The sequence below is a fragment of the Pontibacter actiniarum genome, from assembly GCF_003585765.1.
Classification (GTDB): domain Bacteria; phylum Bacteroidota; class Bacteroidia; order Cytophagales; family Hymenobacteraceae; genus Pontibacter; species Pontibacter actiniarum.
In genome coordinates this window covers 1609450-1666947 of sequence record NZ_CP021235.1, presented here as the reverse complement: position 1 = coordinate 1666947, position 57498 = coordinate 1609450, and the positions used below count along the sequence as shown (strand labels likewise).

Sequence of the window (57498 nt, the reverse complement as noted above, 5' to 3'; positions counted from 1 at the left end):
ACCAGCTACTATGATGACCTGATCGTGCGCCGTGCAGGCTTTACTTCTCCAGACGCTTATCTGGGCGTAGTGGCCGGAAGCATCAACTCTGTGGAGAACACCCCTGGCAATAAGATTCAGCCGGTGGCTGAGGCTAGCTTCGATGCCTGGATTAAGTACTACCGCCGCAACGAGAACTCTAACAACGCGGAAGTATCATACTACACCAAAGGCGGTGTGCTGGGCCACTTGCTGAACATGGAGATCATGGAAGCGACGAAAGGAGAGAAGAGTCTGGATGATGTGATGCGTTACATGTACCAGCGCTACTACAAGAAGATGGGTCGTGGCTTTAGAGAGGCGGAGTTTAAAGAGGCAGTGGAGAAAATATCCGGCCGCAATATGGATGCTTTCTTCCGCAACTATGTGCACGGTACGCAGTCGCCGAACTACAACGAGTACTTCGATGCCGCCGGTCTGCAGTTGGTGAACGTGAACGAGGGCAGCAATGCCATCAACTGGGGCGCTTCTACCTATCTGTCGGACGGCAAGCTGCTGGTGCGCGGTGTAAACCGCGGAAGCAGTGCCTGGAACGGAGGCCTGAACGTGAGCGATGAAATTATCGCGATCAACGGCTGGCGTGCCGGTGATGACCTGGAGCGCTTTATCTCCAACATGAAAGTGGGCGACACTGCCAAGGTATTGATCTCAAGAGACGGCATGTTGCAGACGCTGGAGATCAAAATGCAGAAAGACGATAGCGTCCGCTACCAGTTTATCCGCACAGATAACCCAACGCAGCTCCAGCAGAAGATCTTCACAAAGTGGCTGGAAATCAGTAACAGCTAATTTGCACTACCATATTAAAACAGCAGGGGCCGGCAATTTTTGCCGGCCCCTGCTGTTTTGTGCTTTAGTTCGGTTTAGTCCAGCCTGAAGGAGGCGTTCACGACTGCGGTGATTTCCTTTTCGATGGACGTGACATCATTGATGCCGTAGTCTGAAATCATGTTTGAGTTAACCGGGGTGATCTGTATGACGCCCATCCGCGCGGTCGTAATGGCGCCAAGCTCACTGCCGGTGGCTTCAGCAATCTTCTCAGCCCTGTCCAGTGCATCCTTGGCGGCATCGGCCTGTATCTCAATCTTCAGGTCGGCCAGTTTGGTGTAGTAGTACTCAGGCGGCATTACACTGATACTGATGCCCTCGTTAACCAGAGAGATCATATCCAGGGATACGGCTTTTATTCTTTGCACATCCATGGCCTTTACCTCAACCATCTGGTTGGCATTATACTCAATGATGCGGTTGCTGTTGTAGCCGTTTTCCGTCACCTCGTAGACAGGGTTGAGGTTGATGGGGTTCATCTCTATGTCTGCCTCTTTGAAACCCTTTTCGCGGAGATACTGCAGTACAGTAGGGCGCTGCTGTAGCAGGCGCTGGTATGCTGCCTCGGCGGTTGGGGCAGTGGCCTGTATGTTGCTCCGGAGCACCCCCAGATCAGAGCGTATGTCCCGCTTGGCGGAGCCGGTGACATTAATGGTCTGGTTTGCCTGGTCGCGGGCGCGCAGGAAGAGCGTCAGTAGCAGGGCGCAAAGTATAAAGCTAACCCCAAGTACAAGGGAGGGGAGCACAAGGTTGTTTCTGTTCATGGTGCAATGGCTTTAAGGAAGAACGCACAACATAGGTGGAAAATTTTAAAGTATAAATATAGCTTTAAACAACGTTGTAGCCCTTTTTACACTATGGGCTGTAGTTGTTGCATGTTACGTGCAAGCAATATACTTGTTAATTAGAATACTACTATGTAAATTTCGTTGGAACTAGTGCAAAATCTCCTTTCGTATGGTGATATTTGAAAACCCCTACGCTATCATTTCTTACCAGGAACAGGCAGAGTTCCTACAGATCAGTTGGCTAAGAAAGCCCAGCGCTAAACTGCTGGCAGAAATCTACCTGCATGCGTTGGAATTTGTGGCTACACACACCAAACTGAAGCTTTTTTGCACAGACCAGACCCAGATTGGGCCACTGGAGAGGGAGCAGGAAAACTGGCTCATCCAGGAGTACTACCCCAAGGTTTACCAGATAATCCAGGACGATATCCATGCGGCCATTGTGTTTTCTGAGCGGCATTTCAATGCAATTGTCATGAACTACCAGGTGCCGGTCTCGCTCCCGCATCAGCGCTTTATCCAGTTCAACTACTTTACGCAGCTTCAGGAAGCCTTGCACTGGCTGGAGGACGTAAAAAAAGGCCAGGAGATGGTTGTTCTTCCACCGAAACCCTGACCTTCTTGTATCAAGCCTGAACAGCTGTTTTCTCAAGGGAAGATTCCCAGCGACTCATAGCTTACCCCGATTTTCTCTATTGCCGTTAAGAAGGCCGCCGTACGCAGGTCCGGTATGTTTTTCTCCACCATGACATCCCTAATACCGTGGTAGGCATTGATCATGGTATCCTCCAGGCCGGAGCGCACCAGGCTGATCTCATCGGCGCCTTGCGTTAAAAAGGCGCGTTCCTGGTTTGTCATTGATTTGCCCGAGCTGGTCTCGATGGCGTTCACCAACCTGCGGTAGCTGGCTTCTTCCGCCCGCTTGCCCATGCGGCCAAAGCGCACGTTCGAGAGGTTCTTCAGCCACTCGAAGTACGATACCGTTACACCGCCCGCGTTCAGGTACAGGTCCGGAAGTATAATGATGCCGTTGCGCAGCAGAATTTCCTCGCCCTCACGCGTTACAGGCCCGTTGGCACCCTCCGCTACTATTTTAGCTTTGATGTTGCCGGCATTGCCTTTATGAATCACATTTTCGAGGGCAGCCGGAAGGAGGATGTCGCAGTCCAGCTCCAGCATCTCCTCTGAATTGTCGAAGTTCTTGCAGTCCTTAAAGTTCAGGATGGAGCCGTTCTCGCTGCGGTGCTTGAAGGCCTCCTTCACATCAATGCCGTTCTCGTTGTAGATGCCGCCTTCGCGCTCTGCAATCCCTGTGATAATGGCACCGTCCTGCTGGCAAAAGAAAGCCGCATGGTAGCCCACGTTACCGAGGCCCTGCACAATAATGCGCTTGCCCTCCATGCTGTTGCCGTTAAGCCCTTTGCCTTTAAGCAGCTCCGTGTCACTGAGCGCCTCACGCAGGCCAAAGTATATGCCCAGCCCGGTGGCTTCGGCACGGCCACGGATGCCGCCTTGCCCGATCGGTTTGCCCGTTACGCAGCCCAGTGCGTTTGTTTCGCCATACTTGAGCGCCTGGTACGTGTCGGCAATCCAGGCCATTTCACGGCTGCCCGTGCCATAGTCAGGAGCAGGCACGTCCATGCCGGGGCCTATCAGGTTCTTCTTGATCAGTTCGGCGGCATAGCGGCGCGTTACTTTTTCCAGTGTCTTCACAGAGCTGGTGCGCGGGTTGATTTTCACGCCACCCTTGGCCCCACCAAACGGCACGTCCACGACAGCGCATTTAAACGTCATAAGAGACGCCAGTGCTTTCACCTCATCCTCATCTACCTGCATGCTAAAGCGGATGCCCCCTTTGGAAGGCAGCTTGTGGTGGCTGTGCTGCACCCGGATGCCTTCAAACACCTCTACTTTCCCGTCTATCTCAACCGGAAAGGATACTTTATACACGCTGTTGGGGGCTCTGATTTGTGCGATAATGCCGGAGCTCAGCCTGGAGTAGCTGGCGGCGTGGTCGAAATACTGATGGACACTGTCTAAGAATTTTTTGCCTTCGTTAGTGTTGTTTGCCATACAAGGATACTGTTTTGAGATGATGGTCAGATGCTTAATGAACGGTAGCCAGCGGCTTTTGTTTGCTTTACTTCTTTTTCTGCTATTCTCATCCCGCATTATGATCCGGCTACTTTAAAAGCAGTATATAAATAACTGCATCATATTATATTGCTCGCCACACGTGCGCTGTATATGCCAGGGCGAATCTAAGAAAAGAGCTGCCTTGCCGGATAATAATTATAGGGGTAACCAGGCAAGGATTAGCAGTTTTGTTCGTTTCCTTCGTATAAGCTACTCCTTACTAGGTAAAATCCGATTCAAGATTAAACTCCTTATGAAAAAGACGTACCATACGGATGCCTGCACAGCCTCACAGCCTGCAGCACTGTTAGGCCTGCATGCATCAGACAAACTGGATATCGCTTACAACGCCGAAGAAGAAACACTGTTGGTGCACTGGGAGGGGGAAGCCAGTACTGCTGAGATCAAGGCTGGCTATGACTGGATCATTTCGGTTGTACGGGAGCTTAAGCCAAAAAAATGGCTGCTCGACTTCCATAAGCGCAACGCCATCAGGCGCCGCGATCAGCGTTGGGTATTCAAAGAGGTTTTCCCGGAGGTGCTGCGGCAAGTGAAGGATGATGTGTTCGTGGCCGTAGTGCTGCCCGTAACGCTGCTGCATGGTCTGGTGGCCGACCTGGACGGCGACGAACTGATGGACGGCAACAACTTCCTGATCATTCAGCACTTCCTGTACCAGGAGGAGGGGCAGCGCTGGCTAAACGAAATGTACCGCTTTAAGCAGGCCGCCCAAAACAGGGCGGGATAGGCTATTACCTAAAAAAGAGCGGCCCGGGCTTGTACAAGCCCGGGCCGCTCTTTTTTTACATGTGTTGCAGCGGAAAGCTATTTCACCTGCAGCAACTCCACATCAAAGATGAGGGTAGAGTTTGGCCCGATCACATCGCCGGCACCCTGTGCTCCATACGCCAGGTTGGCAGGAACAAACAGTCTCCACTTCGCACCTTCCTTCATTTTCTGAAGCGCCTCAGTCCAGCCGGCGATTACGCCATTTACCGGGAAAGTAGCCGGTTGCCCACGCTCATACGAGGAGTCGAAGGTAGTGCCGTCAATCAGCGTGCCGTGGTAGTGGGTAGTTACGGTATCGTTGGCAGACGGAGACTTGCCCGTGCCTTCCTGCAGTACCATGTACTGCAGCCCGCTTGGTAACGTATGTACGCCTTCTTTGCTCTTATTTGCTGCCAGGAATTCTTCTCCGGCTTGTTTATTTTCATTGCCGGCAGCGCTCTGCTTCTGTGCCATCTCCTGCTGCAGGGCCATCATGGCTTCCTGTACTTCCTGCTGAGATAAGCTAGAGGCGTTACCAGCCTGCACATCCTTCAGGCCTTTCATAAAAGACTCTGCCTCCACCTCAATGCCTTGCTTCTTAAGGTTAGTCGCCATGTCGCGGCCAATGATGTAGCTGATCTTTTCTTTTAAATCCATAGTGTGTGGTTGTGCACCCGGGGGTGCGGTTTAGTATGAAAGTTTAATTATTTGCGAGGTACTCCTACAAAGCTACATAATTTAAGCCGAACCAAAAGGCGGTCTACTGTTTTGCGCCCCGGCTTGCCTGTAACTGTAGTATCTGCTTACGTGAAAAACTGCCTGCTGGGGTATTGTGCAGGTAAAAATACCGCAGGACCAGCAGGAGGTTTTGTGCAGTATGAAATTATTACAGCACAAAATTTGTATACTAATTAATCGATTGATTAACTTTGCAAAACAATCTTAACACATGGATTCAAAGAAAGAAGACAAGAAAGAGCATATCCTGAATACTGCTGAGCGAGTTTTCGCTGAGTACGGCTATGAGGGTGCCTCTACGCGTCTGCTGGCAGGTGAGGCTGGGGTGAATATGGCCATGCTTAACTATTATTTTGGGTCGAAGGACGGTTTGCTGCAGGCGGTGCTGGAGCGGCGCATCACCTCTCTGCGGGTGCTTCTGGAAGAGGTGCAGCGCAGGCCGCTTCCTGCCTGGCAGCGGCTGGAGCTGATGATCGACATCTACATTGACCGCGTGCTGTCGAATAACAGCTTCCATAAACTGGTGCAGCGGGAGCTTTCCCTGTCTCACCGCTTCGAGAGCGCCAGCTATATCACCGAAAACATCATGAAGAACATCCAGGTGATACGCGAGGTCATTTTGGAGGGGATTGAGGACGGCAGCTTTATGCCTGTAGACCCTGAAATGACAGTCGCGACCATACTTGGTGTGAAATACTACATCGTTAACTCCGGCCACGTTACCAACCGCCTACTGCAAACCGACATGCAGGATGCACAGCAGGTGGAGGAGGTGGTAAAGCCAAGGGTGAAGAAACATATCACAGCAATACTTAAAGCATATTTAATAAAACATGAAGATGAGTAAAACGAGCCGGCTGAGGGGGCTAACCAAGCGCATGTGCGCTGTCCTCCTGCTGCTGGGGCTGTCGGGGGCAGCCACTGCCCAGGACCTGAAGCAGCTGACACTGCAGGAGGCCATTAGCCTGGGCGTTGAGAACAGCAAGCAGCTGCAACTGTCGCACGCCAAAGTGGAGGAAGCCGTTGCCCGCTACAAGCAGGCCAAGGACAAGGCCTTGCCAACCGGCAGCGCCAGCTATACTTACAACCACGCCGAAATTCCGACAACTACTTTCAAAATGTCGGAGGAGGGGGAGCCCTACTACCTTCCTAAGCGCGCCGACGCGTTTATAGGCGGGGTGTCGCTGCAGGAAGTGCTGTTCAGTGGCAACCGCCTCCGCTACGCGCAGGAGTCAACCAGCCTGCTGACGCAGGTAGCGAAGCTCGATACAGAGAAAGATAAGGAGGAGATCGCCTATAACATCACCAACGCTTACATTAACCTGTACAAGCTGCAGCAAAGCAAAAAGGTGCTGGAGCAGAACCTGGAAGATGTTGACCGCCAGATAAAGCGGGCGCAGCGTTTCTTTGAGCAGGGGCTTGTAACCAAGAATGACGTGCTGCGCTTTCAGCTTCAGCGCAGTAACGTAGAGCTTTCTCGTGTCGACCTGGAAACCAACAGAAAGATTGTGGTTTACAACCTTGACCTGCTGCTGGGGCTTCCGGAGGAAACAGACCTTGTGGCACAGGAAGCCCAGGCACCCGCGGAACTGGCGGCAACCTTCAGCGCCTACATCGACTCTGCCCTGGTAAACAGGCCGGAGCTACGCGCCCTGAACCTGCAGGGGCAGGTGGCCGACAACCAGGTAAAGTCGGTGCGTGCCGAAAAGCTCCCTACTGTGGTGCTGGGTGCCGATGCCCACTACTTAAACCCTAACGGTGCATTTGTGCCGGCGAAGAATAACTATTTAGCTCCCTTCACAATCGGGGCGACCGTTGCCTGGAATTTCGATCAGCTGTGGCTGAACAAGCACAAGGTGCAGGAGGCCAAGGTGCAGAAAACCGAGGTGGAGCTTAGCAAACTGACGGCGATGGATATGGTGAAGACGGAAGTGAACCAGAGCTACCAAAACTACCTGATGGCCCAGGAGCGTGTGAACATCCTGCAGACGGCCATTGCCCAGGCGCAGGAAAACGACCGCATTCTGGAGTCGCAGTACCAGAACAAGGTTGCCACGGCCACCGACCGCATCGATGCGGAGACGCAGCTCTTCCAGCAGCTGGTGAACCTGGAGCTGGCGAAAGCAGATGCCACCCTGGCTTATTATACTTTATTGAAATCAACAGGAAACATAATTAAATAAGACGACACAATTTCATGGAAACCACAAATAAAAAGAAGCCAAACAAGGTGCTCATCGTTATACTGGCGGCCATTATACTGATCGGCGGTGGCTATGGCGTTAAGGAGTACCTTTACCTTAGCAAGCACGAAGACACAGACGATGCGCAGATTGATGCTGACATCAGCCCTGTGGTTGCACGCGTGGGCGGTTATGTTGATACCATCATGTTTGAGGAGAACCAGCACGTAAAACAAGGGCAGCTGCTGGTGAAGCTGGATGAGCGCGACTACAGGATAAAGCTGGAGCAGGCCCTGGCCGCGCAGCATGGCGCCTCCGCCGGCATCGACGTAACGCAGGCGCAGGTAAGCACTACGCGGGCGAACGCATCCACTGCGAGATCTAACGCAGAGGCCGCCAAAGTAAAGCTGTGGCAGGCGGAAGAGGACTTTAAGCGCTATGCAAACCTGGTGCAGGACGGTTCTATTACGCAGCAGCAGTTTGACCAGGCCAAAGCGCAACGCGACGCGGCCCGTGCAGCCTACCAGGCGGCGCAGGACCAGTACCGTGCGGCGCAGGAGCAGATCAAGACCACACAGTCGCAGCTGGCTGTTAACAACATCGGTGTGGACCAGCGCCAGGCGGATGTTGACTTTGCCAAACTGCAGCTTTCCTACACAAACATTGAAGCCCCTGCAGGAGGTATCGTCTCCAAGAAAAGCATCCAGAAAGGCCAGCTGGTTCAGCCGGGGCAAACGCTTTTCTCCATCGTGAACGACAACAGCCTGTACGTAACAGCCAACTTCAAAGAGACCCAGCTTGAGAACCTGCACGAGGGCCAGCACGTGGACATCCGCGTAGATGCCTTCCCGGAGGAGAAGATAGAAGGCGAAATCTACAATTTCTCGCCAGCGACAGGCGCTAAGTTCTCCCTGCTGCCGCCGGACAACGCAACGGGTAACTTTGTGAAAGTGGTACAGCGCGTACCGGTGAAAATCAAGCTGAAAGCCAGCGAAGAAGTATTGAAGAAATTACGTGCCGGTATGAGTGTATATGTTTCGGTGCTGACAAAGGAAGGGTAAGTAGATGGCTGAAACCGGAATAAAAAAATGGCTCATCACCATAACTGTGATCACGGCTTCGCTTCTGGAGCTGATCGACACCACTATTGTGAACGTGGCCATGCCCCAGATACAAGGTAACCTGGGGGCAACTCTGGAGGATATTGCGTGGGTGGTAACGGGTTATGCCGTTGCCAACGTAATCGTGCTCCCCATGTCTGGCTGGCTGGGAGGCCGCTTCGGCCGGAAGAATTACTTTATGGCCTCTATCATCATCTTTACCGTCACCTCCTTTCTATGCGGAAATGCGGCAAACTTTGATGAGCTGGTTATCTTCCGGATTATACAGGGTCTGGCCGGCGGTGGCCTGCTGTCTACGGCGCAGTCCATCCTGCTGGAGACCTGGCCGCGAGAGCAGGTAGGTACAGCCACCGCCTTGTTTGGTCTTGGTGCGGTGGTTGGCCCAACGCTGGGCCCGACCATTGGGGGCTACATTACCGATAACTACTCCTGGCCCTGGATTTTCTACGTGAACATTCCTGTGGGTATTCTGGCTGCTTTTGCCACGTATCTCTTTGTGAAGCCTACCGAGAAAGAATCCAAAGGCGCACCTGTTGACTGGTGGGGCATCGCTTTGCTTGCCCTGGCTGTAGGCTCGCTGCAGACGCTGCTGGAGAAGGGGGAAAGCGAAGACTGGTTTGAGACAGGGTATATCGTGGTGCTGGCTGTAATGGCTGTGCTCGGTGCCATCCTGTTTATCTGGCGTGAGCTTAGCACAGACCACCCTATCGTAAACCTCAAGATCTTAAAGCACAGAAGCTTCTCCATTGGTATGTTTACCTCGTTTGTGCTGGGCTTCGGTCTGTACGGCTCCATGTTCGTGTTCCCGATCTTCTGCCAGAACCTGCTGGGCTTTACCGCACAACAAACCGGGCAGCTGCTGTTGCCGGGCGGCCTGTGTACCATTATCATGATGCCTTTTGTAGGGAAGATGCTGCAGCGCGGCGTCCCGGCCCAATTCATGGCGACCATGGGTATGTTCCTGTTCTTTGTGTTCTCCTGGATGCTAAGCAACTCGAACCTTCTGTCGGGCACGGGGGACTTCTTCTGGCCGCTTGTGATACGCGGTATCGGTATGTCGTTGCTCTTTGTGCCGCTTACAACGCTGGCCGTGCAGGATTTGCATGGGAAGGAGATAGGGCAGGGCACAGGCTTGAACAATATGAGCCGCCAGTTGGGAGGCTCCTTCGGTATCGCTGCGCTAACTACGCTGATCCATGTGCGCCAGGGTGTGCACCGCAACGACCTGCTGGTGAACATCAACGAGTACAATACTGCCTTTATGCAGCGTTTTAACGGGCTGATTCAAACCTTCGTGTCGAAGGGGTACAGCCTGATAGATGCCAAAACAGCGGCCTATAAAGCTATTGAGGGCATGGTGACAAAGCAGACCTATCTACTGACCTATACCGATGCGTATTGGGTAGCCGGTTTGATCATGCTGTTCTCCATCCCGCTGCTTTACTTACAGAAGTTCAAGAAGAACACAAACGTACCCACAGACGTGCATTAAGTTGGATTTTGCTGCACCGGTACACATAAGTAAGGGCCGCTCATCAGAGCGGCCCTTACTTATTGAACTCGGTTTTCGTTTACAGGTACAGGTGGTATTCTTCGCCTGTCAGGTCAATTTCAATTGTGCTGGGAGCTAACCAACTCTTAATAAACAGGCCTACTGTAGTGCCTACCAACAGCATGGATGAAATTGCTGAGATACTCTTCATGGTATTAATCTTTTTTGGGTGAATCTGTGAGTAGAACGCTTTTCTTACGCGAAGGTTGCTCATTAATTTCACCCAATTATTACGCCGCCGTTAAGCTTTTGTAACGCAGCGTGTTACTCACGGGGCAGCAGCCTATTGTAACCTTACGCTGACGGGTTGGGTAAGGGATGCATGTAAGGATGGCGGTTTTTGAAACAGGCTTTGCCCCGGGAACCGCTTTAGCTGCTACGGTATCTGAAAAATTCAAATTCATACTTAGTGGCTTTTATCGCAAATAATCCTATACCTTTGCGCCAAAATATTGAGTATGCCGCTGCAACGCCAACATATGAGCCTTTTAAATACTGCCTGTTCCTGCCAGGGAATGGCTACCGGTTCGCACCATGTGGCGCTGCGCGACCATCTGAACGGATATTGTCTCTGTTTTTACACCACTCCCAAAGACTTTAGCTGAGCTGCCCAGCATTGCGCCTGCCCTCAGGAGGTAATGCTGGATTAACCTTATGCATCAGTTAAAAGCAAATAACTCATATAAATATACTTACATATAATGGCTACAAGCATTAGCGTCAGGCGTACGCTGTCGTACGTTATTATCGCAACGTATTTAGTTACCTTAACTTTGTCCATTTTTAACAGGCACATGCTATGGCTGCTACTGTTGCTCGTGCCGCTGCACCTGGTGTACCTGTACAATGTGCGCCAGGCGCGGCACTCGCTCCTGCGCAACTATCCGCTGCTGGGGTACCTGCGGTACTTTTTCGAAAGTATACGCCCGGAGTTTCGCCAGTATTTCTTCGAGTCGGACCTGGACGGTAAACCGTTTAGCCGCCGCCAGCGGTCAATCGTGTATCAGCGTGCCAAGAACCAGCGCCAGACGGTGCCCTTCGGTATGCAAAGCAACAGCCAGGAGGTGGGCTACGAGTGGATTGCCCACACGATGTTCCCGGTGCACGTGAAAGAGGAGGACCTGCGCGTAACCGTGGGGAGCAGCCGCTGCCAGCAGCCTTACAGCGCCAGCATTTACAATATCTCGGCCATGAGCTACGGCTCGTTGAGCAAGACGGCGATCACGGCCCTGAGTGCCGGAGCCAAATTAGGGGGCTTTGCGCACAACACGGGAGAGGGTGGCGTTAGCCCCTTCCACATCGAGGGCGGCGGCGACTTAATCTGGCAGATCGGCACGGGCTACTTTGGCTGCCGCGATAAGCAAGGCAACTTCTCTGAGGCGCTTTTTAAAGAGCAGGTTGCGCACCCGCAGATCAAGATGGTGGAGATAAAGCTGTCGCAGGGGGCCAAGCCTGGGCACGGCGGTATACTTCCGGCGGCGAAAAATACGCCAGAGATCGCGGCTATCCGCAAAGTGGAGCCTTACACCACGGTTGCTTCGCCACCGGCGCACTCAGCCTTCAACGACCAGTTTACGCTGTTGCTCTACATTGAGAAGCTGCGGGTGTTGTCAGAAGGTAAGCCGATCGGCATTAAACTCTGTATCGGGGAGAAGCTGGAGTTTGAGCGCCTTTGCCAGGAGATGATGCACAACAACCTCTTCCCGGACTTTATCACCATTGACGGTGCCGAGGGTGGAACGGGCGCGGCTCCGCTGGAGTTTACCGACAGCCTGGGCATGCCGCTTTACGACGCGCTGGCCTATGCACACAGCACACTGAAGAAGTATGGCCTGCGCAAGGAGATTAAGCTGTTCGTAGCTGGCAAGATCATAACAGGGGTAGACATCATCAAAGCCGTGTCGTTGGGGGCTGACAGCTGCTACAGCGCGCGCGGAATGATGTTCTCGCTGGGTTGTATCCAGGCCCTGCAGTGCGACTCCGGTCGCTGCCCGGTGGGTATTGCCACGCAGGACAAAAACCTTTACCAGGGGCTTGATGTGGCGGATAAGCGGGTGCGCGTGGCAAACTTCCACGGGAACACCATCAAATCCACGGCAGAGGTGATGGAGGCGTGTGGCTTTGGTTCGCTTGCTGCGATCAAACCGGAAAAGATCTTCAGAAGAGTGGAGCAGGGCAAGAACGTCAGCTTCAAAGATCTGTACTTCTCTAAAAACGCTGCCGCCAGGGAGCTAAATGCTAACTATATGCTTAACTAGCCTTGTAGAGCGGCACAAAAAAGCCCCGTCAGTTTCCTGGCGGGGCTTTTTTGTGCCCTTTAAGGTGGCTAAAGATAATCCTCGTTATGTTCATCATAGGTGTCAATCTCAAGCTCCTCGCCGTCGAAACAGTGGTAAACAAACAAGCAGGCTACTGTTCCCAACAATAAAACGGTGCCTAAAAAGTATAGCAACGGAGATGCTTCTGTCTGTTTCATAGTAGTTATAACTTAATCTCTACCTTATACTTACGTCTGGCGCAGGGTGCTGTTATACTTGCTCCTTAACTTAATAGGGGCCTGCACTAAAAAGAAAAGCCGGACCCATGGTCCGGCTTCTTTACTTGTATCCCAGAAGGCGCCTTACATGTTTCTGCGGTATTGGCCGCCTACTTCAAACAGTGCGTTGGTAATCTGGCCCAGGGAGCAGAACTTCACGGTATCCATCATTTCTTCGAAGATGTTGCCGTTGTTGATGGCTACCTGCTGAATGCGCTTGAGCATTTCTGCAGACTTGTCTGCGTTGCGCTCCTGCAGGGCATGCACCATCGAGATCTGGTATTTCTTTTCCTCTTCCGTAGCCCGGATTACCTCTGTCGGGATTACGGTTGGGGAGCCTTTGGAAGACAGGAAGGTGTTCACGCCGATAATCGGATACTCGCCGGTGTGCTTCAGTGTCTCGTAGTACAGGCTCTCCTCCTGAATTTTGCCGCGCTGGTACATGGTCTCCATGGCACCCAGCACGCCTCCGCGTTCGGTGATGCGGTCGAACTCTGTCAGCACCGCCTCTTCTACCAGGTCCGTCAGCTCTTCGATGATGAACGAGCCTTGCAGCGGGTTCTCATTCTTCGCAAGACCCAGCTCACGGTTAATGATCAGCTGGATGGCCATGGCACGGCGTACAGAGGCCTCTGTAGGGGTTGTGATGGCCTCGTCGTAAGCGTTTGTGTGCAGCGAGTTACAGTTGTCATAAATGGCGTACAGCGCCTGCAGCGTGGTGCGGATATCGTTAAAGTCGATCTCCTGCGCGTGCAGGGAGCGGCCGGACGTCTGGATGTGGTACTTCAGCATCTGCGAGCGGGCATCGGCGCCATACTTGTGCTTCATCGCTTTGGCCCAGATTCTGCGCGCCACACGGCCGATTACCGCATACTCCGGATCAATGCCGTTGGAGAAGAAGAAGCTTAGGTTCGGAGCGAATTTGTTGATGTCCATACCGCGGCTCACGTAGTACTCTACAAACGTAAAGCCGTTTGCCAGTGTAAAGGCAAGCTGCGAAATTGGGTTGGCGCCAGCCTCGGCAATGTGGTAGCCGGAGATCGACACCGAGTAGAAGTTACGCACGTTCTTGTCGATGAAGTACTGCTGCACGTCTCCCATCAAGCGCAGCGAGAACTCCGTTGAGAAGATACAGGTGTTCTGTGCCTGGTCTTCCTTCAGGATATCCGCCTGCACGGTACCGCGTACGGCAGCCAGTGTGCGTGTTTTAATCGGTTCGTATACTTCGGATGGCAATACCTGGTCGCCGGTTACGCCGAGCAGCATCAGGCCGAGGCCGTCGTTGCCTTCCGGTAGTTTGCCCTGGTAGCTTGGCCGCTCAGCGCCTTTTTCTTTATAGATCGCCTCAATTTTCTTCTCAACCTCTTCCTCCAGGCCATGCTCTTTAATGTAGAGCTCGCACTGCTGGTCTATGGCGGCATTCATGAAGAAGCCGGTAAGTATAGCAGCCGGGCCATTGATGGTCATGGATACCGAAGTCTTCGGATCGGCCAGGTTAAAGCCGGAGTACAGTTTCTTGGCATCGTCCAGGCAGCAGATGCTCACGCCCGAGTTACCGATCTTACCGTAGATATCCGGTCTGTAATCCGGGTCTTCGCCGTAAAGGGTAACCGAGTCAAAGGCAGTAGACAGGCGCTTGGCTGGCATGCCCAGGCTCACGTAGTGGAAGCGACGGTTTGTGCGCTCAGGGCCACCTTCACCGGCAAACATACGGGTGGGGTCTTCGCCTTCGCGCTTGAACGGGAACACACCGGCTGTGTATGGGAACTCTCCCGGTACGTTTTCCTGCAGGTTCCACTTCAGCAGGTCGCCCCAGGCCTCATACTTCGGCGTGGCTACTTTCGGTATCTGCAGGTGCGAGAGCGACTCGGTGTGCGTCTTTATCTTCAGCTCTTTGTCGCGTACTTTAAAGACGTAGAACTCGTTTTTGTACGCCTGTACTTTCTCTTTCCAGTTATCGAGTATCTTCTTGTTCTGGCCGTCCAGGTTCAGCTCCACTTCCGCATAGGCGGCTTCCAGTTGCTTTACCAGGCGGTCCTTGTCTTCTACCTCAATTTCCTGTATTGCCTCGATAGACTTCTTGATGCCGTACAGCTTCTGCGCCACTTCCGCCTGGTCGTTGGACCATTTGTCGTAGCTGCGGATGGTCTCAGAAATCTCAGAGAGGTACCGCGTGCGGCTAGGAGGGATGATGAACACCTTCTCCGACATCTCCTTCGATGTCTGTAGGTTGGAGTCAAACGCAATGCCTGTCTTCTCCGAAATGGTGCCCATGATTGTGCGGTACAGCTGGTTCATGCCCGGGTCGTTGAACTGAGAGGCGATGGTGCCGAACACCGGAATATCCTCATCCTTCACGTCCCACAGCTGGTGGTTGCGCTTGTACTGCTTCTTCACATCGCGCAGGGCGTCCAGTGCGCCGCGCTTGTCGAATTTATTCAGGGCGATCACATCGGCAAAGTCCAGCATGTCGATCTTCTCGAGCTGGGTGGCGGCCCCGTACTCCGGCGTCATCACGTACAGGCTCATGTCGGAGTGCTCAATAATCTCCGTGTCAGACTGGCCGATACCGGAAGTCTCCAGGATGATCAGGTCGAAGCTGGCAGCCTTTACAATGTCCACGGCGTCCTGCACATACTTGCTCAGGGCCAGGTTGCTTTGGCGGGTAGCCAGGGAGCGCATGTACACTCTTTCATTGGAGATAGAGTTCATGCGGATACGGTCGCCCAGCAAGGCTCCGCCGGTTTTACGCTTCGAAGGGTCAACAGAGATGATAGCGATCTTCTTCTCCGGGAAGTCCATCAGGAAGCGGCGCACCAGCTCATCCACCAAAGAGGACTTACCGGCACCACCCGTACCGGTTATACCTAGTACCGGTGTTTTGATCTCTTTTGCCTGGTCCTTTACCTGGTTCAGTATGCCGCGGGCTTCCTCCGGAAAGTTTTCTGCGGCAGAAATCAAGCGGGCAATGTCTTTAGGGTTCTTTTCCTGGAGGTGCTTGTACTCGCCGTTCAGGTTCTGGCCCGTCGGGAAGTCGCACTTCTGCAGCATGTCGTTGATCATGCCCTGCAGGCCCATGGCGCGGCCGTCGTCCGGGGAGTAAATACGGGCGATGCCGTACTCGTGCAGCTCCTCGATCTCAACAGGGAGTATAACCCCGCCGCCGCCGCCGAAGATGCGGATGTGCCCGCTGCCCCGCTCGTTGAGCAGGTCGTACATGTACTTGAAGTACTCGATGTGGCCACCCTGGTAAGAGGTGATGGCAATAGCCTGCGCATCCTCCTGAATGGCACAGTCCACGATTTCCTGCACCGAGCGGTTGTGGCCCAGGTGGATTACCTCTGCACCGGAGGCCTGTATGATACGACGCATGATATTAATGGCTGCATCGTGGCCGTCGAACAGAGAAGCAGCTGTAACGATACGAATATGGTTTACAGGCTTGTATGGTTCTACTGTAGTTGCTTGCATGTATACTTAACAGTTTTTTTCCAGATTTGATGCGAATATAGTCATTTTTAGGCATACTTACAGCCGTTGCGGCAGGCCCAAAAGCTCGTTCGCACCCTTAGCTATACGCAGCAATGCTTGCCACAAGTATAAAACAGGTAAGAAGTATAGGGCTGCCAGGCGCAGAGCGGTGTGGCGGCAGCAGGAGCAGGGGGCTCCTTGAAGAGAAGCGGTAGGCGGAGGGGAAGGGAGTGTTTAAAGACGGGAAAGCAGTGCCGGCACTTCTGTCCGGTAAAAGCGAAGGCCTGCCGCACGGGATGGTGCGGCAGGCCTTCGCTCAATATGACTTTACTTTTTACCGTTGCGAATGGCGCCGAACAGCACCGGGCTGAAAAAGCGCAGGTTCTCAATTACACAAGCCATGCTGTAGAACTTTTCGGGGTCTATTTCCGCATTCTCTGCCATGGCTTCCAAAATGGCGTTCAGGCTCTCGCTGAACGTAGCATCAAACTCTTCTTTTGTCATCCTTTTATACTTGTACAGCTTCCCTACACTAACTAAACCCGTTTACCGGAAATAAAATTCACCACCCCGCACAAACGCGCACAGTGGCTGGCCGTGCCGCAAAATGAGGTATAGCGTAACGGCAGGGCGTTTATTTCTTGCAAGGATAGCCAAAATCTGCTGACATGAGTGGAAGATTTATTAACTTTGTTTTTCGTATAGATATTTATGAAGAACATCCGTAATTTCTGCATCATCGCCCACATCGACCACGGTAAAAGCACCTTGGCCGACCGCCTGTTGGAATTCACCCAAACGGTAGCGGAGCGTGAAATGCAACACCAGCTGCTTGACAACATGGACCTGGAGCGTGAGCGCGGCATTACTATTAAGAGCCACGCCATCCAGATGAACTATCACTACAAAGGGGAGGACTATGTGCTGAACCTGATAGACACGCCTGGCCACGTGGACTTTTCCTACGAGGTTTCCCGCTCTATTGCTGCCTGCGAGGGCGCTTTGCTGATTGTGGACTCCTCCCAGGGCATCGAAGCACAGACTATCTCTAACCTTTACCTGGCCATCGGCAACGACCTGGAGATCATCCCGGTGCTCAACAAGATCGACCTGCCGCACGCGATGCCGGAAGAGGTGTCGGACCAGATCATCGACCTGATCGGTTGCGATAAGGAGGATATCATCCATGCTTCGGGCAAGGCTGGTATTGGCGTGGAAGACATTCTGAATGCCATCTGCGACCGTATTCCGGCCCCGAAGGGCGACCCGGAAGCACCGCTGCAAGCACTTATCTTTGACTCAGTTTTCAATTCCTACCGAGGGATCGAAGTATACTTCCGTATTTTCAACGGCTCGCTGAAGAAGGGGGAGAAGGTTAAGTTCATCAACACGGGTAAAACCTATGAAGCCGATGAAATCGGCGTGTTGAAGCTGAACCAGGAGGCCCGCCAGGAAATGGGGGCCGGTAACGTGGGCTACCTTATCTCAGGTATCAAAAACGCCAAAGAGGTTAAAGTAGGGGATACCATTACGCACGTGGATCGTCCGGCGCAGGGCATTCAGGGCTTTGAGGATGTGAAGCCGATGGTATTTGCCGGTATTTACCCGGTAGAGACAAGCGAGTACGAAGAGCTGCGTGCCTCTATGGAGAAGCTGCAGCTAAACGATGCCTCGCTGGTGTGGGAGCCGGAAACATCGGCGGCACTTGGTTTCGGCTTCCGTTGCGGTTTCCTGGGGATGCTGCACATGGAGATCGTGCAGGAGCGTCTGGAGCGTGAGTTCGACATGACGGTGATCACCACCGTTCCGTCGGTACAGTTCCATGCCTATACTACTAAAGAGGCAATGGTGAAGGTTAACGCACCGTCGGAGATGCCGGACCCGAACTACATCGACCATATCGAAGAGCCGTTTATCAAGGCGCAGATCATATCTAAATCTGACTTTGTGGGCCCTATCATCACGCTGTGTATGGATAAACGCGGTATCCTGAAGAACCAGACCTACCTGACGAGTGACCGGGTGGAGATGACCTTCGAGATGCCGTTGGCAGAGATCGTGTTCGACTTCTTCGATAAACTGAAAACAATTTCGCGCGGCTATGCCTCGCTTGACTACGAGCTGATCGGCTTTCGGCAGTCAAACATGGTGAAGCTGGATATAATGCTGAACGGTGAGAAGGTGGATGCGCTGAGCGCGATCGTGCACCGCGATAAAGCCTACGACTGGGGCAAGCGCCTCTGCGAGAAGCTGCGTGAGCTGCTGCCGCGCCAGATGTTCGAGATCGCCATTCAGGCTGCCATCGGCCAGAAAATCATTGCACGCGAAACAGTGAAGGCCCTGCGTAAAAACGTACTGGCCAAGTGCTACGGCGGTGACATTTCACGGAAGCGTAAGCTCCTGGAGAAACAGAAGAAAGGTAAGAAACGCATGCGCCAGGTAGGCAACGTGGAAATCCCGCAAGAAGCCTTCTTAGCCGTGCTTAAACTCGACTAAAGTATAAACAAGCCCCGACGTGCCTCTGCGCGTCGGGGCTTGTGCTTTAAAGGCATCGTAGACTTATTGTTCAAAGTATATACAGTACATCAGCTACTTTCATGTTTAAGCGGGTGTACCCCAAAAAGCCATTCATAATTCATCACTCCTAATTCTTACTTAAAAAGATGACCCTGCTCGACGGTAAAAAAACATCCGAAGCCATCCAAGACGAAATTGCTGCAGAGGTAGCTGCAATCAAGGCCAAAGGGGGCAAAGTGCCACATTTGGCGGCTATATTGGTCGGAAACGATGGTGGCTCAGTAACCTACGTAAACAACAAAGTGCTGGCCTGTGACCGCATTGGCTTCGGGTCATCGCTTATTCGCTACGAAGACTCCGTGTCGGAGGAGGAGCTGCTGAACAAGATCAAAGAGCTGAACGAAGACCCCGAAGTTGACGGCTTTATAGTACAGCTGCCCCTGCCAAAGCACATTGACGCGAACAAGGTGCTGGAGGCAATCGACCCGAAAAAGGATGTAGATGGTTTTCACCCGACAAACGTGGGCAGAATGGTGGCCGGCTTGCCTGCCTACCTGCCGGCTACGCCCGCCGGCATCCTGCAGCTGCTGAAGCGCTACAACATCGAAACAAAGGGCAAGCACTGTGTGGTGATTGGCCGCAGTAACATCGTAGGCACCCCGATGAGCATCCTGATGTCTAAATGCACGTATCCGGGTGAGGCGACCGTTACGATCTGCCACCGCAATACCGTGGACTTGGCGCACCATACACGCCAGGCGGATATTCTTATTGTGGCTGTGGGCAGGCCCGGTTTGGTTACTGCCGATATGGTGAAAGAAGGCGCCGTGGTAATTGACGTGGGAACGACCCGCGTGCCGGATGAAACGCGCAAGTCAGGTTTCCGCCTACGCGGCGATGTGGACTTTGACAATGTTGCCGAGAAATGCAGCTACATTACCCCGGTTCCGGGTGGTGTTGGCCCGCTTACCATTGCCATGCTGATGACCAACACCCTTCGGGCTGCGAAGCACGAAGTATACGGTTAAACATTTTGCCACGACTGCTGTTATAAAGTTGCCGCAGGTGCCGTGCGTCACTGTACCTGCCCGTACCGAAACAGCAAACCAAGTCATCTATTAAAAAATCAACTATGATTCCAGTAAAAGGATATGCCGTGCAGAATGCCACCACTCCGCTCGACGCGTTCAGCTTTGAGCGCCGCGAGGTGGGCGAGCATGATGTGCTGATTGACATTTTATACTGTGGCGTGTGCCACTCGGATATTCACCAGGCGCGTGATGAGTGGGGCGGCTCTATTTATCCGATGGTGCCCGGGCACGAGATCGTGGGCCGCATCAGCCAGGTGGGCAGTAAGGTTACCAAGTTCAAAGAAGGCGATTTAGCCGGTGTAGGTTGTTTTGTGGACTCCTGCCGTACTTGCCCAAGTTGCCAGGAAGGGCTGGAGCAGTACTGTGAGGTGCACAACGTGGGCACCTACAACAGCTACGAACTGGATAAAAAGACCCCGACCTACGGTGGCTACTCCAACAAAATAGTGGTAGACGAAAAGTATACCCTGAAGGTAAGCGAGAAATTAGACCTGGCCCGCGTGGCGCCGCTGCTTTGCGCCGGCATCACCACCTACTCACCGCTGATGCAGTGGAAAGTAGGGAAGGGGCACCGTTTGGCGGTGGTCGGTTTGGGCGGCCTGGGCCATATGGCGGTAAAGATCGGTGCTTCGCTTGGCGCGAATGTTACCGTTCTTAGCACGTCTCCTTCAAAGGAGCAGGATGCCATTGACCTTGGCGCGCATAGCTTTGCCGTTACCAAGGATGCCAACCTGATGCGCGAGCTGCGCGGCTCTTTCGATTTTATACTTGATACTGTATCAGCCCCGCACGACCTGAACATGTACCTGAGCCTGCTGAAGCGGGATGGTACCATGATTCTGGTTGGTGCACCCCCTGAGCCTGCAGCCGTTGCCGGCTTTAGCCTTATTGCGGGCCGAAAGCGCCTGGTAGGCTCTATGATAGGCGGCATCCAGGAAACGCAGGAAATGCTGGATTACTGCGCCGAGCACAATATCATGTCTGATGTGGAAGTTATTCCGATTCAGGAGATCAACAGCGCGTATGAGCGTGTGCTGAAAAGTGACGTGAAATATCGCTTTGTGATTGATATGGCCTCTTTGTAGTTGATCAGAAACGACAGAGAAAGGCTCCTGCTGAACAGTAGGGGCCTTTTTTGCTATAGTGCCGTCTAAATTAACGTGTGAACAAGGCAGGCAGGCCGGAACAGAACGGGCTGCAATCCTTGTTTGAAATTTAGCTAACTTGCAGGCCTGTTTGGTGCAGAACTGCACGGCAGCTTGCGAAACGGAAGTATAAATGGCTGAGTGTAGGATAACCCCCGCACCGTAGCCGAACGAAAATTGCATTGGAAGAATTAAAAACAGTTAAAACAGCTTCTATCCACCAGGTGCCAAAAGACGGCTCTCGTCTGCCTTTGATGGAGGCATTTTACACGATACAAGGGGAGGGTGGCAACACAGGAACCGCAGCGTATTTTATCCGCCTGGGCGGCTGTGACGTGGGGTGCCACTGGTGCGATGTGAAGGAGAGCTGGGATGCGGAGCTGCACCCGCTCACACCCGTAGCCGATATTGTGGCTGCCGCCGCTGCCTATCCGGGCAAAGCTGTGGTGATAACCGGCGGCGAACCGCTGCTCTACAACCTGAAGCCTTTGACGGAGCAGCTGCAGGCGCAGGGCATTAAAACGTACATCGAAACCTCTGGCGCTTACCCTGTGAGCGGCAGCTGGGACTGGATCTGCCTTTCCCCTAAAAAGTTTAAAGCACCTGACGCTACCGTATATCCCTTTGCGAATGAGCTAAAAGTGATTATCTTTAACAAGAGTGACTTTAAGTGGGCGGAGGAGCACGCTGCGCTGGTGGGGCCGCATTGCCAGCTGTACCTGCAGCCGGAGTGGAGCAAAGCCAGCGAAATAACGCCGCTCATTGTAGAATACGTGAAGAATAATCCGCAGTGGCGTGTGTCGCTGCAGACGCACAAGTACATGGATATTCCATAAACCCTGAACATGTATAAACCACTGCTTACCTCTTTCCTGTTGCTGCTGGGTATTGCTACCGCTACGATGGCACAAACCAGGCTGAGCACTACCTCAGCCAAAGCAGAGCGTTTATACGAAAAGGCGGACAGTTACGTGCGGGCCCGCGACTTCGACCGCGCGCTGGAAGCGTTGGCTGCGGCGGCTGAAAAGGACCCGAACTTTGCGGAGGCCTATCTGCGCGCTGCCGGCCTGCACAAGATGATGGGCAATAAAGCCGCCGCCTTTGAGAACCTGGAGAAGGGCCTCAAGCTGCTTCCTTTCTCAAAAGGACAGGCGACAAACTACTTTGACCTCGCGGAGATGCACTTCGACAGGGGAAACTACGATGCCGCCCGGGAGTGGTATGAGACGTATCTGAAGACCGGTTCAACCAACGCCAAGATGGTTGATTGGGCGCGGCACCAGCTTAAAACAGCGACCTTCGCGCAGGAGGCGATGCAAAAGCCGGTGCAGTTTGACCCGGTGCAGCTGCCAAACACGCTTAATCGCTTTGGCCTCCAGTATTTCCCCTATACCACCGCTGATCAGCATTACTTTATTTATACGGCCCGTGAAAGTGCCCGCCCGGAGCATGACGAGAACATTTACGTGAGCCAGAAAAGAGGGGAGGACTGGCAGCCGCCTCTTCCTATTTCCGAAAATATCAACTCCCCGGCCAATGAAGGCGCGGCTACCATTTCCGGTGATGGCATGACCCTTGTTTTCACGTCCTGTAACCGCCCCGATAGCCAGGGAGACTGTGACCTGTACATCTCCTTCCGGACAGGCAGCGAGTGGAGCAAGCCACAGAACATGGGTAAAACGGTTAACTCCAAAGCCTGGGACTCCCAACCCAGCCTTTCTGCTGACGGCCGCACCATGTACTTTACCTCTACAAGAGGAGGTGGGATAGGTAAGGAGGATATTTGGGTGACTTACCGCAATGACGACGGCAGCTGGCAGCAACCCCAGAACCTGGGCATGCCCGTAAATTCCACTGGCCGCGACATGGCTCCCTCCATTCACGTGAGTGGCTCCACGCTATACTTTGTAAGTGACGGGCATGTGGGCATGGGCGGGCTCGATATCTTTAAAACAAACCTGCAGGCTAACCGAAAGTGGACGGAGCCCAAGAACCTGGGCTACCCGCTGAACACCTTTGCGGACGAAGGCTCGCTTTTCATTACACCCGACAACAGGATCGGGTATTACTCCCGGCAGGTGAACTCAGAAGCCGGAACACCAAGTATACAGCTCTATCAGTTTGCTGTGCCGGCAGAATGGCGAAGCAGCGAGATGAGTACCTATGCGCAGGGCCGTGTGTTCGATGCCACAAACAAGAAGCCATTGGCCGCGCAGGTGCAGCTTTATGACGTGGAGGCTGATTCCCTGGTGCAGCAAGTCAGTTCGGATAAGGTTTCAGGGGAGTACACCGTCGTTCTGACGCAGGGCAAGCAGTATGCCCTGTACGTGTCGGCTCCGCAGTACCTCATGAATAGCCGCAGCTTTGACTATACTTCGTCCAAGGCTTTGTCTCCCGTTGCACTGGATGTGTACCTGGACCCGATTAAGGCTGGCGCTGCGGTGGTCCTGAACAATCTGTTTTTTGACACCGGCAAGTATAGCCTGGAGAAGAAATCCAAAACAGAGCTGGACAAGCTGATTGCTTTTATGCAGCAGAACCCGCAGGTGAAAATCGAAATATCGGGCCATACGGATGATGTCGGCTCAGACCAGGCAAACCAGGTGCTCTCGGAGCGGCGTGCAAAGTCGGTGGTGGATTACCTGGCGAGCAATAGCGTTAGCAGAGACCGCATCCGCTACAAAGGGTATGGCGAAAGCAAACCTGTTCAACCAAACTCCTCCGAAGAGAACCGCCAGCTTAACAGGCGCATCGAAATGTGGGTCTTGTAGCAAGTCTTGCCCTTGTGCCTAGGCAGTAGCTCTAACTCAAGCTATTCCTGCTACTGCCTCCTGCATAGCGATAGTAAGCAGGTATGATTGCGCTTTGAGCGACCTGTATGGTAACTCAGTGACGTATAAAAATCCTGCTCTAGCCTTTGCTGGCAGAAACATTCTTGCTGATAGAATTAGCTAGGTCCTGCTGTATGCCAACACTTTTCAGCCTCACTTTCCCATGCAGTAGATTTGTTACTGGTTATCCTCCGCATACCACTCAGCAAAGGAGTTCTGCGTTTCCCACAGTTTTAAATGGTGCAGTGTTACATTAGCCGGTAAAGCGCGCTGTAGCCGGTGCTGGAAGTCCAGCAGCATGTTTTCGCAGGTGGGCTGGTAGGGTGTGAGCACCAGCCTGTGCTCGTGCTTTTCCAGTGCTTCGATCAGGTCGCGAGGAGAGTCTGCCTGCAGTACCAGGGCGTGGTCAAACAAAGATACCACGTGTTCCTGCACCAGTCGCTTTAGGTCTCCGAAGTCCATGACCATGCCGTTCTTTGGGTGCTGCTCGGCTACCAGGGGCGTGCCCAGCACCGTTACCTCCAGCTTATAAGAATGGCCGTGAATGCGGCGACAGGGGCCGTTATAGTGCAGGAGTGCGTGCGCTGTTTCAAAGGTAAAAAGCCGGGTGAGCCTGATATTTGCCATCTGCCGTAAGTATAGGTTGTTTTGCGTGCGCAAGGTAGCAGCGATGGTGCAGGCATAAAATGACACAGGTCATTGCGCGCCGCGGCGGGGCAGGGTAAAATAAAAAAGGCTGATCCGAAGACCAGCCTTTTTTGTAAGTATAAAACTGTTGCTTAGCGCTTCTCCATAGGAACATAGTCACGCTCGGTGGCACCAGTGTACACCTGACGCGGACGGCCAATAGGCTCTTTGTTCTCACGCATCTCTTTCCACTGTGCAATCCATCCTGGCAGGCGGCCAAGGGCGAACATTACCGTGAACATATCTGTTGGGATGCCAAGGGCACGGTAGATAATTCCTGAGTAGAAGTCTACGTTAGGGTAAAGCTTACGCTCTACAAAGTACGGATCGTTCAGGGCAGCTTCTTCCAGCTCTTTGGCGATGTCCAGGATAGGGTCTTTCACACCCAGTGCGCTTAGCACGTCATCAGCTGTTTTCTTGATGATCTTGGCACGCGGGTCAAAGTTCTTGTACACGCGGTGTCCGAAGCCCATCAGGCGGAACGGATCGTCTTTGTCCTTCGCTTTGGCGATGAACTTCTTCGAGTCGCCGCCGTCTGCTTTAATTTGCTCCAGCATTTCGATCACAGCCTGGTTTGCACCACCGTGCAGCGGGCCCCACAGGGCGCTGATACCGGCAGATACAGAAGAGTACAAGCTAGCGTTTGCAGAACCAACCAGACGCACAGTAGAGGTAGAGCAGTTTTGCTCGTGGTCTGCGTGCAGGATCAGCAGCTTGTTCAGGGCGTCAACCACTACCGGGTTAATTTCATAATCCTCGGTTGGGTACGCGAACATCATGTGCAGGAAGTTGGAGCAGTAGTCCAGCTTGTTCTTAGGGTAGTTTACCGGGTGGCCGATAGAGTTCTTGTAAGACCAGGCAGCGATAGTAGAGATTTTCGCCATCAGTCGGATGATCGACAGGTCAAGCTCTTCTTTCGACTGGTTCGGGTTAAGCGACTCTGGGTAGAACGCTGTCAGGGAGCTAACCAGGGCAGACAGAATGCCCATTGGGTGTGCAGCAGAAGGGAAACCGTCCAGGATTTTGCGCATGTCCTCGTTCACGAGGGTGTGCATTTTGATTTCGTTGCTGAAGTTCTCCAGCTCCTCTGCTGTTGGCAGCGCGCCGTAAATCAGAAGGTAAGCCACCTCGATAAAGTTCGACTTCTCTGCCAGTTGCTCAATCGGATAGCCTCTGTAGCGCAGGATGCCACGTTCACCGTCCAAGAAAGTGATGGCGCTTGTTGTAGCACCAGTGTTTTTATAACCTGAGTCCAGGGTGATATAGCCGGTCTTAGCGCGCAGAGAAGAGATATCAATGGCTTTTTCATTCTCCGTGCCCTCTACTACAGGCATTTGGTAAGATTTACCTTCTAAAATAATTTCAGCAAATTCTGACATGTGTATTTTATTTTATGTCCGTTGTTGTGTCTCTTATAAAGCGAAATTAGAGAAAAATGTTCTAAAATGAAATGTCGCATCGCCATTATATCTTATTTTAACAATGTTTTAACGGCATGCCACGGCGAACCTCCTTTATAAACGGCAACAGGATAAAAAGTTATACTATTTCTGTAATTATTGTGCCCCTCAAGCCAACATTTGCTTCTCAGTGCCCGCACTTGCCCAGCGGGCTAAGGCCTTTGGCCGGTGCTGGATGCCGCCCAGCAGCTAGGGCGTAGCTAAGCTAGTGACACCACTGCCTGTTCCCGCAGGGTGAAATGCATGGTTCGTTTCCTGAAATCACGCGAAAAAGGGTAAATTTGCAGCATGTATACACGCGAGCAAGCTTCACAACTCCGGCAGCAGTTCTGGACCACGTTTGGCCTTTACCTATCGCCGCAACTCTCTGCGGAGGGCTGGAAGATAAACTGGCTTAACTACAAAACCGGCGTGAAGGACATTTACTTCCGTATGAACGCGGATAACAAGCGCGCGTACATTGCCATTGAGCTGGCGCACCCGGATACTGAGCTACAGGAGTTGGTTTTCGAGCAGTTTCAGGAGCATAAAACGATGTTGCACGAGGCCCTGGGAGAAGAGTGGGAGTGGGACTTGCATACGACCGACGAATCGGCCCGGGTGGTGAGCCGTATCTACAAGGCCGTAAGCCCGGTGAATGTATTTAACAAAGACGATTGGCCCCAGCTTATTTCCTTCCTGAAGCCGCGCATCATTGCCTTGGATATGTTCTGGAGCGACGCCAAGTACAGCTTCGAGAGCTAAGGCTTTACCAGGTGGTGTCATCGTCGGGGTTGGTAAAGCCCACCCCGGGCTGAAAACGGGTACCGTTGCCATGCAGGTGGTTCCACATATCCACTTCCATCTTTTTCCGGTCGAGTTGCAGAAATTCATCCCAGCGCTCCTTGTCATCCTCCGAGAACTGCGCCACCAGGTCGTCGAGCTGTAGGCTATGGCCCGCCTGCTGCTGCTCAGCCAGCTCAACATTGTTGCGCAGCATCTGCTCAATGATGATGCGGAAGTAGGTGTTTAGTTCCTTATAACGTTCTTCGTTCCAGTTCTCCAGGTTCATATGGTGCGATGTTAGGTTAATAGCGTTAGGGTGCCAGCCTCCTTCTGTCTGCAGCCGGTGTTACAAGTATACCTAAAACTAGCCGCTTTGTTAACTAAAGCCGCACTTTCTACAGAACTACAGCTGCTGCCTCCTGCTTCCGGGCTCAGCGCGCTTTATGCACAAGCATTCGCTTCTTCAGAAACCTGCTTCGGCCGTACAAACCTGTTTTACACACGGCTAAAAACAGGAGATTTGGCTATATTACCGGATTACTAAGTAAAGGCAAAAGCTACAGTACGTCATGACGCAGGTTATTTTATTTCTGGGGGCCATTTCCCTGCTAATGGATTGGTATGTCTTTCAGGGGCTTAAGCGCCTCACATCCAGCTGGCGCTCCGACAACCTGCGACGGGCAGTGTACACCATTTTCTGGGTATTCTTCGTGGGCTTTCTTATCGGCTTCGGTATTGCTGTCTATGTTCGCTTCACCAGTGACCGCGCCACGCCGGTGGTGCAGTGGTTTATTAACGCCTTTCTTACCTTTTTTGTAACCAAGCTGGTATTTATTCTGGTGCTGTTTGCGGAGGATATTTATCGCCTTGCAGTGGCTGTAGCCCGGTTCTTCAGTAAAAAGGCGGGAGCGAAGGGCACCCCGGCGCGACTGTTGCCCGCCCGCCGAAAGTTTATGAGCCAGGTTGCGCTGGCGCTGGCCAGCGTTCCGTTCGCATCCTTTGTGTACGGTACGATTAAAGGGAAGTACAACTATCAGCTGCACCGACACACGTTATACTTTGATGATCTGCCGGAGGCCTTCGACGGCTTTACCATTACGCAGATCTCTGATGTTCATTCAGGAAGTTTCGACAATGCAGACGCCGTGCAGCATGGCATTGAGTTGGTGAAAGCGCAGCAGTCAGACCTTTTTGTCTTTACCGGTGACCTGGTGAACGACCATGCCACTGAAATTCTGCCTTACATGGATGCCTTCAGCCAGATAAAAGCGCCTTATGGGCAGTACTCCATCCTGGGCAACCATGACTATGGGATGTATGCCGACTGGCCAAGCGAGGAGGCGAAGGAAGCAAACCTGGAGCGCCTCAAACAAATCCAGGCAGCCATGGGCTACCGCCTGCTGCTGGACGAGCATGTGGCAATTGAGAAAGACGGCCAGAAGCTGGCCCTGATCGGCGTAGAGAACTGGGGCACGGGCTTCATACAAAAAGGCGACCTGGATAAGGCGCTTCAGGGAGTGGACCAGGACGCCTTTAAGGTCCTGCTGTCGCACGACCCCTCACACTTTGATGAAGTAGTGAAAGTGCACCCCACGCACATCCACCTGACCCTTTCCGGGCACACGCACGGGATGCAGTTCGGCGTAGAAACGCCCCTGGTGCGCTGGAGCCCGGCGCAGTACCGTTACGAGAACTGGGCGGGCCTGGCCCGGGAAAACGATCGCCTGCTTTACGTAAACCGCGGCTTCGGCTTTATCGGCTTTTCCGGCAGGGTCGGTGTTTGGCCTGAGATAACCGTGCTGGAGCTGCGAAAGGGACGGCCGCAGTAACCAGGCACTGTCAGTCTCAGTAGCCTAGCTGCGTGCCTTGACAGCAGCATGCACTGCGAGTAAGCCGCTGGTGCGCCAGCGGCTCCTTACTGTATGGCAAAGCGCTTCGCCGGAGGATTTACAGAGCCGGGGAAGTAGCCGTAGAACAGTGGAGGGTACAACTTCTATCACTCTTTCTCACTTTTATTTTGAAGGACCTGCCGAAGCATTATCAGGCGGCGGCCAACCAAAACACACTGCTGTACAATACAAACACCAGCACTACAGCCCGGACCTGCTCTTCCTTCTTCTGGTGCACATAGCTACTGCGTATTCAAAGTACAATCTGTCTTTGATTTCCCGGAGCACTGAGGTATGCGTGCGTTGGGTATAATTGTAACTTTTAAACAATAAGTAAAAGGTATTATATTTTTCATATGGCTCACGTATAAAGTTTGTATTATAAAATATAATCAATTTTGAATTTAAAAAATCAAAACGCTGTTTTACAAGCAGGTGCAAAGCATGGGGTTCTCTTGTGCAGCGTACAGCGAACATCACACGCAGCTGTTTCAGGTCTGTAAATAACACAGGGTGAAACAGGCTGTAGGGATCGCAATGACTCCGGGCCTTTGCCGACGCAGGGTAAGAAGAGGCTCCCCGGTTCGACCTGCAAACCCTGTGTATGGGTAGTGGTACAGTGGCGTTGCGCCATACCTTGCGTTATTCCATACATAGACGACGACCAGGTTAACAGTAACCTTGGGTACAGGAGGCCCTAGACAGGCACAGGCCCGAAGACAATTTTTCAGACATAACATACCTCTCACACTATATGATAAGATTAGTTGCTTAGCAGTTGACCACACTCCAGACAAATAGTTGATAAACTGCTAGTTGCTCTATGTTATAAAATGATTCTGACGATGTTATAAAGACACAAGCAAATATGAACATTTTAGAGAAAATCAAGACCAATTACAGTGCCTCAATGAATGAGATGACAGTAGCTGCCTATCTCGAGGAGTGTAAAAAAGACCCGAGCGTGTATGCCAAGCCTGCAGAAAGGATCCTGCACGCAATCGGGGAGCCGGAAGTTCTGGACACCCGCCAGGACCCGGTGCTAAGCAGAATCTTCTCCAACAAGAAGATAAAAGTCTATCCGGCTTTCAAAGACTTCTATGGGATGGAAAGCACCATTGAGCAGATCGTTTCCTACTTCCGCCATTCGGCGCAGGGCCTGGAGGAGAAGAAACAAATCCTGTACCTGATGGGCCCGGTTGGCGGCGGAAAGAGCTCTCTGGCCGAAAAGCTAAAGCACCTGATGCAGCAGAACCCTATTTATGTGCTGAAGGCAGGGGAGGAGGTGAGCCCGGTGTTTGAGAGCCCGCTCGGCCTGTTTGCCGACTACACCGAGGAGCTGGAGGAGGAGTACAGCATACCGTCGCGTTACGTGCCCAGCTGCATGAGCCCCTGGGCCTCTAAAAGGCTGCGCGAGTTCGACGGCGACATTAACCGCTTCAAAGTTATCCGGCTCTTCCCGTCCATACAGGACCAGGTGGCAATCTCCAAAACCGAGCCCGGTGATGAGAACAACCAGGACATTTCCACGCTGGTGGGTAAGGTGGATATCCGTAAGCTGGCCGAGTACCAGCAGAGCGACCCCGACGCCTATTCTTATACCGGCGGGTTGTGCCTGGCCAACCAGGGCCTGCTGGAGTTTGTGGAGATGTTCAAGGCCCCGATCAAGGTCCTGAACCCGTTGCTGACCGCCACGCAGGAGAAGAACTACAAGGGCACAGAGCCGATCGGGGCCATTCCGTTTGACGGCATCATCCTGGCCCACTCCAATGAGTCGGAATGGGCCAAGTTCCTCAACGATAAGAAAAACGAGGCTTTCCTGGACCGTATCTACAAAGTACAGGTGCCGTACTGCCTCCGCGTGAGCGAGGAAATCAAGATTTATGAAAAGCTTATTCGGGAGAGTTCGCTTAAAAACGCCCCCTGCGCACCCAAGACCATCGAGCTGCTGGCCGAGTTTTCGGTAATGTCGCGGCTGAAGGAACCGGAGAACTCCAGCATTTACTCCAAAATGCGCGTCTACAACGGTGAAACACTGAAGGAGACGGACCCCAATGCCAAATCCATACAAGAGTACCGCGACGATGCCGGTATTAATGAGGGCATGCAGGGTATCTCTACGCGCTTCGCTTTCAAGATCCTTTCCAAGGTTTTCAACTTTGACAGTGAGGAGATAGCCGCCAACCCGGTGCATCTGCTTTATGTGCTGGAGCAAGAGGTGGTGAAGATGATGCTGCCACCAGAAACAGAGACAAAATACCTGCACCTGATCAAGTCGCTGCTGGCCAGTAAGTACGCTGAGTTTATCGCAGATGAGATACAGAAGGCTTACATCGAGTCTTACAGCTCCTATGGGCAGAACATCTTTGAAAAGTATGTGATCTATGCCGACCATTGGATGCAGAATAACGACTACCGGGACCCGGACTCGGGGGAGATTTTTGACAGGAGCATCCTGAATGCGGAACTGGAGAAGATAGAGAAGCCTGCAGGCATTGCCAACCCCAAGGACTTCCGGGCTGAGGTAACCAACTTTACCCTGCGCTACAAAGCGAACCACGGCGGCGAAAACCCGCGCTGGGATTCCTACGAGAAGATCAAGAACGTGATCGAAAAGAAGATCTTTACCAATACCGAAGATCTGCTGCCAGTGGTGTCGTTCACGGCGAAGTCGAACAAGGAAGACGAGAAGAAGCACCGTGATTTCACCAAACGGATGAAGGACAGGGGCTATACAGATAAGCAGATCCGCATACTGGTGGATTGGTTTATGCGGGTAAGAAAAACAATGGCGTAAATAAGGTATGGGGTAAAAGGTATGGGTTAAAAGTGCCTCTTCTAACCCATAGCTTTTACCTCTCCACTCTCAACTCAAATTCCCATGAGCCACATCATTGACAGACGGAAGAACGACAAGGGGAAATCTACGGGTAACCGGCAGAAGTTCTTAAAGCGGGTAGAGAGCCAGATTAAGAAGGCCATTCCGGATATTATCAGCCAGGAAAGTATAAAAGACAGCAGCACAGGCGGCAGCGTGAAAGTGCCCGTGCGTGGCCTGGATGAGCCGAGTTTCCGCCATGACCCTAAAACAGGCAAGAAGTATATCATAAAGCCCGGCAACGACCGCTTTAACGAAGGCGACCGTGTACCTAAGCCAAAAGGCGGTGCCGGTGGCAGCGGGAAGGGGAAGGGCTCTAACAGCCCGGAGGTCACCGAGGACGAATTTACCGTGGTTCTGTCGCGGGAGGAGTTTCTGAAGTACTTTTTCGATGACCTGGCGCTACCCAACCTGGTGAAGAAGCTCATGGACAGCACGGAGAACTTTGAATCGCGCCGCGCCGGCTATACCAAAGACAGCGTTCCCTCGCGCCTGAATATTAAAACGAGCTACCGGCAGTCGCTGGGGCGGCGGCTGGCGCTGAAGGGTGTTTTTGAGAAGAAGCTGCAAAAGCTTGAAGCGCAGCTGGCGAGCACGGCGGACCCCGAAGAGAGGCTGTTGCTGGAGGCGGAGCTGGAAAAGGTAAGAAAGCAGGCCAATACCATTCCTTTTTTTGAGGATATCGACATGCGCTACAACAACTTTGAGCGTGTGCCAGTGCCTGTTACCTCTGCCGTAATGTTCTGCGTGATGGATGTGTCTGCCTCGATGGGCTACCACGAGAAGGATATCGCGAAGCGGTTCTTTACGCTCCTGTACATCTTCCTGACCAGGCAGTATAAAAATGTGGAACTGGTGTTTATCCGGCACCACACAGAGGCCAAAGAGGTAGACGAGGAGGAGTTTTTTAACTCCCGGGAAAGCGGCGGCACAGTGGTTGCTCCCTCCCTAAAACTGATGGACAGGATCATCCGGGAACGCTATGACGAGAGTTGGAACGTGTACTGCTGCCAGGCGTCGGACGGTGACGTATGGTCGAAGCAGGATGCCCTGGAATGTAAGAAGCTGCTGCAGGAGGCGGTGCTGCCCTCCATTCAGTTTATGGCCTACATCGAAATTAACAGCAAAGACCGCGAAAGCGATCTTTGGCAGGCTTACAAGCGGATCAGCAACGACGAGGACTTTTCCATCAGGCATATTTACGAAGCCTATGAGATCTGGCCAGTTTTCCAGGGGCTGTTCCGGAAGCGGCGCGAGGCTGCCTGAGCCAGACTGTTAGCCTTCTCTTTAACCAGCCCTTTAGCTGGAGTATAGCAAGTATAAAATATCACCGCCATGACAGAGAAAGACCAGTACAGAGCCATGTTCTGTAGCCCCAACTGGGACTACAAAACCCTGGAGGCGGCAGATGAGGTGATCAGCAGAATAGGACGCGATTACCTGAAGCTGAAGACCTACCCGAACCAGATCGAGATCGTGACCTCGGAGCAGATGATTGATGCCTACGCGCTCACGGGCTTGCCTACTTCTTACCCGCACTGGAAATTTGGCAAAGACTTCGTGCTTAACCAGAGCAACTATACCAAGGGGCGCATGGGGCTTTCCTATGAGCTGGTGATCAACTCCAACCCATGCATCAGCTACAACATGGAGAACAATTCCACTTGTATGATGCTGCTCGTGATCGCACATGCCTGCCAGGGACATAATGCCTTTTTCGCCAACAACTACATGTTCCTGGACTGGACCTCCGCCGACTCTATTGTTGATTACATGGTGTTTGCCCGCGATTACATTCTGCGGTGCGAGGAGGAGTACGGCGAGGAGGAAGTGGAGCGGGTACTCGACGCAGCCCATGCCCTCATGAACCACGGCATTGACAAGTATAAAAAACCTTCTAAAGTATCTGCCAAGGAAGAAAACGACCGGCTCAGGAAGCTGGCGCATATAAAGCGGGAAAACTACAACGAGATATGGAAAACGCTGCCAACACAGCCTGAGCTGCCGGATGCGGCACCGGGGGAGGAGCACAGGTTTCCCAAAGAGCCGGAAGAGAACATCCTATACTTTATTGAAAAGTACGCGCCAACGCTGCCTGCCTGGAAAAGAGAGATCATTCGGATTGTGCGCAAAGTAGCGCAGTATTTTTACCCGCAGGGGGCAACCAAGGTGATGAACGAAGGCTTTGCCACCTTCACGCACTACCACATCATAAACAAGCTGTTTGACGAAGGCTATGTGAACGACGGCTTTATGCTGGAGTTTATCAAAAGCCACAGCGGTGTGCTGTACCAGCCGGAGTACAACAGCAAATACTACGCTGGGCTCAACCCGTACACGCTAGGCTTTAACATCTTCATGGACATCAAGCGCATTTGCCTGGAGCCTACCGCCGAAGACAAAGCCTGGTTTCCGAACCTGGTCGGGAAAGACTGGCTGGAGCAGGTGCATTACGTAATGGAGAATTTCCGGGATGATAGCTTTATACTGCAGTATCTCTCGCCAAAGGTTATCCGCGACATGAAGCTGTTCACCATTATTGATAAGGAGAACGAAACGGATTACGAGATAGGGGCGATCCACAATGAGCGCGGGTACAGAAAAGTAAGGGAGCAGCTGAGCTACCAGTATGACCGCTCTTCCCGTGTGCCCAACATACAGGTTACAAAGGTAGACCTGCACCGGACCAGCAAGCTGTACCTGACCCACTACATCCAGAAAGACCGCCGCCTGGAGGCTGAAAGCGCCAAGGCTACCTTAGAGCAAATCCGCTACCTGTGGGGCTTCCCGGTAGAACTGCAGGCTAAGAACAAGCTGGGGATAAATGAAAGCACGTTTGAGGCAAAATAAGGCTCAAACAGTGTCGTCTACGGTTGCTTTAGTGCGATAGCGTCGCCAGAACCTGCTGACGATTCAGATGTTTGCAGCCTCAGTTAAGCATGTGCTGCACCGGTTGCTACAAGGCTTCAGCCGCAGCCACATCAGCCTTCGCTCCAGGAAGCAACGCTATTCATGTCCGCTTCTGTCCCGGCTTTGGGGCATGTTCTGCTGCCTCTCAGAGTAAGAGGTAGTAGAACATGCCTTCCCGGCTTCTAAAGCCAAGATAACAGTAGGCACGGCAGTACTGCGACAGCCTCTCTAGCCGTTAAAATGGTACAGGAACGTGATGATACCTGTAAAGGCAGGCTTCTTACTGTCTTTGATCTCCAAGGTTACTTCCAGCCGGGCTTTGGCAATGCCGCGCAGGTCCTTTACCGAAAGCAGCTTTGCCCGCAAGCGAACGTCGCTGTTCACGGTAACAGCCTGGTTAAAGCGAAGGCTTTCTATCTCGTAGTTCACCTGCATTTTCAGGTTTTCAATCGAAGCGATCTGCGACCACAGGTAAGGCAGCAGCGACACGGTCAGGTAGCCGTGTGCAATGGTGGCTCCGAAGGGCGTTTCGGTTTTAGCACGCTCGGCATCCAGGTGAATCCATTGGTGGTCGAGGGTGGCGTCCGCGAACTTGTTTATCTGCTCCTGGGTGATGGTGTGGTATTCTGAAACACCCATTTCCGTACCTTCATACTGGGAGAGTTCCTGAAGGCTTTTTATAGTTAATTTGCTCATGGCGTATTTTGTATCAGTCGCTGGGTATACTTTGTGTTGCAGGCTTATACTTGCCGTATGCTACTTGGTTGCTTTGGGTGTATATTGGCAGCGGTAAAGGGAGTTTAACGGAAACCGCAAGACGATAGACCACGCCTAAAGGCTCCTGCTGCATGCACACACGTAATATATACATCGCCGAATGTAAGACGTATTAAGCGAATAAGCAAATGCTACGGTTAACCATTGTTTAAACATAAGCCTAATGTGCGGCAAAATTCGATGGGGACTATACTATCTTTGCCTGTTGTAAGAACTGTAGCGTAAGGAAGATAGGCGCATAAGAAGATTTGATTTACGATGAAGCATAAACAGTTAGGAAGTTCAAGCCTGTCGGTTAGCGAGGTCAGCTTTGGCTGCATGTCATTGGGTGCTGACCGAAAGGCCGATATAAAGCTGCTCCACCAGGCCCTGGACCGGGGCATTAACTTGTTCGATACTGCCGATTTGTACCAGCAAGGGGAAAACGAGGTAACCGTAGGCAGCGCCTTTAAAGGGATGCGCGAGCAGGTTGTCATCGCCACCAAAGTAGGCAACCAGTGGCGCCCGGACGGCAGTGGCTGGGACTGGAACCCGACCAAGAAATATGTGCTTCAGGCCGTAGAGCATAGCCTGCAGCGGCTGCAGACGGATTACATCGACCTTTACCAGCTGCATGGCGGCACAATAGAGGACCCTATCGAGGAAACCATTGAGGCTTTTGAACTGCTAAAACAGCAGGGAAAGATACGGTACTACGGGATATCCTCCATCAGGCCCAACGTGATACGGGAGTATGTGAGCCGCTCCAGCATAACCAGTGTAATGATGCAGTACAGCCTGCTGGACCGCCGTCCGGAAGAAGCTGTGTTGCCTCTCCTGCAGCAGCAGCAAATTGGGGTGCTCGCACGCGGAAGCCTGGCGCAGGGGATGCTGGCGGGCAAACCGGCGAAAGCTTATCTTTCCTATACTTCAGAGGCTGTTCAGAAGGCCGCCCACGCTGTACAGGCAATTAGCGGGAAGACCAGAAGTGCCGCTGAAACAGCCGTGCGTTTTGCGCTGCATCACCCTGCTGTTACCTCTGCGGTTATGGGCCTCCGCACGGAAGAACAGCTGGAGGAGGCATTGCAACTTGGCAATACCGCCCCGCTAAAAGACACGGAAGTAGAGGCTCTACAGGCAGTGTTACCTGCTGTTACCTATGAGCAGCACCGGTAGCAGGCAGCCGCAAGTATAAGTATAAGTATAAGTATGGTGCGGCCTGTGTGTCTGGTTACCGGTAGCTGCTGCCCAAAAACAAGCAGACCTCCACTGTTGCGGAGGTCTGCTGTTGCTTAGTCGTAGCTGTTTTTCTTCTTTTCACGCTTAGCGGCCTGTTTTTCCTTGGGTGTTTTCGCCGCCTTTTTCTTTACATCCTTTTTTGCGTCTTGTGACTTTGCCATGGCACGTAAGTTTTATAGTGTACTTAAAGGTACGTTATTTTTCCGTTAGTCGCCGGCATTTTTCTGAAAGCTACAAAACGGTATTCATAGCTAATTTGCAAAGGCTTCCTATACTTGTACCGGCTTGCCAACGTGGTTTCTAAAATGGCTGGTGCACCTACTGCTGCGTTCATCAATGCGCCTGTTAATAGGGTAGTGCCATTAGGAGTAATGAACCTCCAGCTCACCCGCCTGAAGACCCAGTGCAATGCCGCGTTGGAGCAAAGCACAGTTAGGGTGGGAGGGGTCGCTCAGGTCTTTCCCTACTTCGCTGATGGTCGTATGCAGTGGGTCGCCTTCGAAAAAACGAAACCACACGGTTTTCTCCGTCTCATCCTCATCCTCGGATATCACCTGCTGCTCAATGTACCGCAGCCGCTCCAGCAGCTGGTCTAGGTCAATTTCATCGTCAATATATTTGCCAAAGGCGTCTCTGGCGATAGTGGTGTATTGGGGCTGCTTCGTCATGGAGCACAAGTTAGCAAGAGGAAGCCAGAGAATGGTACATCCTCCGGTAAAAACTTCCTCTGTATACCAATTAGGGTACCTTACAACACATACATACCAGGTGGTGATACACCGTCTGCTCCACCAATTTTGGGCTTGTACGGGAAACGCGATAGGCCAAAGCGGCTGTCCAGGCGAAGCAAGCCCAAGTGCTTGCAATGTGCTAGTGTACTGCTGTGGCTACCTCAGTTCCTCTTGTCAGATGCGGCTGATTTTGCTTCCCATCTTGGCGTCAAACTCTGCCTCGGAAGCCGTGCCTGTCAGGTCAAAGGCTTTGAGAGACAAGGCGGCACAGGCATGGGCATCGGATGCGGCCCGGTGGTGAAGGAAGTTGATCTGGTGCATGTTGCAAAGCGTTTTCAGGTCGTAGCGGCTCAGGCCTTTCCAGATGCTTTTCGAGAACTTCAGACTGCAGGCAAAGCGGGCCTCTGGCAGCGGTATGTTGTAGGTAGCCAGTGTTTTCCGCAGCACACTCATGTCGAAGCTGGCATTGTGCGCGATCAGAAACTGCCCCTCCAGGTAAGGCTTCAGAACCGGCCACAGCTCCCGGAAGTCGGGCTGGTCTTTCACATCGGCGGGCCGGATGCCGTGCACCGCCACATTAAAGGAGTTAAAGTGCGGGTAATAGTGTGGCTTGATCAGCCAGGAGCGCGTTTCGACAATTTTCCTGTTTCTCACCACCGTTACTCCAATCTCACACGGGCTGTCTCTTTGAGGGGTAGCGGTCTCAAAGTCAATAGAGATAAAATCCATGCCCAAAGCTACGATTTATTGCAGAGAAGTCCGCAAGGTAAGCGGCCGTTGGCAGTGCAAAAACTCTGCCTTGGCGGCTCAGGACTAAGGTGGTGCACTGCTCACTGCCATGCTCAAAAAGCAGCTGCACAAGGTTTTAGCGGGCCTGGTGCTGCGAAACAATCTTCTGCCAATCCCCGGATGGCGCACCTACATCCATTGGTTTAGACTACGAGGAAGCGCGTGTGCCCACTTTGGCTTTGCACAAGTCGACTTCTGTAAAGAATTACGCGTATAGAAAAGTAACCAATCAACCAGGCTGTTAAAAAACATCACAAAATATGTTAATTTTCTGGACGTTCGTTATAGGAGCAGTACTAGGGTATGTGTTCGGATATTACCTGAAGCCGAACCACCGCCTGCGCAAAGCCATCGGAGAGGCACAGAAAGCCTGCAGGGCGGCGCTGGAAGGAGGGAACAAAGGCGTGTACAGAACAATTGTAACAGACCATAACCAATCGTCGGAGCTGACGGTAGAGGTGCAGGAGTTGGCTGTTACCCAGGCAGGGCAGGTAAAGGTGGCCTATACCAGCGCCTTTTACAAGAACCCCGAATTCAGAAACAAAAAAGGAGAAGCCCTGCTGCGTGAAGTGCGCGACTTGCTGGGGGATTACCTGCCTTATGATGAGGTAGCGTGGTATGAAACCACTGAGCGCCAGGAACGCCTGGGCAAAACACTAAGTTCTTTAGACAACCTACATAACCAACATCTCGGAGCCTAAACACCATGGAAAACACCAACATCTCGATTGCCGAAGACAAAGACCTGATACAGCAGAGAGCTCAGGATATCTCTAAAACAATTGACCCTACCAAGCCCGAATCGCTCACCAACTTCGGCGTGGAAACACAGCGCAAGCTCGGTTACTACTCTAACGAGCTGCTGACCAAGGTGAAGGCCAAAGACTCCGGCGACGCCGGGGCCGCCATAAACGAGCTGCTGACCAAGATCAACATGATCAAAATTGATGAGGAGGAGCGAAAAGGGTTCTTCTCGCGGCTGCCCTTCGCCAAGAAGATCAAAGACAGATCGCAGCGGCTCGCCTCGCAGTATAACTCCATCGCCGAGAACGTTGACGACGTCGTGGTGAAGCTGGAGAAAACGCGCCAGAGCATCCTGAAGGACTCTACCAGCCTGGAGGTGATGTTTAAGCAAGCGGTGGAGTATATCCATGAAGTACGTGCCGTGATCGCGGCGGGCAAAATGAAAATCGAGGAGCTCGAAAACGAAGATATCCCCAAGCTCCAGCAGGAGGTAGAGGCAAGCGAGCAGGACGAACTGGTGGTACAGCGCCTGAGCGACATGGTAGCCTTTAAGGAGCGCCTCGAGAAGAAAGTGCACGACCTCATGCTCTCGCATACCATTGCCACGCAGTCGATGCCCCAGATCCGCATGATCCAGACGACGAACGATGTGCTGGCACAGAAGATACATAACTCCATTGTGACCGTGATACCCGTTTGGCGCCAGCAGGTGGCCATTGCGCTGGGCCTGGAGAAGCAGCGGAAAGCACTGGAGATTCAGAAGAAGGTGACGGACACCACCAACGAGATGCTGCTGAAGAACTCGCAGCTGCTCAAAACCAATGTGGCCAACGCTGCCAAAGAAAACGAGCGCGGCATTGTAGATGTAGAGACGCTGAAAAAGGTTAACCGCGATATGGTGGAGACGCTGGATGCGGTGATCAAGATTTCGGAGGAGGGAAGCCGCAAACGGGCGGAGGCCGTGAAGGAACTGGCGGAGGTGCAGGAAGAGCTGAACAGCAAAATCATCAGCACCTTCAGCAAATCCAAAAAGATTGAGGCGGAATAATGGCTGAGGATAAAAAAGAGCGAGACGCAAACAACCAGTTTCTGACAGAGGAGCAGGCGGCGGTTCTGGAGTTGTATCTGCAGAAGCTGGACCATCTGTACGAAGAGCTGAAGGCATCCGAAAAGCTACAGGTAGAAATAGAGACAGCGCACCTTAAACGGATCTTAAGCAAATGATGAAGTTTCTGCGGCAAATCTTCGGGCTGAATGGTGTGACTGGCAACAGAACGGTAGTGGGTAGCCCGGAAAGTACAGGTGCCCGGGATTCGCCTTACCTGGAGGATTCCAAGCGCCGCCTTACGGAGTTGCAGGAGCTCTGCGCCAGGTATAAAGGCACCCCCTACGCCAGCGAAATCAAAGCTGCCTACGACAAGACATACCGTATTCATACCTACCTGGTGGGCCGTGGCCGCACGCATGAACTCGAGATGTTCCACCTGCAGCACACCGACAATTTCCTGAACACCTTCACAGTGATCATAAACATGCACCGCCAGCAGTACGGGCAGAAGGCGGCGGCAACCCCGCCTGAACCGCTCGCCCAAAGAACGGAGGTGGTGGGACGAACCTTGGTACTGGGGCCGTTCAGGCGGGACAGAAAAGAGGTGAAGGCAGCCCGCATGCAGAACCGCGAAACCAGCCAGCGGGTTTTTGTCGAAACCACGGAGGCTAAAACCGATGTGCCGCGGCTCTCTATCCCGGAGATATCGATTAATACCTATTCAAAACTGGTGTACCTGCGGGAGGACCTCTCCGATGGCCTGACTACGGATGAAATAGGCTTTACCTCTACGCCGGAGGAGAAGCATGTATTTGTGAACTATATCTCGGGGAGGCTCGGGTTGCACGGGATCACGTATGTGGGTAATGCGATGGTGTATATTCCGGACCATGCCAGTTCGCAGCCGGCCGAGATGGTGCCTGTTATACACTGGAACGGTTCCCCCTACATTTTAAGCCTGGAGGATTACCGCCTGTTTCCGGTCAGAACCTACAGAAAGAGCAGGTAGGGGCGATACGACTTGCTGCCATAAGGTTCGAGGGGTAAAGCCCCGGTTTCGTGCGCACCAGGCAAAAAGCCGATGTATCAAATATTAATGGCGGAAAACTGCGCTTTTACTGCTCCTGCAGCTCAGGCTGTGGGCTTTGTTTGGCTGGTGTTAGCGTTTTAATGACTCGGGCAGGGTTTCCGACAGCAATGGAGTTCGCCGGTATGTCCTTTACCACAACAGAGCCTGCCCCGATCCGCACGTTATCTCCAACCCGCACCTCCCCGATAATGCATACATTGGAGCCCAACTCCACATTATCGCCAATTATGGGGGAACCAGAATAGGAGCCATCCTCGCGGCGTATGTTGCCGAGCGTGGTGGAGTGCCTGAAAAAGCAGTTTTTACCGATTACCGTGCACCCGTTTACCACCAGCGCATGCCCGTGGCCTAAGTAAAAGCCACTGCCTACCTGCGTCCAGTGCGGCAGCTCAATACACATAAACCACTCCACAAACAATTTGTAGAAAGCCAGGTAGGGGAGCCAGATAACCCGAAGGAATTTGTTAAGGGATGCGGGCCGCGCCAGCCGGAACAGCACCATGACCAGCCTGCCCTTAAGGTTGCCCTTGTTTGCAGCCCAGTCCTGAAAAACATATGACATGTAACGTTTGTATTGATTCGCGTGTGGCTTTACGCTAGAAGCTGAGTTGGCGTTGCGCCTGCTACCGGCTCCAGTGTAGGTAGTTTGTTCCGGAAAGCTGTTACGCTGCTCCTGTGCAGTGGCCTTTGTTCAGGCGTTGGCTCCATTGTGTTCCACTTCCTGCTATTTACTGACGTGCAACGCCAGGCAGTACAGCCACAGGCGGCAACAAAGAAAAATATATCCAAAAGAAGATACAGCAAAACTTTCACGGCAGATGCCTGTTAAGCCTTGGTTACTCTTTAGCAGAAAGAGTAGGTAGTGCGTTACCTGTTGTCGCAGGGATTTGAGCAGCTGGGTAAAAGAGAGATAAAATCGTTAAAACCAAAAAGTGGTTTCACTGTTGCTAGGCTGTACAAAAAGGTGCTCGTGTATTAAACGAAAAGAGGGGCTCTACTTATGGCAGCGTATAAGCAGGGGGCAAAGAGGCCTGTTGAAAGGGTTTTGGTATTGGCTGCCATAAGTGATCATTCCGAAACAACTTTTGGTTTGCGTTGTTGCTGGGGATACGGAATTCAGGCTAAACATACTTCCTGCTATTACTGTTGTGTTGCGTAAAAAGTTACAAAAGAATTGGGCTTCAGGTGAACTCGTTGCGGCTGGCCAACTATAACAGGTTGTGTCGGAAGAGGTAAAAGGAAAATAAAATGGTTTACTTTTTTACGTGGAATAAAATCATTTCATACCTTTGGACCCGAAAACGGTTTTGGTCTAGAAATTATGAGCGAAAAAGATGAACTAATCAAAACAGAGATTTTGAGAGAAGCTCAAAAACTGTTTGTGCATTATGGCTGGAGCAAAACCACAATGGAGGATATAGCGAAAGCCGCAGGCAAGGGCAAAAGCACGCTTTATTACTACTATAAGAGTAAAGAGCAGATTTTTGACAATGTCGTGACGCGTGAAATGGAAGAGGTTTTCCGGATCACGAATGAGGAAGTGCAGAAGGCGCAAACGGCGGAAGAAAAGCTCATGGCCATCGGTATTACCAAGTTCAGAGCTGTACAGAAGAAGGCCAACCTTTTCAATGTCATCCGAGGGGAAATTGAAGCGAACATTCAGCATATTATGGAGCTGAAGAGGAGATACGAGGCGAGGGAAATCAGCATGGTCCGCAGTATCCTTAAGTTTGGGCTGGAGCGGGGAGAGTTTTCGCACTACACCGCAGATGATGTGGATGCTGTCGCTTTTTCGCTGGTGTGTGCCTTTAAAGGAATAGAAATCGGGCTGTTGATCGAGAACAAGTTTGCCGACTTTGAAGGCAGGATGGGAGCGATCCACAGTATATTGATGAACGGGCTGAAGGCCTGATTTTTTTCTGTGGCTCTAGACCAGCAAACAGGTTTAGTCCATTAGAGTATGCTTATATTTTTCTGCCTTGGATAACAGCAGGTGGAGCGTGTTTTAGTATGATGCCAGGTTCTTTTAGTTAAGAACTTGCAGGGCAAATAAAAATATGACCTGTAAGGCAATAAAACTGAGAAGCTTAACAAAAAGGTTGCATTATTAAATATGCAAACATATATTGGAATAACTACAATAAAAAAAATACAGATGGGTAATTTACTTCGTCAGAGAATCCTCGCCCGCGAAAAAAGTGCAGCGTACCACGCGGCAGAGCGGGCACAGGCGCAGGGGGCTTATCCCTATTTCAGGTCCATTGAGTCTGCGCAGGATACGGAAGTGATAATAGAGGGCAGAAAGGTTTTGATGTTTGGGTCGAACGCCTATCTGGGACTTACCAATCACCCTAAGGTGAAGGAAGCCGCTATACAGGCGGTAGAGCAGTACGGCACAGGCTGCGCCGGCTCACGATTCCTGAACGGCACGTTGGATATCCACCTGGAGCTGGAGCGAAGGCTGGCTGAGTATGTGGGCAAAGACGCCGCACTTGTGTTTAGCACGGGCTTTCAGGTGAACCTGGGGGTTATCTCCAGCCTGACAGGCCGTAACGACTATATCGTGCTGGACGAGTTTAACCATGCCTCTATCATTGACGGCAGCCGGCTTTCTTTCTCCAAGGTCATCAAGTACAAGCACAACGATATGCAGGACCTGGAGCAGAAGCTCAGCAAGCTGCCTGCAGAGGCCCTGAAGCTTATCGTGGTGGACGGCGTTTTCAGTATGGAGGGGGACATTGTGAAGCTTCCGGAACTGGTGGCGCTGGCTGAGCGCTACGGCGGCAGCATTATGGTAGACGATGCCCACGGGTTAGGTGTGATCGGTGAGCGAGGTGCCGGTACGGCGTCACATTTCGGCCTGACAGACCAGGTGGATCTGATCATGGGTACCTTCAGCAAGTCTCTTGCCTCGCTGGGTGGCTTTATTGCCGCCGACAACGATACCATTCAGTACCTGAAGCACCATGCCCGCTCCCTGATCTTCAGCGCCAGTATGTCGCCGGCCTCTGTCGCCAGCACGATTGCTGCCCTGGATGTGATCCAAAGTGAGCCGGAGCGGATAGAGCAGCTGTGGGCGAACACCAATTACGCCATGGAGTTGCTTCGTGCAGCAGGGTTGGAGCTTGGCCCCACAGAAACACCCATCATACCTATTTATGTGCGGGACAACGACCACACGTTCCAGGTAACCAAAGTGCTGCAGGATAACGGCATCTTCGTGAACCCGGTGGTGGCTCCGGCCGTGCCAGCAGACTCTACCTTGATACGCCTGTCAGTGATGGCAACGCACACCTTTAGCCAGATAGAGGAGGCCGCTACTAAAATAGCGGATGCCTTTAAGCTGCTGGGGATAAATACCAGAAACGCATCCTATGAAGCAAGTACTGCGAGTTGAGACAAAGCGGCAGCTAAAAGCCTTTATTGACTTCCCGCACGAACTCTATAAAAACGCCCCTTACTATGTGCCAGAGCTTTACATCGCGCAAAAAGACCTGCTCACCCCGGGGAAACACCCCTTCCATGAGCACTCTACGCTGCAGCTGTACCTGGCCTACCAGGATGGAAAAGTAGTCGGCCGGATCGCCGCCATCCTGAACAACAACCACAACGCCTTTAACAAGACGCAGGACGGTTTCTTCGGGTTCTTCGACTGCGTGCAGGACGGGGAGGTGGCAAACCTGCTTTTTCAGGAGGTGCACCAGTGGCTGGCGGCAAAGGGGGCAAGCACCATGATCGGGCCGGTAAACTTCTCGACCAACGAGACCTGCGGCATGCTGGTGGAGGGGTTTGATAGCTCGCCGGTAGCCATGATGCCTTACAACTATCCTTACTACATTCCGCTGCTGGAAGAGCTGGGATTTCGGAAGAAGGTGGACCTGCTGGCCTACCAGTTCGGGGCGGACGGTTATAACGACAAGCCTTACCGCTTATCGGAGGTAATTCGGGCAAGGCTGGAGCAGAAAGGTATCACCATTCGGCCAATCAGCCTTAAGAACTATAAGCAAGAGGCAGAGAAGCTGCGGGAAATCTATAACTCCGCCTGGGATAAGAACCTGGGCTTCGTGCCGATGACGCCGAAGGAGTTTGATTACATGGCGAAGGACCTGAAACTGATCGTGGATCCGGACTTTTGCCTGGTAGCAGAGCATGAGGGCAGAATGATCGGCTTCTCGCTGGCTATACCGGATATAAACCAGATCCTGAAGAAAATCAAAAAAGGGCGCCTGCTGCCTACGGGCATATTTAAGCTACTGACGCAGCGCAAGCAGATAAACGCCGTGCGGATCATTGCCCTTGGCGTGGTGGAGGGTTACCGGAAGATGGGCATTGAGGCTGTGTTTTACGGAGCGGCTATGCAGAAGCACCGCGAGAAGAACATGAAGACAGCAGAGGCCTCCTGGATACTCGAAAATAACGTGATGATGAACCAGGGCCTGTTGAAAATGGGAGCGAAGCCATACAAGAGGTACAGGATATTTGAGAAGGCGCTATGAAGGAGCGGGTATTGATAACTGGGGCAAGCGGCTTTGTGGGCTACCACCTGATAGAGGCGGCGCTGCAGGCAGGTATGGAAGTATATGCGGCTGTACGTGCATCCAGCGAGGTGTCCCATCTTCAGGTGTTTGACATAAACTATACTTCCCTCGACTTTCAGGACACCAACGCGCTGGTAAAGGAGCTGGAGGAGAAGCAGTACCATTACATTATCCATGCGGCAGGCACGACCAAGGCAAAGCACTCGCTGGACTATGTGAACATTAACGCTGTCTACACCAAGAACCTGGCATCGGCGGCGGCAGAGGCTGACATACCGCTAAAGAAATTTGTGTTTATCAGTAGCCTGGCGGCGCTGGGGCCCATCCCTTACCAGGAGGTGGCCCCTATACAGGAGCAGTCGAAGGCACAGCCGGTAACAGCCTATGGCAAAAGCAAACTGCTCGCAGAGAAGTACCTGCAGGAGATAGAGAACCTGCCTCTGGTTGTGCTGCGCCCGACGGCGGTATACGGCCCCAGGGAAAAGGACATCTTTATCGTCCTGAAAACGCTGAACCTTGGTTTGGAGCCATACATCAGCAACAAGCCCCAGTGGCTGAGCTTTGTGTATGTGAAGGACCTGGCAAAGGCGGTGATGCAGGCGCTCGGCACCAGTATCAAGGGCGTGAGCTACAATGTGTCGGACGGTAACAGCTACGACCGTTACGCCCTGGCCACTGCAACCAAGCAGATACTAGGCAAAAAGGCGGTTAAAGTGCATTTGCCGCTGGGCATGGTCATGCTTATTGCCAATCTGCTGGAGGCTCTGTACGCTTCCAGTAAAGCCATGCCTGCCCTGAACAGGGAAAAACTAAGCGAGCTTGCTGCGGAGAACTGGAATTGCAGCATCGATAAAATAAAGTCTGACCTGGGTTTTGTACCGGAGTATGACCTGGAGAAAGGCCTGGCGCAGACATTAAAGTGGTACAAAGAGAATAAGTGGTTATAAATCAGAAATAGAACGAATTAAGACACAAGTGAATAAGATGGAATATAATGTAAAAAACGCCGAAGGGCGCCTGGGTATTCTGCTTCCAGGACTGGGAGCAGTTGCCACCACGTTTATAGCTGGGGTAGAGGCTATCCGTAAAGGAATGTCACAGCCAATCGGCTCACTCTCTCAGATGGGTAACATCCGTTTGGGCAAGAGAACGGAAAACCGCAATCCGCTTATCAAGGACTTTGTGCCACTCGCTAACCTGAACGACATCGTGTTCGGTGGCTGGGATGTGTACGAAGATAACGTGTATGAGGCGGCCGTGAACGCAAAGGTACTGGAGCCGGGCCTGCTGCATGCGCTGAAGCCGGAGCTGGAGGCGATCCAGCCGATGAAAGCCGTTTTCGATAAAGCCTATGCCAGAAATCTGGATGGCACCAACGTGAAAGAAGCCGCTACTAAGTATGAGCTGGCTGAGGCACTGATGGACGACATGCGCAGCTTTAAGGAGGAGAATGGTTGCGACCGCCTGGTTATCGTGTGGTGCGGGTCTACGGAGATTTACGCAGAGATCAGCGATGTGCACGAGACAATCGCGGCTTTTGAGGAAGGCCTGCGCAACAACGATCCGCGCATCGCGCCAAGTATGATTTATGCCTACGCTGCTGTGAAGATGGGTGTGCCTTTCGCGAACGGCGCGCCGAACCTGACAGTGGATATTCCTGCCATCGTTGAACTGGCAAAGCAAAACGGTGTGGCTATTTCCGGTAAGGACTTTAAAACTGGCCAGACGCTGATGAAAACCATTTTGGCGCCAGGCCTGCAGGCCAGAGCACTGGGCATCAAAGGCTGGTTCTCTTCTAACATCCTGGGTAACCGCGACGGCCTTGTGCTGGACGATCCGGAGAACTTCAAAACGAAGGAAGTATCGAAGCTGGGCGTGCTGGAAGACATCCTGCACCCGGACGACAACCCGGAGCTGTACGGTGACATCTACCACAAAATCCGCATCAATTATTACCCTCCTCACGGTGACAACAAAGAGAGCTGGGATAACATCGACATCTTTGGCTGGTTAGGTTACCAGATGCAGATCAAGATCAACTTCCTTTGCCGTGACTCTATCCTGGCGGCACCTATCGTGCTTGACCTGGCCCTGTTCACTGACCTGGCGCAGCGTGCCGGCATGAGCGGAATCCAGGAGTGGTTGTCTTTCTACTACAAGTCGCCACAGACGGCTGAAGGCCTTCGTCCGGAGCACGACATCTTTAAGCAGCTGATCAAACTGCAGAACACGCTTCGCCATATGATGGGAGAGGACCTGATAACACACTTAGGCCTTGACTATTACGAAGACTTTGTAGAAGAAGAGCGTTAATAGATCGATCAGTGATTAGAATACACAAACTAGTTTCCACCAGCCTGGGCATTGGCTATATAGGAAAGGGAGGAGGTACGGTAGCCGCTGTGGCCGTTTGCCTTTGCCTGTATGCCGCGCAATGGGCTGGTGGGAGCCAGCTTGTGCTCTGGCTCCCGATGATAACACTGTTGTTAACGGGGGTAGGCGTGTGGTCTGCTACAGAGGTGGAGCCTCTTTGGGGCAAAGACGACAAGAAAGTAGTGATTGACGAGGTGGCGGGAATGTGCATCAGCATGTTGTTTATACCTGTTACGCTACCGTACCTGTGCACAGGGTTAGTCCTGTTCAGGTTCTTTGATATTGCGAAGCCGCTTTTTATAAGAAGGCTGGAGAGAGTGGGAGGAGGCTTAGGCGTAATGCTGGACGACGTACTGGCGGGCGTTTACGCGAACTTATTTTTACAGATACTTTTATACTACAAGTTTTTTTAAATGTTCACCTTCCTGAAGGCGCAGGCTGCCTCTCTGGCAGCGTCTGCTGTCGATTTTCTGGTGACAATCATCGCTGTGGAACTGTGCGGCTTCTGGTATGTGGCCGGCACCATAGTGGGTACTGTTTCAGGTGGTGTAACTCATTTCACCCTGGGCAGAACCTGGGTGTTTCATGCTGCAGACAAAACTATACCGGCACAAGCAATCAAGTATTTTCTGGTCTGGAACGGCAGCCTGTTGCTTAATGCATCGGGCGTGTATGTGATAACGCATTACGGAGGAGTTAACTATGTCTACTCGAAGGTTATCACGTCCGTGCTTGTCGGTTTTTTCTATAACTATTTAATCCAAAAACGATATGTATTCAAGTAAGAATATATATAAGCTATATATAAACTGGTTGCTTTTATCGCTGTTACTTGTGGTTTCAGGTATAAATGCGACCGCCGTAAGGGCACAGGGTGCCGTTACAACTGTGAAAGGCACTGTTAGGGATGCTGTTTCGAATGAGGCGCTTATCGGGGTATCGGTTTTTGTGCCGGGCACCAGCATCGGTACCAGCACCGACTTTGAAGGCAACTACCTGATCAGAACAAATCAAAGTATAAACAAGGTACAATTTTCTTATCTAGGGTATGAAACCGTAACACTGGGTGTATCGCCCGGGCAGGAGCAAACCCTGGACGTGAAGCTTAAAACCGGCGCCAAGCAGCTGAGCGAGGTGGTAGTGGTAGGTAAGAAGCGTAAGGTGAAGTACAGCAACAAGAATAACCCGGCCGTGGACCTGATCCGGGAGATCGTGGACCACAAGGAGCAGAACAGGCCGGAGCACTACGACTATGTGCAGTACGAGGAGTACGAAAAGACGCAGATGTCACTGGTGAACACGCCGGAGAAGCTGAGAAGAAACATCTTCCTGCGCAAGTATGACTTCATTACCAGCAACCTCGACACCACTGTGCTGGAGGGCAAGGCGCTGCTGCCGTTCTTTGTGCAGGAGCAGCTTGCGGAGCATTACTACCGCAAGGCCCCGGAGACCAGAAAAACGATTGTGAAGGCCGAGAAAAAAGTTGATTTCGGCGAGTTTATCGACAACCAGGGCTTTACCTCTTACATGCAGCACATGTACCAGGATATCGACATCTACGACAATAACATCACGATCCTGACGAACCAGTTCCTGAGCCCTATCGCCGACATGGCGCCTACTTTCTACAAGTTTTACCTCACCGACACGGTGACGACGGAGAGTGGCAGAAAGCTGGCAGAGCTTCGGTTTGAGCCGCGCAACCCTGCCGCCTTTATGTTTACGGGCAAGCTGCTTGTGACGATTGACGGCACCTATGCCGTGCAGAACGTGGAGATGGAGGTGGCAAAAAGCGTGAGCATTAACTGGGTGCGCGACCTGAAGATCAACCTTGATTTTGAGAAGAACCCGGACGGGCGCTACCATCTGAGCAAGAGCGTGATCAAAACCGACTTCGGGCTTACACAGAACAGCGATGCCGGTATGTACGGTGAGCGTGTTGTATCGTACAAAGACTATAAGGTGAACGAGCCACAGCCTGCTTCCCTGTACGAAGGCGAAGCCGTGGTGCGCGTGGAGAGTGCCATCGCCAAAGACGAAAGCTTCTGGCAGGCCAGCCGCCACGATTCCCTTACAGCCGTGGAGGCCAAAACCTATACCAACATCGACAGCCTCGTGAACATGAAGTCGTTTCAGCGGACTATGGATTGGGCCACAGCCCTGATTGCGGGGTATAAGCGCCTGGGGCCGAACATTGAGATTGGCCCTCTGAACACGTTCTACAGCTTTAACCCGGTAGAAGGTTTCCGCCTGCGCTTTGGCGGCCGCACCACCACCACATTCAGCAAGAAGTACATGCTGGAGACCTATGCCGCCTACGGCTTCAAAGATGAGAAGTGGAAGTATTACCTGGGGGGCAGTTATTCGCTCACCGACAGATCCATCTTTGAGTTCCCGGTGCGGTCTATCAGCGCGAGCTACCAGAAAGACACCAACATACCGGGCCAGGAGCTGCAGTTTGTGCAGGAGGATAACTTCCTGCTTTCCTTTAAGCGGGGCGAAAACGATAAATGGCTCTACAACGAGACCTATAGCTTTAACTACCTGCATGAGTTCGAGAATCACTTCTCCTACAGGGTCGGCTTCAGGAACTGGCGGCAGTCACCAGCAGGATCGCTGCAGTACCTGCGCCCTGCGGATGCAGCCTCTGGCGAAGCAGAGCCGGTGGGTGTGCAAAGCCTGACGACATCGGAGGCGTCGCTTGAGCTGCGTTGGGCACCAAACGAGCAGTTTTTCCAGGGAAAGCTTTACCGCACCCCGGTTGCAAACCGCTACCCTGTGTTTACCTTAAGGGCTACAGCGGGTATAAAAGACCTGTTCGATAGCGAGTACGAGTATCAGAAAGTTGCCCTGAACGTGTACAAGCGCTTTTACATGTCGCAGCTGGGCTACTCCGATGTTGTAACCGAAGGCGGTTATACTTTCGGGCAGGTGCCTTTTCCGCTGCTGATGATTCACCGCGCCAACCAGACTTACTCGTACCAGCTGCAGTCCTACAACCTGATGAACTTCCTGGAGTTTGTCAGCGACCAGTATGCGAGCGTGCACATCGACCATACCTTCAACGGGTTTATCTTTAACAAAATACCGCTGCTCAAGAAAACGAAGCTGCGCGAGTTTGTTACCTTTAAGGCACTGTACGGCAAGGTTCGCAGCGAAAATATGCCGCAAGGCAACCCGGACCTGCTGCGCTTCCCGACGTTTGACGACGGGCGGCAGGCGACGTACACGCTGGAGAACAAGCCATATATGGAAGCCAGCGTGGGAATCGGTAACATCTTCAATTTCTTTAGGATAGACCTTGTAAAACGCCTGACATACCTGGATCATCCTAATGTGTCGGATATAGGTATAAGAGGTAGGTTTAAATTCGATTTTTAAAAATTATAGCAGGTAAACTATGGACAAAAATTCGCTTCGTGACGCCCTGCAGCAGGGTATATACAAGGTCATAAACCCCGTGGTGCGGTTTCTGATAAAGGTAGGATTTACCCCTAACGCGGTAACTACCACTGGCCTGATCCTGAACATCGGGGTGGCTGCTATTTTTATAGTGGGCGGCGAAGTGAGCAACCGCGGTGAGCTCGAGTACGTGGGCTGGGCCGGGGGGCTGGTGCTGTTCGCAGGCCTGTTCGACATGCTGGACGGGCAGGTGGCCCGGCTTGGCAACATGGGCTCCACCTTCGGGGCCATGTACGACTCGGTGCTCGACCGCTACAGCGAAATGATCATGTTTATGGGCATTTGCTATTACCTGATAGCCCACCATTACCTGTTGAGTTCCCTTTTTGCCTTTATTGCTCTGATAGGCTCCATGATGGTAAGCTATACCAGGGCACGGGCCGAAGGCCTGGGTGTGGAGTGTAAGGGAGGCCTGATGCAGCGCCCGGAGAGGGTCGTGCTGATTGGGCTGTCGGCCATTGCCTGCGGTATCACCTACTCCTTTGTGGGAGCTGATTATAAAGTATACGTGGAGGGCGTTCCGTTCCATGTGTTCGAAACCATGTCAGTGTTTACCCTGCCGATCACCGTGATGGCCGTGCTGACAAACATCACTGCCGTTAACAGGCTGATGGATGCGAAGAAGGCGATGCAGCAGAAGGAGATGAAAACCGCATAAGTATAAAGCAGAACGTGAGACGCATATTTTTTATAGTGCTTGTGGCACTACTTTACACCAGCCTGGGGAGTGCACACGCCGCTATGCTGCCGGGGGGTAAGCCAGAGGCTGCTCCTGATACGCTGCCTGTACCGAAGAACGTGAAAGACATGAAGTTCTTCGTGCAGCGCGACCCGAACAGCAACACCGTAGTGTATGAGCTGAACAAGACGGCGCAGGGGACTCTCGACGAGAAAGACCCGATCCACCCGTTCTGGATCAGGTATGCAGAAGACGGCGCGCAAAAGGAGCTGAACTACATCCAACGCAAATTTGCCTACGGCCTCAACACAAAAAAAACGGGTACAGATTCTTACGAGCTTCGGTTCGTTTGCTACTCCAAGCTTGTGCTGCGCCTGCGCAAAGGACCGGATGGCAAGTACAACGTGTACACCACCATCAACCAGAAAGAGGCCATTCTGGACCGGGTGTTTGTGCGCATAGAAGGCGGTACCTTCTGGGTGCCCAATGTGCTGTATGTAGAGCTGAAAGGCAGAGACGCCGTAACCGGTAAAGCCCTGGCAGGACGTTTTAAACCTTAATCTTTTATGAAAAAACAGTTTGTATCGAATTCGCAGGAATCGGTAAGGATGTTTAAGTATGATTGGATGGAGGCACTGTCCAAAGTACATTATACGGTTCCGCTGTACATTTACATACCCGTTATACTTTTCCTGAGCTGGCAGGCGCTTTTTGTGGCGCAGCTGAGCCAGCTGGGTTTTCTGGGTTACGCCGCACTGGGCCTGTTTATCTGGACGCTGACGGAGTACGTGCTGCACCGCTTTGTATTCCATTTTGTGCCGAAGGCGAAGTGGGCTTTGCGCCTGCACTTCATCTTCCATGGCGTGCACCACGACTACCCGAACGATGCGAAGAGGCTGGTGATGCCGCCTTCCGCCAGCATTCCGATGGCCACTATCCTGTACCTGTTGTTCTCGCTGGTGCTGTCCGGAGGCCCGCTGTACGCTTTTTTTGCCGCCTTCCTGACGGGCTATTTGTTTTACGACATCTCTCATTACGCCCTGCATCACTTTAACTTTAAAGGCGCTTTCTGGAAGAAACTGAAGAAGCACCACATGCTGCACCACTACGCCGATGCAAGCAAAGGCTATGGAGTAAGCTCCTCGTTGTGGGACAAAATTTTTAGATCCGATTTTGACAAAAAATAATATGAGTGTAACGGCTACGGCGGCAGGGGAGAAGAAGGGCATTACCCGCAAGGCTGTGCTGGTGCTGGCGGCGCTATCCGTTGGTTACCTGCTGCTGTCTTACCTGCTGGTTGGCTTTAAAACGGACCAGCTGGTGTTGGTGGGGCTTATAAACCTGCTGTACTTCCTTAGGCCCATCACGCGCAAGTTTATCACAGGCTTCTCTATTTTCGTCGTTTTCTGGATCCTGTATGATTACATGAAGGCTTTCCCGAACTACTGGTTTAACCCGGTGCACATCGAAAGCCTGTACATGGCGGAGAAAGCCTGGTTTGGCGTGGAGAGCGGCGGGGTTATACTTACGCCAAACGAGTTCTGGCTGCAGCACAGCCACCCGTTTCTGGATGTAATGAGCGGGGCCTTTTACCTGACCTGGGTTCCGGTGCCGATCGGCTTTGCCTTCTTCTGGTTTTTCAGAAACAGAAGGCAGTTCGTTCACTTTCTGCTTACTTTTTTGCTGGTAAACCTGCTGGGCTTTGTCGTGTACTACCTTTATCCGGCGGCACCTCCTTGGTACGTACAGTTGCACGGGTTTGATTTTATCGCCAAAACCCCTGGCAATACAGCAGGCTTATCCCGGTTCGACGGGTTCTTCGGAATTACCATTTTTAACGCCCTCTATGCGAAAGGCTCCAACGTGTTCGCGGCCATGCCGTCCCTGCACTCGGCCTATCCGCTGATCGTGCTTTACTATGCCCTGAGAAATAACTTAAGTATAGCTGCGAAGGTTGTCTTTGGGATCATTACAGTAGGTATCTGGTTTGCGGCGGTTTATACTTCGCACCACTATGTGCTGGATGTATTGGCCGGCATTACGTGCGCCACCACCGGCATCCTGCTCTTTAACTGGCTGGTCAAACAAGATACAGCCCTAAGCAGGGCAATTGAAAGGCTGGTCGCGGCTGTGCGGTAGCATGGGGCGCTAAGGCAGCTTCACAAACATCATCTTAAACGCGAGGTAATGGTACTTTCTGTACCGCCCGGCCCTCTTACAGAGAGGGTGCGTTTTACACCCCAGACTTCGACCAGAATCCCTTTATGGTCTGGTCGTTCTGGTTTTCGTTTCACTATTATACTTTAACTCATGAGAAAGATTTATATACTTCTCCTGTTTCCTGTGTTGCTCCTGACTTCCTGTGAGGAGATTTTTGAATACCACCCGAATCAGATACGGCTGCGGGACAGCGAGAAGAACCTGACCCAGCGGAACATCAACCGCATTCAGCAGCAGACACCCGGCGATACCCTCCGGCTTGTAGTGATGGGGGATACGCAGCGTTTCTATGATGATGCGGAAGACTTTGTGAAGGCGGTCAGCGCAATGGAGGGTGTTGACTTTGTGGTGCACCAGGGGGATATTTCCGACTTTGGGCTCGCCAAGGAGTTCCGGTGGGTGCATGACATCATGAAAAGGCTCCCTGTGCCTTACCTGACCGTGATCGGAAACCATGACATGATGTCTAACGGCAAGGACGTTTACCAGCAGATGTACGGCGACATGAACTATGCTTTTGTGTACGGAAAGGTAAAGTTCATCTTCATCGATACAAACGGCCGCGAGTACCGCTTTAACGGCAAAGTACCCGATGTTGGCTGGCTGCAGCGGCAACTTACGCCCACACCTGAGGATACCTGGGAACAGGCGGTCATCATCTCGCACATGTCACCGTTCGGCAGTGACTATGACGGCAAGTTGCGTCTTCCTTTCCAGCAAGCACTTGAGCAAAGCGGGCGCGTGCAGTTGAGCCTGCACGGCCATGAGCACAACTGGGAGTTCTACCAACCGGAAGAAGGCAACGTCACTTATCAAATCACGACCTCTATGAACAACAGGGGGTTCTCCTACATTAAAATCTGGTCAGATGGGTTCAAAATTCAACGGGTGCATTACTAAGGTGAGAGCGGCTTTTATACTACTAGCAACTGCCCTACTGCTACAGGTGCCGGGCAAGGTTCACGGTCAGGAGGTGGAGCGCTCGCCCTACTACCTCAAAACACAGTTTGCCGGCGACATCGGTTTGGTTGCTGTTGGCTTTGGCAGGGAACATTTGCAGGAGAAGCTGGAAACAGACCTATTTTTGGGCTATCTTCCGGCAAGTGTTGGCGGTGAGCAGATTCTTACGGCGGCCTTGAAAGCGACGTACATTCCGTTTCAGGACATTCCGCTGGCGATGCTCGACTGGCAGCCCTTCAGAACCGGCCTGCAACTTGGCTATACGTTCGGAGACGACTATTTCGGTATTGAGCCCCGCGACCAGTACCCCAAGGGCTACTATGGTTTCTCCACGGCCTTGCACCTGTACTACTTTATGGGCGGCGAGCTGGACCTGGCAAGGGTAGAAGGCTTGGAAAAGCTGGGGCTGTACTATGAAGTCGGCACCATAGGCAAATACCTTATTTCGTACCTTCAAAACCCCGGCTATTTAGGACCGGGCAAAATTTTCCACCTGGCTTTGGGTGTAAAAGTATCTTTGTAAAAAACTGACACATGAGCATAGAGAAAAGGGAATCCTTAGAGTATGAGCGGGCCATGCAAGCGCTGTTGCAGCACAGCACCGGAAAGTATAAGGCCTTTCTGTACGACTGCGACGGCACGCTGGCAGATAACATGCAGGCGCATAAAGACACCTATGTCAAAATAGCCGCCGGCAGTGGCGTGGTGATCGACCCTGCCATTGTAGATGAGTTTGCCGGACTGCCTATCCCTGCGGTGGTGGAGCAGATAAATGCCAGGTACGGCAGTAGCTTTGATCCTATAGTATTTGAGCGGCTAAAGTCGGAGCTGTTCTACGAGGAGTTTATTGAGCAAACGAAGCCGGTGCAGTTTGTGGTGGACCACCTAATTGCACACGCTAGTAAAATAAAGATAGGCGTGGTGTCCGGAGGCTCACGAAAGATGATACAGAAAACGCTGCAGGTGCTGGGGGTGGACAGCCTGGTGGAAGTGCTGGTTTGTGCCGGTGAAACACCTCAGGGAAAGCCTTACCCGGACCCCTTCCTGTTTGCCGCGGAGCAGCTGGGTGTCGCTCCGGAGTTATGCCTCGTGTTTGAAGATGGCGAACCGGGCGTGCAAGCAGCAGAGGCAGCCGGAATGGAGTGGGTCAGGGTAGATAAAATAGCAGACGAGGTTGAGCAGTAACGAGCTCAACCTTCTTTTTTCAGCCCTTTCCAGAATCTGCTGTTGGTGGTTTAAACAGCTACGGCAGGGGCAACTGTACTTTGTATGCTATTATGCTGCCATAAGTTTTCGGTAAATGGGGGCAGGGAGTGACTTATTTGCAGGTGCTTTGAAACCATCGCGTCAATTTTTATGTATATTATATTGTGCACAATATAATTGTGCTTCATATATTTGTGAGCGAATGGAAAACCTGCTATTAAAAAACCAGCTGTGCTTTAAGTTTTATGCCTTGTCCCGGCACATCACCTCTTTGTACAAACCCTTGCTCGATGAGCTGGACCTTACTTATCCGCAATACCTGGTCATGCTGGTGCTGTGGGAGCACGAAGTGATGTCGGTGAAGGCAGTAGGGGAGCAGCTAATGCTCGATAGTGGCACCTTAACGCCTCTGCTGAAGCGGCTGGAGCAAAAAGGGCTGCTCAGCAGAAACAGAAGTACGGAGGACGAGCGGAAAGTGAATGTCAGCCTGACAGCAGAAGGAAGAGAGGCAAAGCAAAAAGCCGCCTGCATTCCGGAGCAGTTAGTGGAAGGTGTTTCGCTGGAGGCCGACGAGGTGAAGCAGCTCTTCTCTACACTAAACAAGATGATGAACCAAATACCCAAATAAACTACATACTCAAAGTATAAAATATGGAAGCCTTATATAGTACCAAAGCAACTGCCACAGGAGGCAGAAACGGACACGTGAAATCTGAAACAGGAGTGCTGGATATTGAAGTGCGCACGCCGGAGTCGCTGGGCGGCGCAAAGGGAGATTTCCTGAACCCTGAAATTCTTTTTGCGGGTGGTTATGCCGCCTGCTTTGACAATGCCCTGCTCATGATCATCCGCACTCAGAAAGTAAAGGCCGGTACCACTACAACCACTGCGCATGTAAGTATGGGCAAGTTAGACAACGGCGGTTACGGCCTGGCTGTTACCCTGGAGGTAAACGTGCCGGGAGTGGCGCAGCAACTGGTAGAGGCGGCACATGAGGTATGCCCTTATTCCAATGCCATCAGAGGCAACGTAAACGTAGAACTCGTCGTGACGACAAATGCTACTGTAGGAGCTTAGTACCTGGAGCATTACTATATCTAGCAGCGGGAGGGGGAAAGCCTTCCGCTGTTATGTTTTTAGCAGGGCCTGATTTAGATAACCCATGCTTGTACCCGTTACGTTACCTTAACAGAAACCGCTTATACTTATTTAACTATGAAAACAGCAATCATCATTGGAGCAACAGGCCTGGTTGGCAAACAGCTTGTGCATTTGCTGCTCGCAGATCAGAGGTTTAACAAAATCATTGTTTTTGGAAGACACTCTTTGG

The 57498-nt window shown here is 52.3% G+C and carries 55 protein-coding genes (2 of these 55 cut by a window edge); 41 read left to right on the top strand and 14 right to left on the bottom strand.

From position 1 onward, the window contains the following. Positions 1–828: the end of a M61 family metallopeptidase gene (locus CA264_RS07245; RefSeq protein ID WP_025605890.1), read on the top strand. The gene continues 981 nt to the left of window position 1, outside the view; only the last 828 of its 1809 coding nucleotides appear in the window; its start codon lies beyond the left edge, outside the window; its stop codon occupies positions 826–828. Positions 829–902: 74 nt separating this feature from the next. Here CA264_RS07245 and CA264_RS07240 read toward each other — a convergent pair whose 3' ends face one another. Then, entirely contained in the window at positions 903–1631 is a 729-nt protein-coding gene (locus tag CA264_RS07240) for an SIMPL domain-containing protein (RefSeq protein ID WP_025605889.1), read from the bottom strand. Between the two features lie 193 nt (positions 1632–1824). On the opposite strand from CA264_RS07240, the gene CA264_RS07235 reads away from it, so the two are divergent. Beyond that, positions 1825–2271: a hypothetical protein gene (locus CA264_RS07235; RefSeq protein ID WP_025605888.1), complete on the top strand. Its 447-nt coding sequence runs from the start codon at positions 1825–1827 to the stop codon at positions 2269–2271. Between the two features lie 32 nt (positions 2272–2303). Here CA264_RS07235 and CA264_RS07230 read toward each other — a convergent pair whose 3' ends face one another. Next, on the bottom strand, positions 2304–3728 hold the full coding sequence (locus CA264_RS07230; RefSeq protein WP_025605887.1) for a Glu/Leu/Phe/Val family dehydrogenase: 1425 nt from the start codon (positions 3726–3728) through the stop codon (positions 2304–2306). A gap of 316 nt (positions 3729–4044) precedes the next feature. Here CA264_RS07230 and CA264_RS07225 point away from each other — a divergent pair, with 316 nt between their 5' ends. Further along, positions 4045–4539 (top strand): hypothetical protein, encoded by a 495-nt coding sequence (locus CA264_RS07225; RefSeq protein ID WP_025605885.1) that lies wholly within the window; start codon positions 4045–4047, stop codon positions 4537–4539. Between the two features lie 77 nt (positions 4540–4616). Here CA264_RS07225 and CA264_RS07220 read toward each other — a convergent pair whose 3' ends face one another. Further along, the gene (locus CA264_RS07220) at positions 4617–5216 is read right to left on the bottom strand and encodes an FKBP-type peptidyl-prolyl cis-trans isomerase (protein WP_025605883.1); all 600 of its coding nucleotides are present in this window, start codon (positions 5214–5216) and stop codon (positions 4617–4619) included. A gap of 292 nt (positions 5217–5508) precedes the next feature. On the opposite strand from CA264_RS07220, the gene CA264_RS07215 reads away from it, so the two are divergent. Genes CA264_RS07215 through CA264_RS07200 form a run of 4 tightly spaced genes read left to right on the top strand, consistent with a single transcriptional unit; the run spans position 5509 to position 10093 of the window. Next, positions 5509–6144, top strand: coding sequence for a TetR/AcrR family transcriptional regulator (locus tag CA264_RS07215; RefSeq protein ID WP_025605881.1), 636 nt, complete (start codon positions 5509–5511; stop codon positions 6142–6144). Continuing rightward, positions 6137–7480 carry a TolC family protein gene (locus CA264_RS07210; RefSeq protein ID WP_025605879.1) on the top strand — a complete coding sequence of 448 codons (1344 nt, stop codon included), beginning with the start codon at positions 6137–6139 and terminating at the stop codon, positions 7478–7480. The genes CA264_RS07215 and CA264_RS07210 overlap by 8 nt, the downstream gene beginning before the upstream one ends. 14 nt (positions 7481–7494) lie before the next feature. Continuing rightward, positions 7495–8541 carry an HlyD family secretion protein gene (locus tag CA264_RS07205; protein ID WP_025605877.1) on the top strand — a complete coding sequence of 349 codons (1047 nt, stop codon included), beginning with the start codon at positions 7495–7497 and terminating at the stop codon, positions 8539–8541. A gap of 4 nt (positions 8542–8545) precedes the next feature. Beyond that, complete coding sequence (locus tag CA264_RS07200) at positions 8546–10093, top strand: DHA2 family efflux MFS transporter permease subunit (protein ID WP_025605875.1); 1548 nt, start codon at positions 8546–8548, stop codon at positions 10091–10093. Positions 10094–10172: 79 nt separating this feature from the next. Here CA264_RS07200 and CA264_RS22345 read toward each other — a convergent pair whose 3' ends face one another. Next, positions 10173–10304, bottom strand: coding sequence for a hypothetical protein (locus CA264_RS22345; RefSeq protein ID WP_257791733.1), 132 nt, complete (start codon positions 10302–10304; stop codon positions 10173–10175). Positions 10305–10947: 643 nt separating this feature from the next. Here CA264_RS22345 and CA264_RS07190 point away from each other — a divergent pair. Beyond that, positions 10948–12411 carry an FMN-binding glutamate synthase family protein gene (locus tag CA264_RS07190; RefSeq protein WP_025605871.1) on the top strand — a complete coding sequence of 488 codons (1464 nt, stop codon included), beginning with the start codon at positions 10948–10950 and terminating at the stop codon, positions 12409–12411. 68 nt (positions 12412–12479) lie between these two features. Here the strand turns inward: CA264_RS07190 and CA264_RS21810 are convergent, their stop codons facing one another. The 3 genes from CA264_RS21810 to CA264_RS21805 all read right to left on the bottom strand — a co-directional run bounded on the left by CA264_RS21810 (position 12480) and on the right by CA264_RS21805 (position 16664). Further along, entirely contained in the window at positions 12480–12629 is a 150-nt protein-coding gene (locus tag CA264_RS21810; RefSeq protein WP_157593657.1) for a hypothetical protein, read from the bottom strand. 144 nt (positions 12630–12773) lie between these two features. Continuing rightward, positions 12774–16160 (bottom strand): methylmalonyl-CoA mutase family protein, encoded by a 3387-nt coding sequence (locus CA264_RS07185; RefSeq protein ID WP_025605870.1) that lies wholly within the window; start codon positions 16158–16160, stop codon positions 12774–12776. A gap of 327 nt (positions 16161–16487) precedes the next feature. Then, a complete protein-coding gene (locus CA264_RS21805; protein ID WP_162912064.1) occupies positions 16488–16664 on the bottom strand; it encodes a hypothetical protein in 177 nt (58 codons plus the stop codon). Positions 16665–16871: 207 nt separating this feature from the next. Between CA264_RS21805 and lepA the strand changes: the two genes are divergently transcribed. The 5 genes from lepA (at position 16872) to CA264_RS07160 (ending at position 23684) form a co-directional block, all read left to right on the top strand. After that, the gene (lepA, locus tag CA264_RS07180; RefSeq protein WP_025605867.1) at positions 16872–18656 is read left to right on the top strand and encodes a translation elongation factor 4; all 1785 of its coding nucleotides are present in this window, start codon (positions 16872–16874) and stop codon (positions 18654–18656) included. Between the two features lie 167 nt (positions 18657–18823). Next, positions 18824–19705 (top strand): bifunctional methylenetetrahydrofolate dehydrogenase/methenyltetrahydrofolate cyclohydrolase FolD, encoded by an 882-nt coding sequence (gene folD / locus CA264_RS07175; RefSeq protein ID WP_025605865.1) that lies wholly within the window; start codon positions 18824–18826, stop codon positions 19703–19705. Positions 19706–19809: 104 nt separating this feature from the next. Beyond that, positions 19810–20853 carry an NAD(P)-dependent alcohol dehydrogenase gene (locus tag CA264_RS07170; protein ID WP_025605863.1) on the top strand — a complete coding sequence of 348 codons (1044 nt, stop codon included), beginning with the start codon at positions 19810–19812 and terminating at the stop codon, positions 20851–20853. A gap of 314 nt (positions 20854–21167) precedes the next feature. Next, a complete protein-coding gene (locus CA264_RS07165; RefSeq protein ID WP_119570431.1) occupies positions 21168–21749 on the top strand; it encodes a 7-carboxy-7-deazaguanine synthase QueE in 582 nt (193 codons plus the stop codon). A gap of 9 nt (positions 21750–21758) precedes the next feature. Further along, a complete protein-coding gene (locus tag CA264_RS07160; RefSeq protein ID WP_025605859.1) occupies positions 21759–23684 on the top strand; it encodes an OmpA family protein in 1926 nt (641 codons plus the stop codon). Between the two features lie 237 nt (positions 23685–23921). On the opposite strand, the gene CA264_RS07155 is transcribed toward CA264_RS07160, so the two are convergent. After that, the gene (locus tag CA264_RS07155) at positions 23922–24371 is read right to left on the bottom strand and encodes a 6-pyruvoyl trahydropterin synthase family protein (RefSeq protein ID WP_025605857.1); all 450 of its coding nucleotides are present in this window, start codon (positions 24369–24371) and stop codon (positions 23922–23924) included. Between the two features lie 152 nt (positions 24372–24523). Next, complete coding sequence (locus tag CA264_RS07150; protein ID WP_025605856.1) at positions 24524–25810, bottom strand: citrate synthase; 1287 nt, start codon at positions 25808–25810, stop codon at positions 24524–24526. Between the two features lie 369 nt (positions 25811–26179). Here CA264_RS07150 and CA264_RS07145 point away from each other — a divergent pair, with 369 nt between their 5' ends. Further along, positions 26180–26635 (top strand): DUF4268 domain-containing protein, encoded by a 456-nt coding sequence (locus CA264_RS07145; RefSeq protein ID WP_025605854.1) that lies wholly within the window; start codon positions 26180–26182, stop codon positions 26633–26635. Positions 26636–26639: 4 nt separating this feature from the next. On the opposite strand, the gene CA264_RS07140 is transcribed toward CA264_RS07145, so the two are convergent. Beyond that, a complete protein-coding gene (locus tag CA264_RS07140) occupies positions 26640–26942 on the bottom strand; it encodes a hypothetical protein (RefSeq protein WP_025605853.1) in 303 nt (100 codons plus the stop codon). 283 nt (positions 26943–27225) lie between these two features. Between CA264_RS07140 and CA264_RS07135 the strand changes: the two genes are divergently transcribed. The 4 genes from CA264_RS07135 (at position 27226) to CA264_RS07120 (ending at position 34273) form a co-directional block, all read left to right on the top strand. Continuing rightward, a complete protein-coding gene (locus CA264_RS07135) occupies positions 27226–28485 on the top strand; it encodes a metallophosphoesterase (protein WP_025605851.1) in 1260 nt (419 codons plus the stop codon). A 928-nt stretch (positions 28486–29413) separates the two neighbouring features. Beyond that, positions 29414–31342 carry a PrkA family serine protein kinase gene (locus tag CA264_RS07130; protein ID WP_025605849.1) on the top strand — a complete coding sequence of 643 codons (1929 nt, stop codon included), beginning with the start codon at positions 29414–29416 and terminating at the stop codon, positions 31340–31342. Between the two features lie 84 nt (positions 31343–31426). Beyond that, positions 31427–32689 (top strand): YeaH/YhbH family protein, encoded by a 1263-nt coding sequence (locus tag CA264_RS07125; protein WP_025605847.1) that lies wholly within the window; start codon positions 31427–31429, stop codon positions 32687–32689. 69 nt (positions 32690–32758) lie between these two features. After that, positions 32759–34273 carry a SpoVR family protein gene (locus CA264_RS07120; protein WP_025605846.1) on the top strand — a complete coding sequence of 505 codons (1515 nt, stop codon included), beginning with the start codon at positions 32759–32761 and terminating at the stop codon, positions 34271–34273. A gap of 288 nt (positions 34274–34561) precedes the next feature. Here the strand turns inward: CA264_RS07120 and CA264_RS07115 are convergent, their stop codons facing one another. Next, positions 34562–35029 (bottom strand): MaoC family dehydratase, encoded by a 468-nt coding sequence (locus CA264_RS07115; RefSeq protein ID WP_025605845.1) that lies wholly within the window; start codon positions 35027–35029, stop codon positions 34562–34564. Between the two features lie 339 nt (positions 35030–35368). Between CA264_RS07115 and CA264_RS07110 the strand changes: the two genes are divergently transcribed. After that, positions 35369–36265: an aldo/keto reductase gene (locus tag CA264_RS07110; RefSeq protein WP_025605843.1), complete on the top strand. Its 897-nt coding sequence runs from the start codon at positions 35369–35371 to the stop codon at positions 36263–36265. 425 nt (positions 36266–36690) lie between these two features. On the opposite strand, the gene CA264_RS07105 is transcribed toward CA264_RS07110, so the two are convergent. Together CA264_RS07105 and CA264_RS07100 are read right to left on the bottom strand one after the other, a co-directional pair. Then, on the bottom strand, positions 36691–36996 hold the full coding sequence (locus CA264_RS07105) for a hypothetical protein (protein ID WP_025605841.1): 306 nt from the start codon (positions 36994–36996) through the stop codon (positions 36691–36693). 237 nt (positions 36997–37233) lie between these two features. Continuing rightward, positions 37234–37788, bottom strand: coding sequence for a 3'-5' exonuclease (locus tag CA264_RS07100; protein ID WP_025605839.1), 555 nt, complete (start codon positions 37786–37788; stop codon positions 37234–37236). A gap of 320 nt (positions 37789–38108) precedes the next feature. Here CA264_RS07100 and CA264_RS07095 point away from each other — a divergent pair, with 320 nt between their 5' ends. The 4 genes from CA264_RS07095 to CA264_RS07085 are packed head-to-tail and all read left to right on the top strand — an operon-like array spanning position 38109 to position 40649. Then, positions 38109–38549 carry a hypothetical protein gene (locus tag CA264_RS07095; RefSeq protein ID WP_025605837.1) on the top strand — a complete coding sequence of 147 codons (441 nt, stop codon included), beginning with the start codon at positions 38109–38111 and terminating at the stop codon, positions 38547–38549. A 5-nt stretch (positions 38550–38554) separates the two neighbouring features. Further along, positions 38555–39640, top strand: a complete 1086-nt coding sequence (locus tag CA264_RS07090) for a toxic anion resistance protein (RefSeq protein ID WP_025605835.1) — start codon at positions 38555–38557, stop codon at positions 39638–39640. Then, positions 39640–39816, top strand: coding sequence for a hypothetical protein (locus CA264_RS21800; RefSeq protein WP_162912063.1), 177 nt, complete (start codon positions 39640–39642; stop codon positions 39814–39816). The genes CA264_RS07090 and CA264_RS21800 overlap by 1 nt, the downstream gene beginning before the upstream one ends. Beyond that, on the top strand, positions 39813–40649 hold the full coding sequence (locus CA264_RS07085; protein ID WP_036775733.1) for a hypothetical protein: 837 nt from the start codon (positions 39813–39815) through the stop codon (positions 40647–40649). Before CA264_RS21800 ends, CA264_RS07085 begins: the two co-directional genes overlap by 4 nt. Positions 40650–40755: 106 nt before the next feature. On the opposite strand, the gene CA264_RS07080 is transcribed toward CA264_RS07085, so the two are convergent. Next, positions 40756–41292: a serine acetyltransferase gene (locus CA264_RS07080; RefSeq protein ID WP_025605831.1), complete on the bottom strand. Its 537-nt coding sequence runs from the start codon at positions 41290–41292 to the stop codon at positions 40756–40758. Positions 41293–42087: 795 nt separating this feature from the next. Here CA264_RS07080 and CA264_RS07075 point away from each other — a divergent pair. From CA264_RS07075 to CA264_RS22180, 18 genes are all read left to right on the top strand, one after another. Then, positions 42088–42642, top strand: a complete 555-nt coding sequence (locus CA264_RS07075; protein ID WP_169728051.1) for a TetR/AcrR family transcriptional regulator — start codon at positions 42088–42090, stop codon at positions 42640–42642. A 243-nt stretch (positions 42643–42885) separates the two neighbouring features. Then, positions 42886–44127, top strand: coding sequence for a serine palmitoyltransferase (gene spt / locus CA264_RS07070; protein WP_025605827.1), 1242 nt, complete (start codon positions 42886–42888; stop codon positions 44125–44127). Then, positions 44105–45226 carry a hypothetical protein gene (locus CA264_RS07065; protein WP_025605825.1) on the top strand — a complete coding sequence of 374 codons (1122 nt, stop codon included), beginning with the start codon at positions 44105–44107 and terminating at the stop codon, positions 45224–45226. The genes spt and CA264_RS07065 overlap by 23 nt, the downstream gene beginning before the upstream one ends. Continuing rightward, positions 45223–46215, top strand: a complete 993-nt coding sequence (locus CA264_RS07060) for an NAD-dependent epimerase/dehydratase family protein (protein ID WP_025605823.1) — start codon at positions 45223–45225, stop codon at positions 46213–46215. Before CA264_RS07065 ends, CA264_RS07060 begins: the two co-directional genes overlap by 4 nt. A gap of 37 nt (positions 46216–46252) precedes the next feature. Then, a complete protein-coding gene (locus CA264_RS07055) occupies positions 46253–47581 on the top strand; it encodes an inositol-3-phosphate synthase (protein ID WP_025605821.1) in 1329 nt (442 codons plus the stop codon). Between the two features lie 11 nt (positions 47582–47592). Next, positions 47593–48054 carry a phosphatidylglycerophosphatase A family protein gene (locus CA264_RS07050; RefSeq protein ID WP_025605819.1) on the top strand — a complete coding sequence of 154 codons (462 nt, stop codon included), beginning with the start codon at positions 47593–47595 and terminating at the stop codon, positions 48052–48054. Continuing rightward, positions 48055–48426, top strand: coding sequence for a GtrA family protein (locus tag CA264_RS07045; protein ID WP_025605817.1), 372 nt, complete (start codon positions 48055–48057; stop codon positions 48424–48426). A gap of 103 nt (positions 48427–48529) precedes the next feature. Continuing rightward, complete coding sequence (locus CA264_RS07040; RefSeq protein WP_237151191.1) at positions 48530–51022, top strand: DUF5686 and carboxypeptidase-like regulatory domain-containing protein; 2493 nt, start codon at positions 48530–48532, stop codon at positions 51020–51022. Between the two features lie 19 nt (positions 51023–51041). Further along, positions 51042–51761, top strand: coding sequence for a CDP-alcohol phosphatidyltransferase family protein (locus CA264_RS07035; RefSeq protein WP_025605814.1), 720 nt, complete (start codon positions 51042–51044; stop codon positions 51759–51761). A gap of 14 nt (positions 51762–51775) precedes the next feature. Next, positions 51776–52342, top strand: a complete 567-nt coding sequence (locus CA264_RS07030) for a DUF4833 domain-containing protein (RefSeq protein ID WP_025605812.1) — start codon at positions 51776–51778, stop codon at positions 52340–52342. Between the two features lie 6 nt (positions 52343–52348). Further along, positions 52349–52969, top strand: a complete 621-nt coding sequence (locus CA264_RS07025; protein WP_025605810.1) for a sterol desaturase family protein — start codon at positions 52349–52351, stop codon at positions 52967–52969. Position 52970: 1 nt separating this feature from the next. Then, positions 52971–53921, top strand: coding sequence for a phosphatase PAP2 family protein (locus tag CA264_RS07020; protein WP_025605809.1), 951 nt, complete (start codon positions 52971–52973; stop codon positions 53919–53921). 171 nt (positions 53922–54092) lie between these two features. Beyond that, a complete protein-coding gene (locus CA264_RS07015) occupies positions 54093–54902 on the top strand; it encodes a metallophosphoesterase family protein (RefSeq protein WP_025605808.1) in 810 nt (269 codons plus the stop codon). Further along, complete coding sequence (locus CA264_RS07010; RefSeq protein ID WP_157593656.1) at positions 54871–55485, top strand: hypothetical protein; 615 nt, start codon at positions 54871–54873, stop codon at positions 55483–55485. The genes CA264_RS07015 and CA264_RS07010 overlap by 32 nt, the downstream gene beginning before the upstream one ends. An 11-nt stretch (positions 55486–55496) precedes the next feature. Next, a complete protein-coding gene (locus tag CA264_RS07005; RefSeq protein ID WP_025605804.1) occupies positions 55497–56147 on the top strand; it encodes an HAD family hydrolase in 651 nt (216 codons plus the stop codon). A 223-nt stretch (positions 56148–56370) separates the two neighbouring features. Further along, the gene (locus CA264_RS07000) at positions 56371–56796 is read left to right on the top strand and encodes a MarR family winged helix-turn-helix transcriptional regulator (RefSeq protein ID WP_025605802.1); all 426 of its coding nucleotides are present in this window, start codon (positions 56371–56373) and stop codon (positions 56794–56796) included. 23 nt (positions 56797–56819) lie between these two features. Further along, on the top strand, positions 56820–57245 hold the full coding sequence (locus CA264_RS06995) for an organic hydroperoxide resistance protein (protein ID WP_025605800.1): 426 nt from the start codon (positions 56820–56822) through the stop codon (positions 57243–57245). 138 nt (positions 57246–57383) lie between these two features. Next, positions 57384–57498 carry the 5' end (the start) of an NAD(P)H-binding protein gene (locus CA264_RS22180; protein WP_237151190.1) on the top strand. It continues 254 nt past the right edge of the window, so only the first 115 of its 369 coding nucleotides appear in the window; its start codon is at positions 57384–57386; its stop codon lies off the right edge, out of view.

Bases quoted from the DNA above. Each gene is read 5' to 3' on its own strand.
- CA264_RS21810 (WP_157593657.1), bottom strand. From the start codon at position 12,629: ATGAAACAGACAGAAGCATCTCCGTTGCTATACTTTTTAGGCACCGTT.
- CA264_RS07055 (WP_025605821.1), top strand. From the start codon at position 46,253: ATGGAATATAATGTAAAAAACGCCGAAGGGCGCCTGGGTATTCTGCTT.
- CA264_RS07230 (WP_025605887.1), bottom strand. From the start codon at position 3,728: ATGGCAAACAACACTAACGAAGGCAAAAAATTCTTAGACAGTGTCCAT.
- CA264_RS07220 (WP_025605883.1), bottom strand. From the start codon at position 5,216: ATGGATTTAAAAGAAAAGATCAGCTACATCATTGGCCGCGACATGGCG.
- CA264_RS07120 (WP_025605846.1), top strand. From the start codon at position 32,759: ATGACAGAGAAAGACCAGTACAGAGCCATGTTCTGTAGCCCCAACTGG.
- CA264_RS07110 (WP_025605843.1), top strand. From the start codon at position 35,369: ATGAAGCATAAACAGTTAGGAAGTTCAAGCCTGTCGGTTAGCGAGGTC.
- CA264_RS07025 (WP_025605810.1), top strand. From the start codon at position 52,349: ATGAAAAAACAGTTTGTATCGAATTCGCAGGAATCGGTAAGGATGTTT.
- CA264_RS07080 (WP_025605831.1), bottom strand. From the start codon at position 41,292: ATGTCATATGTTTTTCAGGACTGGGCTGCAAACAAGGGCAACCTTAAG.
- CA264_RS07240 (WP_025605889.1), bottom strand. From the start codon at position 1,631: ATGAACAGAAACAACCTTGTGCTCCCCTCCCTTGTACTTGGGGTTAGC.
- CA264_RS07140 (WP_025605853.1), bottom strand. From the start codon at position 26,942: ATGAACCTGGAGAACTGGAACGAAGAACGTTATAAGGAACTAAACACC.
- CA264_RS07135 (WP_025605851.1), top strand. From the start codon at position 27,226: ATGACGCAGGTTATTTTATTTCTGGGGGCCATTTCCCTGCTAATGGAT.
- CA264_RS07095 (WP_025605837.1), top strand. From the start codon at position 38,109: ATGTTAATTTTCTGGACGTTCGTTATAGGAGCAGTACTAGGGTATGTG.
- CA264_RS07065 (WP_025605825.1), top strand. From the start codon at position 44,105: ATGAAGCAAGTACTGCGAGTTGAGACAAAGCGGCAGCTAAAAGCCTTT.
- CA264_RS07130 (WP_025605849.1), top strand. From the start codon at position 29,414: ATGAACATTTTAGAGAAAATCAAGACCAATTACAGTGCCTCAATGAAT.
- CA264_RS07060 (WP_025605823.1), top strand. From the start codon at position 45,223: ATGAAGGAGCGGGTATTGATAACTGGGGCAAGCGGCTTTGTGGGCTAC.
- CA264_RS07205 (WP_025605877.1), top strand. From the start codon at position 7,495: ATGGAAACCACAAATAAAAAGAAGCCAAACAAGGTGCTCATCGTTATA.
- CA264_RS07035 (WP_025605814.1), top strand. From the start codon at position 51,042: ATGGACAAAAATTCGCTTCGTGACGCCCTGCAGCAGGGTATATACAAG.
- CA264_RS06995 (WP_025605800.1), top strand. From the start codon at position 56,820: ATGGAAGCCTTATATAGTACCAAAGCAACTGCCACAGGAGGCAGAAAC.
- CA264_RS07045 (WP_025605817.1), top strand. From the start codon at position 48,055: ATGTTCACCTTCCTGAAGGCGCAGGCTGCCTCTCTGGCAGCGTCTGCT.
- CA264_RS07225 (WP_025605885.1), top strand. From the start codon at position 4,045: ATGAAAAAGACGTACCATACGGATGCCTGCACAGCCTCACAGCCTGCA.
- CA264_RS07170 (WP_025605863.1), top strand. From the start codon at position 19,810: ATGATTCCAGTAAAAGGATATGCCGTGCAGAATGCCACCACTCCGCTC.
- CA264_RS07155 (WP_025605857.1), bottom strand. From the start codon at position 24,371: ATGGCAAATATCAGGCTCACCCGGCTTTTTACCTTTGAAACAGCGCAC.
- CA264_RS07215 (WP_025605881.1), top strand. From the start codon at position 5,509: ATGGATTCAAAGAAAGAAGACAAGAAAGAGCATATCCTGAATACTGCT.
- CA264_RS07185 (WP_025605870.1), bottom strand. From the start codon at position 16,160: ATGCAAGCAACTACAGTAGAACCATACAAGCCTGTAAACCATATTCGT.
- folD (WP_025605865.1), top strand. From the start codon at position 18,824: ATGACCCTGCTCGACGGTAAAAAAACATCCGAAGCCATCCAAGACGAA.
- CA264_RS07010 (WP_157593656.1), top strand. From the start codon at position 54,871: ATGGGTTCAAAATTCAACGGGTGCATTACTAAGGTGAGAGCGGCTTTT.
- CA264_RS07000 (WP_025605802.1), top strand. From the start codon at position 56,371: ATGGAAAACCTGCTATTAAAAAACCAGCTGTGCTTTAAGTTTTATGCC.
- CA264_RS07020 (WP_025605809.1), top strand. From the start codon at position 52,971: ATGAGTGTAACGGCTACGGCGGCAGGGGAGAAGAAGGGCATTACCCGC.
- CA264_RS07145 (WP_025605854.1), top strand. From the start codon at position 26,180: ATGTATACACGCGAGCAAGCTTCACAACTCCGGCAGCAGTTCTGGACC.
- CA264_RS21805 (WP_162912064.1), bottom strand. From the start codon at position 16,664: ATGACAAAAGAAGAGTTTGATGCTACGTTCAGCGAGAGCCTGAACGCC.
- CA264_RS07005 (WP_025605804.1), top strand. From the start codon at position 55,497: ATGAGCATAGAGAAAAGGGAATCCTTAGAGTATGAGCGGGCCATGCAA.
- CA264_RS07200 (WP_025605875.1), top strand. From the start codon at position 8,546: ATGGCTGAAACCGGAATAAAAAAATGGCTCATCACCATAACTGTGATC.
- CA264_RS07150 (WP_025605856.1), bottom strand. From the start codon at position 25,810: ATGTCAGAATTTGCTGAAATTATTTTAGAAGGTAAATCTTACCAAATG.
- CA264_RS07125 (WP_025605847.1), top strand. From the start codon at position 31,427: ATGAGCCACATCATTGACAGACGGAAGAACGACAAGGGGAAATCTACG.
- CA264_RS07085 (WP_036775733.1), top strand. From the start codon at position 39,813: ATGATGAAGTTTCTGCGGCAAATCTTCGGGCTGAATGGTGTGACTGGC.
- lepA (WP_025605867.1), top strand. From the start codon at position 16,872: ATGAAGAACATCCGTAATTTCTGCATCATCGCCCACATCGACCACGGT.
- CA264_RS07100 (WP_025605839.1), bottom strand. From the start codon at position 37,788: ATGGATTTTATCTCTATTGACTTTGAGACCGCTACCCCTCAAAGAGAC.
- CA264_RS07210 (WP_025605879.1), top strand. From the start codon at position 6,137: ATGAGTAAAACGAGCCGGCTGAGGGGGCTAACCAAGCGCATGTGCGCT.
- CA264_RS07105 (WP_025605841.1), bottom strand. From the start codon at position 36,996: ATGACGAAGCAGCCCCAATACACCACTATCGCCAGAGACGCCTTTGGC.
- CA264_RS07115 (WP_025605845.1), bottom strand. From the start codon at position 35,029: ATGAGCAAATTAACTATAAAAAGCCTTCAGGAACTCTCCCAGTATGAA.
- CA264_RS07235 (WP_025605888.1), top strand. From the start codon at position 1,825: ATGGTGATATTTGAAAACCCCTACGCTATCATTTCTTACCAGGAACAG.
- CA264_RS22345 (WP_257791733.1), bottom strand. From the start codon at position 10,304: ATGAAGAGTATCTCAGCAATTTCATCCATGCTGTTGGTAGGCACTACA.
- CA264_RS07090 (WP_025605835.1), top strand. From the start codon at position 38,555: ATGGAAAACACCAACATCTCGATTGCCGAAGACAAAGACCTGATACAG.
- CA264_RS07160 (WP_025605859.1), top strand. From the start codon at position 21,759: ATGTATAAACCACTGCTTACCTCTTTCCTGTTGCTGCTGGGTATTGCT.
- CA264_RS07165 (WP_119570431.1), top strand. From the start codon at position 21,168: ATGGAGGCATTTTACACGATACAAGGGGAGGGTGGCAACACAGGAACC.
- spt (WP_025605827.1), top strand. From the start codon at position 42,886: ATGGGTAATTTACTTCGTCAGAGAATCCTCGCCCGCGAAAAAAGTGCA.
- CA264_RS21800 (WP_162912063.1), top strand. From the start codon at position 39,640: ATGGCTGAGGATAAAAAAGAGCGAGACGCAAACAACCAGTTTCTGACA.
- CA264_RS07190 (WP_025605871.1), top strand. From the start codon at position 10,948: ATGCTATGGCTGCTACTGTTGCTCGTGCCGCTGCACCTGGTGTACCTG.
- CA264_RS07015 (WP_025605808.1), top strand. From the start codon at position 54,093: ATGAGAAAGATTTATATACTTCTCCTGTTTCCTGTGTTGCTCCTGACT.